We start from the raw sequence: 56041 nt of genomic DNA, 5'->3' as shown, positions 1-56041 counted from the left end.
TTTTTTGCAAAAGTGTGAGCTTGATAGGGATTTTCACTTGCCTCGATAGGATTCTTGGATATAGTCGAGGACTGTTGCATTTCATAATTTGCCTGCCAAAGGCCGTATTTTAACAAGTTTTAACAACTTTGCGGGGATAAAGGATTGCGTTACCTGATGCTACTGCTGGTCTCACTCGGCATGGTGGGTTGTGCCTCGGCACCCCAACCTGATGTCGCTAGTAAGATCGAGGTCTCCATGATGGAGCCCGTGGTTGAACCGGAAGTCAACCAAACACCTGACGTAAACGAAATTCTGACTGTATTCAAAGAGTGGCGTGGTACTCCCTACCGTTTCGGTGGTACCAGTGAACGCGGCATAGATTGTTCCGCCTTCGCCCGTGAAGTGTATCGCAACGCAGTGGGTATTGAGTTGCCACGTGATACCCGCTCTCAGGTGCACGAGGGCACCAGAGTCTCCAAGCAGGAACTGGTTGAAGGGGACCTGGTATTTTTCAAGATCAGCTCCCGACTCAATCATGTGGGCATCTATGTGGGCAATGGCGAGTTCATTCACGCCTCGACCCGAGCCGGTGTAACCCGCTCCCGGTTGGACAATCAGTACTGGCGCAATAAGTTCTGGCAAGCGCGCCGCATCGAGATCTAAGAGCCAGGCTGGACAAACCGTTCGCAGTACGGACAGTTTCTCCAACCTCACTCAAACCGGGCCCTGGCGGCCCGGTTTTTTATGGCCATCATTTAGACTTTTGCGGGCCGACTCTCTATAGTGTGGGCCCGCTTTTCGCCAGGATTGACCAGGCTCCAGATGACTAGGCCCCCAATGACCAGAGAGACAACCACCAAAGCCGGATTGCATCCCCGCAATCGCCATCATGCTCCCTATGATCTGGCGGCTCTCTGCCTGCGCACTCCCGAACTGACCCCCTTCGTGTTTACCAACGACCATGGTACTCGCACCCTGGATTTTGCCGACCCCGCCGCCGTCAAGGCGCTCAACAAGGGGCTGCTGGCGTTGCATTACGGCATACGCCACTGGGATCTGCCCGCGGGTTACCTCTGCCCGCCGATCCCGGGACGGGTCGACTACCTGCACCATGTGGCCGACCTCATCAGCGAGGGGGAAGCGGCGCCGCGGACCGGCAAGGGGGTGAGGGTGCTCGATATCGGTGTTGGCGCCAACTGCATTTATCCACTGCTGGGTTGTCGTGAGTATGGCTGGCGCTTCGTTGGGGCCGACATCGATCCCGTGTCGGTCAAGGCGGCCAACTTGCTGGCGCTCAGCAATGGTCTGGGCAAGCAGATCGAGTGCCGATTGCAGACGGATGCTCGCCGGATGTTTCACGGCATCATAGGGTCCGGGGAGCGCTTCACCCTGACCCTGTGCAACCCGCCGTTTCACGGCTCCCTGGCAGAGGCCAGTGAGGGTACCCGCCGCAAACTGCGTAACCTGGGCAAGGCCGAGGTTGGCAGCGAGGCTCCTGTGCTCAATTTCGGCGGTCAGAAGGCCGAGCTTTGGTGTGATGGGGGCGAAGCGGCCTTCCTCGCGTCCCTGATCCGGGAGAGCCGGGACTTTGCCGGTCAATGTCTCTGGTTCAGCTCGCTGGTCTCGAAAAAAGAGAACCTGGCGGCGGCCAAGCAGGCAATCACCCAGGCAGGCGCCAAGCGGCAGCAAGTGATCGAGATGAGCCTGGGTAACAAACAGAGCCGGATCCTGGCCTGGAGCTTCCAGAGCGACAATCGCTGGTCCGACTGAGCTGAGTGCGCAGGAGAGCCCCTGTGGCGCGTCGTGCTGCATGGCGACGCTGAAGCCGACAACCTCTGGCCGGGAGGCTGATACTCCTCCCTGGCCCGCTCCCAGAGCCTCAGCGCCCCGGCTCTGGGGCAGAGGCGGATTGACCACTTTCCTCCTCGCCCCTTGCCCCCTTGTCGAGTAATGACCTTGACCTCATGCCCAGGGCGTGATCGGGCCGATCCCCGCGCAATGACAAACCCCTGACGCTCCCCGGCAGGGGTGTTGGTCGTCATGTTTTTCGTCAGATGAGGCGAAGCTATTGCCTTGATGAGGCACTTTGGCCATTTCAGGCTGCGCTATCTGGGCAAGGGACCCGAAAGCAGATAATCGTTTTTCCACAGGACTGGCGCGGCCTGGGAAGCTCATGTGAGTGGTCACTCTCGCCGCCGGTACAGTTGTACGCCGAGATTTTTTTGCACTTGCAGCTGAAACTTTCATAAAATAGGACTGGTTAGACCTGTTCGTTGGTTAATTAGAGATAGGGATTGGTTAATGAAAGTGGTCGATTTTCTGAAGCGAAAGCGCGAAATCTTGGCGCAACACCCCTTTGAGCTCAAGGATTGGCTCTCGCCGGCTATCCGTGACTACTGGCGTGAGTTTCAGCAGAAGGCGCACCTTCACCCCTTGCTGGGGCGGGTGCTCGACGCCCATGGCCAACCCGTTGTCGAGGTGGAACAACAGTCCCAGCAACGTCAGGTCGTGAACGGTCAGGGCATGGCACAGCCCGCGCCGGCGATTGCCCTCGAAGGGGAAGCGGCCTTGGTCTTCGACCGCTTGCAGGCCCAGCTCGGCGAGGAGACCCATGTCGGTGACTGGCTCCACATCAGCCAAGATATGGTGAATCAGTTTGCCGCCGTCACTGGCGATCACCAGTGGATACACACGGACCCGGATCGCGCCGCCGCCGAATCGCCATTCAAGAGCACCATAGCCCACGGTTTTCTGACCCTGGCGCTCTTGCCTCGACTGACAGGGTCGGTGGATGAGGAGAACCCCGAGTTCCCCACGGCGCGCATGGTGGTCAACTTTGGTCTGGATCAGGTGCGTTTTCCCTATCCCATCAAGGTGGGCAGCAATGTGCGCGCCCGCACCAAGCTCATTCGAGTGACTCCCATCAAGGGCGGACTGGAACTGCTCAAGGAGATCAAGGTGGAGATAGAGGGCGTGCGTCGCCCCGGCTGCGTCATCGAATCTGTCGCCCGCCTCTATTTCTGACCTCCGCTGTCAGGGCCAAGGATTGATAACGCACTATTAATGCCTGGGTAGCGACAGGCATAATGACAGGGCCGCCCGGCCCTGTTTTGCTATCTGGCCGCCGGGCCTCCCACACTCATTGAGCCTCATGCTCACAAGGAATTCCCCATGGCCTCTCACCTTGGCGCTCTCACCCTGCTGGTCGCTGACTATGATGCCGCCATCGCTTTTTTCACCCAGAGCCTAGGCTTCACCCTGCTCGAAGACACGCTGCTCGACGAGCCTGGCAAACCGGGCAAGCGCTGGGTCATGGTCGCCCCGTCCACCCAGCCTGGCTGCGCCCTGCTGCTGGCACGGGCCGCCAATGCCGAGCAGGCGTCCCATATCGGCAAACAAGGGGGCGGGCGGGTCTTTTTGTTCCTGGAGACCCAGGATTTCTGGGGTGACTATGAGCGGATGCGCGCAGCCGGTGTCCACTTTTGTGAACAGCCGCGGCAGGAGAGTTACGGCACTGTGGTGGTGTTTGAGGATATCAGTGGCAACCGTTGGGACCTGTTGGCGCGCCATGCTGACAGTCGCGACTGAAAACGTTTATTCTCCTCGCTGTCATAAAGTCATAAAAGTGTCATACAAAATTCTAATAATTGGCGCACCAATCTTCATGAGGAGAGAGAAGGGATATGGCAAAGCGAATACTGGTGGTCGAGGATGAGGCACCGATCCGCGAAATGCTCTGTTTTGTACTGGAACAGAAAGGATACGAAGCGATAGAGGCGGCGGACTTCGCCGAGGGGCTGGCCAAGGTGTGCGAACCTTACCCTGAACTGATCCTGCTGGATTGGATGATGCCGGGGGGTAGCGGTATCCAGTTCCTCAAACAACTCAAGCAAGATGAGATGACCCGCCAGATCCCGGTGGTCATGCTCACTGCCCGGGGTGAGGAAGAGGACAAGGTGCGCGGCCTGGAGGCCGGTGCCGATGACTACATCACCAAACCCTTCTCTCCCAAGGAGCTGACCGCTCGCCTCCATGCCGTGATGCGTCGTGTGTCGCCCACCTCGGTGGACGAGGTGATCGAGGTGCAGGGGCTCAAGCTGGATCCCGTCTCCCACCGGGTCAGTGCCGAAGACAGGGCGCTGGACATGGGACCGACCGAATTCAAGCTGCTCCACTTCTTCATGACCCACCCTGAGCGGGTCTACAGCCGCGAGCAACTGCTCAACAACGTCTGGGGCACCAACGTCTATGTGGAAGACAGGACGGTGGATGTGCACATTCGCCGGCTGCGCAAGGCAGTCGAAGGCTCTGGCCACGACAGATTGATCCAGACGGTGCGCGGGGCAGGGTATCGCTTCTCCACCCGTCTCTAGAGGCAGCTATGTTGCAACCCTACGCCTGGCGGCGACAGTTGTGGCGAATGGCATTTTTCTACCTGCCCTTCGCCTTGTTTGGATGGTTGATGGAGTGCCTGGCCCTGAGTCTGCTGGCAGCCACCTGCCTGCATCTGGCGTGGCATTACCGTTTCCAGAAGCGGCTCTCTGACTGGCTGTGGCACGAACGCAGCCTGGTGCCGCCCAGCGGTAGCGGCAGCTGGGAGTACATTTTCAACGGTATCTACAAGCTGCAACAGCGTCATAGAGCACGGCGTCGGGAGCTGGCGGGGCTGATCCGCCGTTTCCGGGAGGGGGCCGAAGCACTGCCCGATGCCGCCGTGGTGTTTCGTACCGATGGCAGCATCCTCTGGTGCAACCGGCTGGCCGAGCAGTTGCTCGGCTTTCGCTGGCCGGAGGATGCGGGCCAGCATATCGGCAACCTCATTCGCCAGCCCAGCTTCGTCAGCTACCTCAACAAGGGTGACTATGATGAGCCCTTCGAGATGCACTCCCCCATCAACGAGGAGAAGTTTCTCGAATTTCGCATCATGCCCTATGCCGAGGATCAGGCCATGTTGGTGGTGCGGGACGTGACCCGACTGCGCAGCCTGGAGAAGACCCGCAAACACTTCGTGGCCAACGTCTCCCATGAGTTGCGCACCCCGCTGACCGTGCTCAAGGGCTATCTGGAGATGACCGAAGAGCCGCCCCCTCCGGCCATGTGGGCCAAGGCGCACAAGGTCATGATGGAGCAGACGGTGCGCATGGATAATCTGGTGAACCAGCTGCTCACCCTGTCGCGCATCGAGGCGGCGCCGGACATCGATCTCTCCCACAGGGTCGACATGCCGGCCATGCTGTTCCTGCTTGAACAAGAGGCGCGGGCGCTCTCCGGCGAGCGATCCCATGTCATCGAGTTTCTGGTTCAGCCGGATCTCTGGCTGCTTGGTGATGAACATCAGTTGCGTAGCGCCGTCTCCAACCTGGTTTACAACGCGATCCACTACACGCCGCCCGGTCGCAAGATAGTGGTGGAGTGGCGCAGGCAGGGCTCCCAGGCACTGTTTGCGGTGAGCGATGAGGGGGAGGGGATCACTCCTGATCATCTGACGCGGTTGACCGAGCGTTTCTATCGGGTCGACAAGGCGCGCTCGCGGCACACCGGCGGTTCCGGGCTTGGCCTTGCCATCGTCAAGCATGCCCTGAGTCATCACGACACTCACCTGGATATCGACAGCCGGGTCGGCATGGGCAGCCGATTCAGTTTCCTGATCCCGGCGCGCCTGGTGGTGGCAAAGCCTGCGATCGCAACGGCAAAATAGAACCCATTGATTGTCTTTCTGAGGTTCATGAAGGGTCGCAGCCGCGGCCCTTCATGTTTTCTGCTTATCTGGTGGTTTGTCATCAAAGCGTCATGAACAAGACATAAATTTGTCACTGCCAGGTCAGATACTGGCGCCGTCTTAAAGAACGGACCTTCTGTAATTTTGGAGAGATTGGATGAAACTCAACAAATTGGCTGCTGTTATCGGTGTGACTGCTGCAGTGGTGTTCTCTGCCAGCACAATGGCTTACGGCGTCGACAAAAATCTGCCTGAATACGCGCCGGTTAGCGGCATCTCCGGCAACTTGTCGTCCGTGGGTTCCGATACCCTGGCCAACATGATGACCCTGTGGGCCGAAGAATTTAAACGCGTCTATCCGAACGTCAACGTTCAGATCCAGGCCGCGGGTTCCTCCACAGCGCCCCCCGCCCTGACCGAAGGCACTTCCCAGTTCGGCCCCATGAGCCGCGCCATGAAGTCGGGTGAAGAGGAAGCATTCGAGAAGCGTTATGGCTACAAGCCGACCGCCATTCGCGTCGCTGTCGATGCCCTGGCCGTGTTCGTCAACAAGGACAACCCCATCAAGGGGCTGACCATGCAGCAGGTCGATGCCGTCTTCTCCAGCACCCTCAAGTGTGGCGAGAGCAAGGCCGCTACCCAATGGGCTGATCTGGGTCTGGATGGCAACTGGTCAGGCAAGGATTTGCAACTGTTCGGTCGCAACTCGGTATCCGGTACCTACGGTTACTTCAAGGAGCACGCCCTCTGTGATGGCGACTTCAAGAGCGGCGTGAACGAGCAGCCCGGTTCTGCCTCTGTGGTGCAGTCTGTGTCAGCGTCCCTCAACGGGATAGGTTATTCCGGTATCGGTTATGTCACCTCTGGTGTGCGTGCCGTGCCGCTGTCCAAGGATGGCAAGACCTTCGTCGAGGCCAGCGCCGACAACGCCATCACCGGCAAGTATCCGCTGTCACGTTTCCTGTATCTGTACGTGAACAAGCACCCGAACAAGCCGTTGGCCCCGATGGAGCAGGAGTTTGTCAAACTCATCCTCTCCAAAGCCGGTCAGACCATCGTCGCCAAAGACGGCTATGTGCCTGTCCCGGCCAAGGTGGTCGAAGCGGACATGAAGAAGCTGGGCCTGATGTAATCCCACTTCCCGATAAAAAATGTCAAAAACGAGCCCAATCGGGCTCGTTTTTTTATGGGGGCAAAACAGGGCGGCCAAGCATAGTCACTTGCGCGCGGCGCCGCCTTTCCCGAAAATAGGACATTCCCAGCCACAAGGATCCTGTTGATGATCTCTGCCCTCTCCAAAGTGACACTGCTGGCCGCCAGCACCCTGCTGCTCGGCGCCTGCGCCCAATCCCCCACAGGCCGCAGCCAGATGTTGCTGTTTTCCCCCCAGCAGATGAACCAACTCGGGGCCGACTCCTTTAACCAGATGAAGCAGCAGGAGAAGGTGAGCAAGGATGCCAAGCTCAATGCCTATGTCTCCTGCGTCGCCAAGGCAGTGACTGCCCAGGTGCCGAGCAGCTATGGCATCACCAGTTGGGAAGTGGTGGTGTTTGACTCCAAGCAGGTCAACGCCTTCGCCCTGCCTGGTGGCAAGATTGGCGTCTATAGCGGCCTGCTCAATGTGGCCAAGAACCAGGATCAGCTCGCCACCGTCATCGGTCACGAGTTGACCCATGTGCTGGCTCAGCACTCCAACGAGCGTCTCTCCCGCGATCAGCTAACGGGTCTTGGCATGGCGGTCGCCGATGCGGCCCTGGGTAGCAGCCAGGGCAGTGGCGCGGCCATGGCGGCGCTCGGGCTGGGCGTTCAGGTCGGCGTGAGCCTGCCTTATGGCCGGGAGCAGGAGAGTGAGGCGGATCGACTGGGGCTGGATCTGATGGCTCGCGCCGGTTTTAACCCGGCCGAGGCTATCCCGCTCTGGCAGAACATGGCGCAGGCCGCCGGGGGCAAGGCGCCTCCCGCGCTGCTCTCTACCCACCCGAGCAATGAGAGCCGCATCAGTGAGCTGAGCGCCGAACTTGCGACGGCAACTCCCCTCTACCAGCAGGCCCGCGCCGCCGGTCTGACTCCCCAGTGCAAGAGGTAATGCCAGAGGTGACCCTGCGCATGGCCCGCCAGCAGGATGCCGCCGCCATGACGGTGTTGCAGCGAGCCAGTTGGCTGGCCGCCTATGGTGAGGTGCTGGGCGCCGACTTGCTCGACAACCTGTCCCCGAGCGTGCATTTGCAGCTGTGGCGCAAGCGGCTCGGGGGTCATGACCCAAGGCCCATGCTGGTCTGTGTCCAGGACGTGGTGGTGGGTCTGCTCTATTGGCAGCATCAGGAGGGCGACATCGGTCCCGAGGCGCATATCCGTGCCCTCTATCTGCATCCGGCTCATTGGCGCCGTGGTCATGGCAAACGGCTCTGGCAGGCGGTCGCCATGCAGATGCGGCGCGCCGGGTATGAGCGGGTCAGCCTCTGGCTGCTGGCGGGCAACCAAGTGGGGCAAGGCTTCTACCTGCGCCGCGGTTTTCGGTTCGATGGCACCGAGCGCACCCTGAGCCAGCAGGGCCGACCCTGCCTGCAGCAAAAAATGTCCCGCGATTTGTGACGAGGCGCCGTTTTTTCGGGGTGGGTCACTTTATTTTTCTTGCGAATTAATACAATGGCGAGCTCAGGAACAGAGTCGTTTTCTCAGCTGCAAGGGAGTGTGGGCATGTATTACGGTTTCGATATAGGTGGTACCAAGGTGGCGTTTGCCGTCTATGACGGTGCCTTGACCCTGTGTCATGAGGAGCGTCTGGCGACCCCGGGAGACGATTACGAGGCGCTGCAGCAGATCATCCTCGATCGGGTGCTGGCGGCGGATACACGTTATGGGGTGCGCGGCACCGTCGGTATCGGCTTTCCTGGCATCCTCAACCGCGCCGACAAGAGCATAGTGGCCGCCAATCTGCCCTGTATCAACGGCCGCCACCTGGGGGCTGACCTGGGGGCCCGGCTCGATCGCGAGGTGCGGGTCGATAACGATGCCAACTGCTTCCTCTGGTCCGAAGTGCATCAAGGGGCAGCCGACGGTGCCGAGGCGGCATTGGCAGTCACGATTGGTACCGGCATCGGCGGCGCCGTCTATGTCAATGGCGGCCTGGTACAGGGCCGCAACTGGCTGGCGGGGGAGATAGGTCACTATCCGCTGCCCGGCACCATCTTGATGAAGTACCCCGACCTGCCTCGTCCACGCTGTGGTTGTGGCCGACTCGCGTGCTTCGAAACCTATGCATCGGGCACGGGGTTGGAGCGTCTCTACCTGCACCTGAGCGGCGAGCGTGCCTCCGGCCAGCAGATCGTATCGCGTTTCGAGGCCAGAGAGCCCCATGCGGTCGCGACCCTGGATTGCTGGCTCGAGATCATGGCTGCGGGGTTGGCCACGGCGCTCTCGGTGCTGGATCCGGACGTGGTGGTACTCGGCGGTGGCCTCTGTGGCCTGCCCGCCCTCTATGAACAATTGCCGCTGCGCCTGCCGGGACATCTGCTGCCCGGTGTGGCTTTGCCCGAGATACGCCAGGCCCGCTTCGGCGGTGCAGGCGGCGTGCGTGGCGCAGCGCTGCTCCATCTGTGAGACCCGATGACGGGTCTCACCTCATCCATCACGAGGAGTCATGATGACCCATCTCGAAGTCTGCATCGATAACCTTGAGTCCCTGTTTACCGCTCAGGATGCGGGGGCCGATCGTATCGAGCTCTGCTCGGCCCTCGGGCTTGGGGGACTTACCCCCTCCTATGGCTTCATGCAGCAGGCGGCGCGCCATGGGCGCATTCCCGTCTACGCCATGATCCGCCCCCGTGCCGGGGATTTCTGTTTTAGCGAACTCGAGTTCGAGTTGATGCTGCAAGACATAGCCGCGGCCCGTGCCGCGGGTCTGCAAGGGGTGGTGGTTGGCCTGCTCGACGAGCAGGGGCGGGTGCCCGCAGCCCAGCTCAAGCAGTTGGTGGCGGCCGCAGGCCCGTTGGGGGTAACCTTCCACCGCGCCATCGATCTCAGCTCCAACTGGCGCGCCGATCTGGAGACCATAGTCGCGGCGGGTTGTGAGCGGATCTTGAGCTCAGGCCATGCAGCGAGCGCCCTGGCGGGTCTGGAAACCCTGCAAGCCATGGCGCAGACCCTGGCGGGACGCGCCAGCTTGATGCCGGGGGCCGGGGTCAATGCCGACAACGTGCGCACCATACTTGAATTTACCGGGGTGACTGAGGTGCATATGTCCGGCATGGGTTGGCGCGGTGGTATGGTGCCCCATGGGGTGAACATGGGTACCGCGGACGACGGCCGGGTCAATATCACCGACGGCGCTAAAGTTGCCGCAGTGCGGGCCCTGCTGGATCTCGCTTGAGGTCATGGCGAGACGGCATGGTGCCTCTCTTTGTCACAGGGCCAACATGGGCAGCTCGGACGACGGCCGGGTCAATATCACCGACGGCGCCAAGGTTGCCGCAGTGCGGGCTCTGCTTGATCAATAAGCCAGTCGCTTTGCCAGAGTAGAACGGTCAGCCTTGCTGGCCGTTTTCGTTGTTGCGGATCCTCTGTGTCATCAGGACCTGTGGCGCCGCACCACATCAAGTCAAGGCTGATGGGGACTGGCCCTGTTTGCCGCCTGATGCCACTCAAGGTCATCAGAGCAGATTGGCACTCTGCCTTGGCGGCAGCATCCGGGTAAAAATTCTGTTATCATTCCCGCTCTTTTGACACATGGACCCGGAGCAGAATCTCAATGTCTCAATACGACTCTATCGAACAGAAAGCCAGCTATGGCATAGGCCGCAATATGGGCGATCAACTGGCTCAGCAATCCTTCGCCGGTCTGGATATTCCTGCCCTGCAGCAGGGTCTGGCAGATGCCCTCAATGGTCTGGAGTTCGCGGTCAGCCGTGATGATATCAATGATGCCTTCCAGGCGATCACCAGCCGCATGCAAGCCGAACAGGAAGTGGCCGCCAAGGCTGCTGCCGCTGACGGTGAACTCTTCCTGGCCGACAACGCCAAGCGTGATGGTGTTCAGGTGACCGATTCCGGTCTGCAGTACGAAGTCATGGTGGAAGGTAATGGTGCTGTGCCAGTTGCCGGTCAGTCCGTGCGCGTGCACTACCACGGTACCTTCACCCATGGTGGCGTGTTTGACAGCTCAGTGGCTCGCGGTGAGCCGGCAGAGTTCCCGGTCACTGGCGTGATCGCCGGTTGGGTTGAAGCCCTGCAGATGATGCCGGTTGGCTCCAAGTGGAAGCTGTTCATCCCCCACGATCTGGCTTACGGCGCCCGTGGTGCCGGTTCCATCGCGCCCTATTCCGCGCTGGTATTCGAAGTGGAGCTGCTGGACATCCTGTGATCCAGTCTGCTCGATGCAAACGGCGGCCCTCGGGCCGCCGTTTGTTTTTGGCCCGATGGCGACGAAGATGGGAGGGATCCACGGATTTCGTTATAGTCGAATGAGTCAAGGGGGAGGGAACCCATGTCGGCCATCATTGAAGTAGTCGATCTCGTCAAACATTTCGCTGGCGTCAAGGCGGTGGATGGGCTGAGCTTTGCCATCCCGAATGGCAGCTGTTTCGGTCTGCTCGGCCCCAATGGGGCGGGCAAGACCACCAGCATAGAGCTGCTTGAGGGCATATTGACCCCCGATAGCGGCCAGATCCTGTTTCATGGCAAACCGCCAGGCCCCGACTATCGTTCGCGCATCGGCATCCAGTTCCAGCACACGGCGCTGCAGGACTTTTTGACGGTGCGCGATACCCTGCGCCTCTTCTCTCGCCTCTATCCCAAGCCTCTGCCTCTGGAACTGTTAATCAACCTCTGTGCCCTGGAAGACTTCGTCGACCGAGACAGCCGCCGTCTCTCCGGGGGGCAACGCCAGCGACTGCTGCTGGCCCTGGCCCTGCTTGGCGACCCGGAACTGCTGTTTCTCGATGAGCCCACGACGGGTCTGGATCCCCAGGCGCGCCACCACTTTTGGGACAGGGTCAAGGCCATCAAGGCCCAGGGCAAGAGCATAGTGCTGACCACCCACTACATGGATGAGGCGCAGCAACTGTGCAGTCACATCGCCATCGTCGACAGGGGCCACTTATTGAGTCTGGATACGCCACAAGCGCTGCTCGCTCAGCATTTCGACGGGGTGCTGGTGCGCCTGTCGGCTCACCCGGCCCTGATGCAGCTGGCGCTGCCGCTCACTCAACAGGGAGAGTTGATGGAGCTGACTTGTCCCGATGTCGCGACCCTGATGCCGCGCCTGCTCGAGCTGCAGATCCCCCTGACCGGCATGCAGATCCGCTCCCCCAATCTGGAGGATCTCTTTCTCAAGTTGACCGGCCATAGCCTGAGGAGCGGGGCATGAGCCGCAGCAACGTGGCCCTGGTAAGGGAAATGACAAGGAGTCCGCGATGAGAGACAGCCTGAGGCGCATCGCCGCCCTCTTCTATGCCCGCAACCTGGAGTTTGTCCGCGATCGCGCCGCCCTGGTCTGGAACATGGCAGTGCCCCTGTTGCTGGTGCTGGGTTTCTCAATCATCTTCTCCGGCAATCAGAAGCCCCTGCTCCAGCTCGGTGTCGTGGGGACGCTGCCTCCTGCCTACCAGACCCTCGACACCATCCCCCAGCTCAAGGTGATCGAATATGGTGACCTGGCCTCCGCCCAGCTCAAGGTGCGTCACCACCAACTGGATTTGCTGCTCAATCCGGCAGGGGGTAATTACTGGGTCAATCCGGATTCGCAGAGTGGGGGCCTGGCGGAATACCTGCTCAAGCAGGCCAGCCTGACCCCTTTGGTACGAGATACTCTGCCGGGCAAGGCCATTCGCTATGGCGACTGGTTGCTGCCGGGGGTGATCGGCATGAATCTGATGTTCTCCGGTCTGTTCGGGGTTGGCTATGTCATTGTGCGGTATCGCAAAAATGGCGTGCTCAAGCGGCTGAGGGCGACCCCGCTCACCGCGACCGAGTTTCTCTGTGCCCAGCTACTGTCGCGGGTAGCCATCACGCTAGTGGTGAGCCTGTTGGTATTCCTGGTCGCCCACTGGCTGCTCGGCACTCCTCTGCTCGGCTCCGGCTGGTTGTTGCTGCTCATCACGCTGCTGGGCGGGGCTGCCATGGCCTCCCTTGGTCTTCTGGTGGCGGCCCGCATCCAGAATGAAGAGTTGGCCAGTGGTTTGCTCAATCTCATCAGCCTGCCCATGATGTTCTTATCCGGTGTCTGGTTTTCGCTGGAAGGTTCACCCGCCTGGCTGCAAGAGGTCGCGGCACTGTTGCCACTGACCCAGATAGTGACGGCGGCGCGGGCCGTGATGCTGGAGGGCGCTGGCTGGCAAGAGGTGGCGGGCCCACTGTCCCAGATCAGCCTGTTTACCCTGTGTTGCGTCGCCCTGGGGGCCGCTCTGTTCAGATGGAACGCCAAATGAGATATCCGCTTTCGCTGCTCTTGCTCTGTGTCCTGGCGCTTCCCGTGACGGCCGGGACCTTACGCTGCAAACGTGACCTGCTGACCGAGGGGGACAGTACGGCCATTCTGCTGGTGCGTTGTGGCCAACCCATGCTCAGGGAGGATTTGACCCGCTATGAGGAGAATGGCTTCGGTGCTCGCATGACGGTCAAGTACGCAGAGCGTTGGACTTATAACTTCGGCAGCAATCAGTTCATGCAGTTTGTCACCGTCGAGAACGGTGTCATCACGGAAATAGAAGACGGCCCGCGCGGTCAATGACCGGCGGGCCGAAAAAAGAATATGGAAGCAAAGGACCAATAAGACTCGCGGAAGTTATCCCAACAGCGGGTTGCCCTGACGCAGACCACGAAGCACACGGTTAACCCGGGTTGCCAGACCCAGGGTCTTGTTGCAATTCAGGTTCTCCAGAATGATCTCGCCCCGAGTAAATTCAAATTTCCCCATCTCCTCGACCATGAAACTGCCACGGTGAAAACTCTTCACGTAACGCGCCATCTGGCGGGGAGACAAGCCTTTGAACACCTTCATCAGAGCATACCTTCTTGTTTGGACAGGGCTCACTATGAGGGGGCGTCATGACAGAAATATGAACCATATGAGTCAGTTGTAATATGAAAGGCTGCCCTCTTCTGGGGCATGACAAAATAGCTGCAAAAAAGATCTGCACGGTCGGCGCTGGCATTGTCAGTATGCTATTTGGTCGATATGGGTCTATTTTTTATTCATAAGGTGTATATCGGGACATATAGGTGCTTTGTGCTGCTGCACCAATTTCGCGCCGGTTTGCACCGATTGACAGGCTTTTTTGGCGCTGGATAAGCTGCAAAAAAAGTGAAGGCAGGGAGATCGTCATCGGCAGGCTGCGGTGATGTACATTCGAGTTGAACCACAGGGAAGAGTGATATGAAACAGCTACATAAGATGGGTGTGCTGGTTGTGTTGTCGTTGACAGCCGCCAATGTCTGGGCCGAAGGCACCCTGGATGCCGTCAAGAAGAAGGGTTTTGTGCAATGTGGGGTTGGCGATGGCCTGCCCGGTTTCTCCAACCCGGATGCCAAGGGCACCTGGACCGGATTGGATGTCGATGTCTGCCGCGCCGTCGCCGCTGCCGTGCTGGGGGATGCAACCAAGGTCAAATATGTCTCCCTGACCGCCAAGGAGCGCTTCACCGCACTGCAATCGGGGGAGGTTGATATCTTGTCGCGCAATACCACCTGGACCATGACGCGGGATGCCTCCCTTGGTCTCACCTTCGCCGGGGTCAACTATTACGATGGCCAGGGCTTCATGGTCTCCAAAGCCCTGGGGGTAAAAAGTGCCAAGGAGCTTGATGGCGCCGCCGTCTGTATCCAGTCCGGTACGACCACGGAACTCAACCTGGCCGATTACTTCCGTGCCAACGGCGGCATGAAATATACCCCTGTGGTGTTTGACACCTCGGATCAGACCGTGAAGGGCTTCGAGGCCGGTCGCTGCGATGTGTTGACCTCGGATCAATCTCAGCTCTACTCCCTCAAGATCAAACTCTCTAAGCCGGAAAACGCCATAGTGTTGCCGGAGGTTATCTCCAAGGAGCCGCTGGGGCCAGTGGTGCGTCAGGGTGATGAACCCTGGTTCAAGGTGGTGCGCTGGAGCATGTTTGCCCTGCTCAATGCCGAAGAGGCCGGGGTCACCAGTAGCAACGTGGACGAGATGCTCAAGTCGACCAACCCGGATGTGCGTCGCCTGCTTGGCCTCGAAGATCCCAAGGGTGGCATTCTTGGCCTCGATGACAAGTGGGCCTACAACATCATCAAGCAGGTCGGCAACTACGGCGAGATGTTCGATCGCAACGTCGGCGCCGGTTCTCCCCTCAAGATCGATCGCGGCATCAATGCCTTGTGGAACCAGGGTGGCCTGATGTACGCCCCCCCCATTCGCTAGATATGTTGGTTAGGGGGGCGCAAGCCCCCCGCTTTCCCTCTTGCTTTGGCTTTGTCGGAGTAAATCCCTATGGCGTCACAACCGCACGACCAGAGGAAAGAACAGGGCCGCTGGTGGTATGACGCGAAGGTGAGGGCGCTGATCTTCCAGTGCCTAGCCATCGCGGCAGTCCTCGGTTTTCTGTTCTACATCATCAACAATGCCCTGACCAACCTGGAGGCTCGTGGCATTACCACCGGCTTCGGGTTTCTCGGCAATACCGCCGGCTTTGGCATATTGCAGAGCCTGATCCCCTACGATGAGACCTATAGTTTCGGCCGAACCTTCGTGGTGGGTCTGCTCAATACCTTGCTGGTCTCTGTACTGGGTATCATCTTGGCGACCCTGCTCGGCTTTGTGATCGGCGTGGCGCGGCTGTCAAAGAACTGGCTGGTATCGCGCATTGCCACCGTCTATATCGAGACCTTTCGCAACATCCCCCTGCTGCTGCAGATTTTCTTCTGGTATTTCTCGGTGCTGCGCACCCTGCCATCACCCCGCGAGAGTGTGAATCTGGGGGAGCTGGCCTTTTTGAATGTGCGGGGCTTCTATCTGCCCAAGCCTCTGTTTGAGGAGGGGTTCGGCTATGTGATCGGTGCCCTGCTGCTGGCCCTTGTCCTGAGCTGGGGAGTGCGGCGCTGGGCCAAGCGCCGCCAGGAGTTGACCGGCAAGATATTCCCGGTGTGGCTCAGCACCCTTGGCCTCATCATCTTGCTGCCACTGGCGACCTTCTGGCTGGTGGGCAGTCCGCTTGCCTGGAGCCTGCCGACGTTGCAAGGCTTCAATTTCCGCGGTGGCCTGACCGTCTTGCCCGAGCTGGTGGCCCTGCTGCTGGCGCTGACCATCTATACGGCGGCCTTCATCGCCGAGATAGTGCGCTCCGGCATACTGGCGGTCAGCCATGGTCAGACGGAAGCCGCCTCTGCCCTGGGGCTCTCCACGCCCCGCACCCTGCAACTGGTCATCGTTCCCCAGGCGATGCGGGTCATCATACCGCCGCTGACCAGCCAGTATCTCAACTTGACCAAGAACTCCTCCCTGGCGACGGCCATCGGTTATCCGGATCTGGTCTCCGTGTTCATGGGGACCACCCTCAATCAGACGGGCCAGGCCATCGAGGTGATTGCCATGACCATGGGGGTCTATCTCGTCATCAGTATCAGTACCTCTGTCCTGATGAATATTTATAACCGCAAGATGGCGCTGGTGGAGCGATGAGGAGATCAGATGGCAGTCAATGCCCAGCGGGTCTTCGGTGCCGCCTCTGCGGTGAAAGCATCATGATAAGGGGGAGCTATGTTCGTCACTGACATGCAAGAGGCGCAGCCTGCGCCTGACAACAGGCGTGGCGTACCCGCCTGGCTCAGGGCCAATCTGTTTCCCAATTGGTGGAACAGCCTGGTGACCCTGGCGCTGGCCTATTTTCTGCTGCCGGCGCTCTGGCACCTGATTGACTGGGCTTTTATCTCCGCGACCTGGACGGGCAGTAGCCGAGCGGATTGTAGTCAGGAAGGGGCCTGCTGGTTGTTTATCGAGAGCCGTTTTGGTCAATACATCTATGGCTTTTACCCAGGGGATCAGCGCTGGCGGGTCAATATCGTCTTCGCCGGGCTGGCGGCGTTGCTGGCGCTGCTGATCTGGCCCAAGACGCCCTATAAGGGGTGGCTGGCACTCTTCACCCTGCTGGTGTTTCCCTGTATCGCCTATGGGTTGCTGCACGGCGGCTTTGGGCTGAGGACTGTGGATACCAATCTCTGGGGCGGCCTGATGTTGACCCTGGTACTGGCGGTGGTGGGCATCGCAGTGGCCCTGCCGTTTGGCATCTTGCTGGCCCTCGGGCGTCGCTCCCACATGCCGATCATCAGCAGCCTTTCCACCGTCTATATCGAGTTCTGGCGCGCTGTTCCGCTTATCACAGTGCTGTTCATGGCCTCGGTCATGCTGCCCCTGTTCGTGGCGGGGGAGGTGGAGTTCGACAAGCTGCTGCGGGCGCTCATCGGCATCATCATGTTCCAGTCGGCCTATGTGGCCGAAGTGGTGCGCGGTGGTTTGCAGGCGATCCCCAAGGGGCAGTATGAGGCGGGGGATGCGCTGGGGCTCTCCTACTGGAAGGTGATGGGGCTCATCATCATGCCCCAGGCGCTCAAGATAACCATCCCCTCACTGGTGAACACCTTTATCTCCCTGTTCAAGGACACCAGTCTGGTGTTGATCATCGGGCTGTTCGATCTGCTGGCCATCTCCAAGGTGGCCTTGGCGGATCCCGACTGGCTCGGGTATTCCACCGAAGCCTATGTGTTTATCGCACTGATCTTCTGGATGTTCTGTTTTGGCATGTCCCGTTATTCCATCTATCTGGAGCGCAAGCTGCACACGGGCCACAAGCGTTAGGAGCTGTTGATTATGGAAAGTAACTATGTGGTCGAACTCAAGGACGTCAACAAGTGGTATGGCGACTTTCATGTGCTGCGCAACATCAATCTGAGTGTCGGCAAGGGGGAGAAGATCGTCATCTGCGGGCCATCGGGCTCCGGCAAGTCCACCATGATCCGCTGCATCAATCGGCTGGAGGAGCATCAACGCGGCGACATCCTGGTCAAGGGGATGGCGCTCACCTCGGATCTCAAGAACATAGAGACGGTGCGCCGTGAAGTGGGCATGGTATTCCAGCACTTCAACCTGTTCCCGCATTTGACGGTGCTGGAAAATTGCAGCCTGGCACCCATCTGGGTCAAGCAGTTGCCGAGGCGGGAGGCGGAGCAGATCGCCATGGGCTTTCTCGAACGGGTGCGGATCCCCGAGCAGGCGCTCAAGTATCCGGGTCAGCTCTCCGGTGGTCAGCAGCAGCGTGTCGCCATCGCCAGAAGTCTTTGCATGAATCCTCAGGTGATGCTGTTCGATGAACCGACCTCGGCACTGGACCCCGAGATGGTACGGGAGGTGCTCGATGTCATGGTGGAGTTGGCGAATGAAGGCATGACCATGCTCTGCGTCACCCACGAGATGGGCTTTGCCAAGCAGGTGGCGGACAGGGTCATCTTCATGGACAGAGGCCAGATCATCGAGGAGAACGAGCCTGGGCAGTTCTTCGACAACCCCCAGTCCGAACGCACCAAGTTGTTTCTCTCCCAGATCCTGCATAACTGAGCGAGCGCGGACCGCTCATCGAGAGGGCACCTGTGGGTGCCCTCTCTTTTACCCGACAAACGACGGGGAAGGCTGGCCGAGAAAATCCCCTAGTGGCTGATCCGGCAAGGTTTTTCTCCATGTATACTGCGGCGTCAGCAACAGAACGGCTCAGGAGAGCAGCATGGAATGGGTCGAGGTGGTCGATGACCAGGATAATGTCATTGAGGTGGCCGATCGGGCACGGGTGCGCCGTGAAAACCTCCGTCATCGCGCCAGCTACATACTGGTGCTGGGGGAGGAGGGTCAGGTGCTGGTGCAGCGTCGAACCCTCGGCAAGGATTTTTGCCCCGGCATGCTGGACGCCTGCGCCGGTGGCGTGATGACGGTGGGCGAGGTGCCCCTTGCCAGCGCCCTGCGCGAGCTGGGAGAAGAGCTTGGCATCATGGATATACCGCTGAGTGAACATGGCAGCTTCCTGGCCGAGGGCAGCAACTACAAGGTGTGGGGTTATCTCTACAGTTGCCGCTATCAGGGGCCATTGCAGTTGCAGGCCGAGGAGGTGAGCGCCGTCCACTGGATGAGTCTGGCGGAGATCGCCAACCGGGCCGCCGAGTTTACCCCGGATTCCCTGATAGCCCTCGCCCATTGGCAGGCCAGAGGCGGCGCATAACGGACCCCTGCACGGGGCCTTCATCTGGGGTAAACTGCTCCTCATCATTTACCGTCAGGAAGACTCTTCATGATCTCAGTTGGCCAATCCCTGCCCGCGGGTGAGTTCACCCTCCTTACCACCGAAGGCAAACAGACGCTGAATACCCAGGCGCTGTTCGCCGGCAAGAAGGTGGTGCTGTTCGCCGTGCCCGGCGCCTTCACACCGACCTGTTCCAATGCGCATCTGCCCGGTTATGTGGTCAAGGCGGATGAGTTCAGCGCCAAGGGGGTCGATGCCATCTATTGCCTCTCGGTCAACGATGCCTTCGTGATGAAGGCCTGGGGCGAGGCACAGAACGCGCAGGCCATCACCATGTTGGCCGATGGCGATGCCAGTTGGACCCGGGCCCTGGGGCTGGAGAAAGAGACGGGAGCCTTCGGTGGTGTGCGTGCTCAGCGTTTTGCCCTGATAGCCGAAGATGGCCTGGTCACTGCGCTGAACATAGAGGCACCCGGCAAGTTCGAAGTCTCCGATGCCGACTCCTTGCTCGCACTGCTGGGATAGTTAATCAGGGCTGAGTTAGCCCTTGAAAAGCGATATCCCTCGGTTACACTGGCGCCGACGGGCCTCTTGGGCCCGTGTCCCTGTTTATGCCGTGACCGTCATGGCGCCCTGAAGCTCAACTTCGATTGGAAAGAATACGTATGACCCTGGCTTTTGTTGCCCTGATTGCCGGACTGGCCCTGCTGGTCTGGAGTGCGGATAAATTTGTCGATGGTGCCGCCGCCACCGCCCGTTATGCGGGCATGCCACCCCTGCTCATCGGTATGGTTATCATCGGTTTTGGTACCTCGGCTCCCGAGATGGTGGTCTCGGCCCTGGCATCCATGCAGGGCAACCCGGCGCTGGCGCTGGGTAATGCCTATGGCTCCAACATTACCAACATCGCTTTGATCCTGGGTCTGACCGCGCTTATCAGCCCCATCGCCGTCTCCTCCCAGGTGGTGCGCAAGGAGATACCCATCCTGCTTGGCATCACCCTGCTGACTGGCGCCCTGCTGTTTGACGGCCATCTCGGCCGTGGCGATGCGCTCATTCTTGGCGTGGTCTTTGTCGTGTTGCTGGGCTGGTCCATCTGGACCGGGATCAAGAGCAAGGGCGATGCCCTGGACGCCGATGTCAATGTGGAGATAGACAGCGAGGCCATGCCCCTCAAGAAAGCCATCTTCTGGCTGATCGTGGGTCTGGTTCTGCTGGTCGGCGCTTCCCGCCTGCTGGTGTGGGGCGCCGTCACCATCGCCCAGGCCTTTGGCATCAGCGATCTCGTCATCGGCCTGACCATAGTGGCCATCGGCACCTCCCTGCCCGAGCTGGCTTCCTCCTTGATGGCCATCAAGAAGAAGGAGCATGACTTGGCCCTCGGCAACGTGCTGGGTTCCAACCTGTTCAACACCTTGGCCGTGGTGGGGATCGCCGCTGGCATAGCGCCCCTGGACGTGGATCCGGCCGTGTTGACCCGTGACTGGAGCCTGATGATGGGGCTGACCCTGCTGCTGCTGGTGATGTGTCTGGGCCGCAAGGGCCAGGGCCGCATCAACCGGGTGGAAGGGGGGATCTTGCTCTGCATCTTCTTCGGTTATACCGGTTGGCTGCTGACCAGCCAGTTCTGATGACGCTGGCGTGACAATGCAAACAAGAGGGGGAGCCAATGGCTCCCCCTCTCTATGTCGGCGTCATGGTCATGCCCTTCAGGCGACGGCGACCAGCTTCTGGCTCTGCTGGCTGCTATCGAGGATCAGGATATTGGCCTTGGGGAAGAAGTTGAAGGTCGAGGCCGAGGCCCAGGTATAGGCCCCCATCACTTTCCCTATCACCAGCTCACCAATCTCCAGATCCGGCAGCATGATGCCGTCACGGATCACATCCACGCTGTCGCAGGTCGGGCCGGAGAGTACGGCATTGTGCAACTCGCCACCGGCATAGGGGGTACTGACCGGGTAGGTGACGTGGTCATAGAGCTGACCGTTGTAGCTGCCATAGAGGCCGTCATCCAGGTAGTACCAGATCTTGTCGCCACGGTGGGCCTTGCCCATCACGCTGGATACCGAGGTCATGGCAGGGGCGCTGATGAAACGGCCCGGTTCGGCAATTTTCTGCACCGTGGCGGGCAGCTTGGCGAGCGCGGCGCGGATCGGGGCACAGAAGCCATCGATATCGAACTCGCCCCCTTCATAGTCGACCGGGAAGCCGCCACCGATGTCGAGTACCCAGGGCTTGAGCCCCAGATCCCAGGCCTGTTCCATGATCTCGCGGCAGGCGTCGATAGCCTGGACATGGCGCTCGCTGTTGGGCACCTGGGAGCCGACATGGAAGGAGAGCCCCCTCACCTTGAGCCCTTTGGCCTGGGCCAGTTGCAGCAGGGGCAGCGCCTGCTCCGGGGTACAGCCAAATTTCTTGGAGAGATCGACCTTGGTGTTGGGATTGGGGAAGCTGACGCGCAGCAGCAGTGTCACTTCATCCTTGTAGGGCAGGAACTTGTCCAGCTCCAGGGGGTTGTCATAGACAAAGACGGTGCAGCCATATTCCAGCGCATAGCGAATGTCACTGTCGCGCTTGATGGGATGGGTATGGATGCAGCGACCCGGCCGCACCCCTTGCGAGCGCACCAGATCCACTTCGCCATTGGTGGCCAGATCGAAGCAGGCTCCCTCTTCCTTGAGCACAGCGACCACCGCCTCATGGGGCAGGGGCTTGAGCGCATAGTGCAGGCGCACCTCGGGCAGGGCGGCAGACAGAGCCCGATATTGGCGGCGCACGGCAGCCTTGTCGAGCAGCAACAGGGGAGAGCCAAAATGTTCAACCAGCTGACGGTAATCTTGTGCCACAAGGGTCTCTTTCATTGTCTTTTGATCATCCTTAGGGGGCGGAGTTGCCCTAGCCTTGGTTTGTTGAGACGGCAACGGCCGGCTCAGGCGAGCGGTCCGGAAGGGACCTATCCAGCAAGCTGCATAACTTTCATGGTTACTGCTTGGATATGCGCGCAATTATCGGTTTATTGATTTGTCATGCAAGCTTTTTGATTGACTATGTTGGCAAGATTTTCTGGTCGAGACGAAAGGGGAAATTGATATCCAGTGCAAAAAGGCGTATCCGGATGCAAGAAGAGCCTCCTGGCCAGTGGCGGGCTAACCAATTGATAGTTAACAATCTATTTACTTTCAGGTGGCGCCGGGGACTCAGGAAGAAAAACGGGGATTGTTGGGAGACAGATCACATTATTTTGGACTAATATGCCCGTCCTAATCCAAAACTAGTTCGGATGAAGGTAGCAGGAGAGCGATGGGGGACCATCCACCGAAGAAGTAAATCTTTCAGGTACCGGGCAACCGGTGTGGACTGCTACTGGACGATACTCTGGAGAGACCCGTTTAATCGGGCGCCGAAGGAGCAAGGTACCATGACGACCCGCAAGGGCTGGCTGGCGCCGGAAACTCTCAGGCAAAAGGACAGAGGGGATGGGATGGTTGTACCTGAGCTTGGAACTGTTCACGATCTGTAACGAGAGGTCGTCAGCAAGGTAAAGAGCAGCGCAGGAACCGGAGCGTATAGACATACGTGAGGATTCCGAGCAGCGCATGAGCCTTGATCACGGCCTCGCAGTAAGAGTGTGAACTCGTTCTTGGCCCGCATCCGATCACCTCTGGCGATCGCGACACCTATGGGAAGATCATCCTTCTCCTCCTTAATTGTTGTTTTTTAAGGAGGATGCATGTCATCAATTCAATCGGCCCTGACGGCCATCGATAATCTTGTCTGGGGACCTCCCCTGCTGATCCTGCTGGTCGGGACCGGTGTTTACCTCACTCTTCGCCTGGGTCTGCTGCAGCTGGTGCGGTTGCCCTTCGCCCTCAAATTGGTGTTTGGTCGCGATCAGGGCCAAGGCAAGCAGGGGGATGTCTCCAGTTTCGGGGCGCTGTGCACCGCGCTCTCGGCCACCATAGGCACGGGCAACATCGTCGGCGTCGCGACCGCCATCAAGCTAGGGGGCCCAGGCGCCCTGTTCTGGATGTGGATGGCGGCCCTGTTTGGCATGGCGACCAAGTACGCCGAGTGTCTGCTGGCGGTCAAATATCGACAGCTGGACAGTAACGGCCAGATGGCGGGCGGCCCCATGTACTATCTGGAGAAGGGGCTCGGCAGTCGCTGGCTGGCCAAACTGTTCGCCCTGTTTGGCATAGGCGTCGCCTTCTTTGGCATCGGTACCTTCCCGCAGGTCAATGCCATCTCCGACGCCATGAGCCTCTCCTTCTCGGTGCCCCGCGAAGCGACCGCCGTGGTGCTGACGCTGCTGGTCGCCCTGGTGACCCTGGGGGGGATCAAGTCCATCTCCAGCGTGGCCAGCAAGGTGGTGCCCTTCATGGCGCTCTTCTATATTGCCGCCTGTCTCGGGGTGCTGGTGAACAGTGCTGGCGCCTTGCCCGATGCGATCGCGCTGGTGGTCGGGAGCGCCTTCAGCGGCCATGCCGCGACCGGTGGCTTCGTCGGTGCCAGCATCATGCTGGCGATCCAGTCCGGGGTGGCGCGGGGGGTCTTCTCCAACGAATCGGGTTTAGGCTCAGCCCCCATCGCGGCGGCGGCGGCCAAGACGGATTCATGCGTGGAGCAGGGACTGGTCTCCATGACCGGCACCTTCATCGACACCCTCATCATCTGCACCATGACGGGCCTGACGTTGGTGGTCACCGGGGTCTGGAGCGGCGATCTCAGCGGCGCAGCCATGACCAGCGCCGCCTTTGCCCAGGGGCTGGATGCGCACCTGGGCCAATATCTGGTGAGCATAGGCCTGCTCTTCTTCGCCTTCACCACCATCCTCGGCTGGAACTACTACGGTGAGCGCTGCACTCACTACCTGTTCGGGACTCGGGCTATCAAGCCCTACCGCTTCATCTATCTGGGGCTGGTGGCGGGCGGTGCCTTCCTCCATCTCGACATGATTTGGCTGTTGGCCGACATCGTCAATGGCCTGATGGCGGTACCCAACCTCATCGGTCTCATCGGCCTGCGCCATGTGGTGATCGCCGAGACCCGCGCTTATTTCAAGCGGGGCAGCGATAGCGAAGCCGAGCCAGAGCCGCAGACCGCCTGATACCCGCGGCGCTGAAAACAGAAAAGCCACGACCCGGGTCGTGGCTTTTTCGTATCAGGCAGGCTTTGGGCGCCGGCACGTCAGTTACCGGTCAGCCGCGCCTGCAAACGCCGTCGCACCTGCGCCACCAGTTGCTCCTCGCTACCTCGCCAACCGATGCAGTGCGCCAGGGTGGTGGAGGTATCGGGCAGAAAACGCAGCTCCCCGCCTGCCAGTTCATAGAAGCGGCTCGCCATCCGGGTGCCCTCATTCACATCCCCCGCCACCAATAGCATGGCCTGAGCCAGCACGGCGCCGCCGTGATCCTGACCCGGTGCCAGCCAGCGCTGGGCAGTGCCTGTTACCTTGCGGCCCTCGATCACCAGATTGTACTGGCCGTCGCAAAACGAACCGGGCACGAAGTCGTAGCTCCCCTCCAGGCCATGCTCCCCCAGCAGGGCCAGCAGCGGTGCCCCCAGCAGCCGGTAGTAGTGGGCCAGATCCGCAGCGGTGCGGGGCAGCAGCAAGGAGAGGTTGAGGATGCCGGGACCGTGGGGCACGGCGGTGCCGCCGCTGTCGCGCACATGGACGGGCCAGCCTTCCCTCGCAAGTTGCTCGCAGGCGGCTTGATAGCGGGGCAGACGGGTATCTTTGCGGGTGACGATGAGGCACTGGGGGGCCTGCCATAAATGGGCACGGGGTTGGCCGTCACGGGCACAGTCCCGCAGCCAACGCTGCTCCTCGGCCAAGATCTGATCCGGGGTGTGGCTGGTGGGCAGAGGGGGAAGCAGGGTATAGGGCATCAAGGGCATCCTGAGCAGAGGCTGCCCAGCACAGTACCCGCGACGGGGGAGGAGGTAAAGCCCCGAACGCGGGGCTTTACCTGTTTGTTGACGAGAGAGTCAGGCCTGCGCGGCGGCGCGCTTGGGCAGCAGCAGATTCAGCATGATGGCGGTCAGGCCGCCGGTGGCGACGCCGTAGGAGAGCACGCTCTTGGCCAGCTCGGGCAGGTGTTGCAGCACCTCGGGCACCTGGGCGACCCCCAAGCCCATGGCCAGGGAGACAGCCAGTATCATCAGGGCGCGTCTGTCCAGCTCCTCGCGGGAGATGATGCGTACCCCGGCCGCGGCTATGGTGCCGAACATGACGATGGTGGCGCCGCCAAGCACGGGTTCGGGGATCTGCTGTACCAGGCTGGCCACCGCCGGGAACAGCCCGAGCAGGGCCAGCATGGCGGCGATGAAGAGACCCACATGACGGCTGGCCACCCCGGTCAACTGGATGACGCCATTGTTCTGGCTGAAGGTGGACATGGGGAAGGTGGAGAAGAGCGCCGCCAGCATGGAGTTGAAACCATCGGCCAGCACACCGCCCTTGATGCGGCTCATGTAGAGCGGGCCGCTGACCGGTTCGCCCGAGACATCCGAGGTGGCCGTCATGTCACCGATGGCTTCGAGCGCCGTCACCACGAAGATGATGGCGAGCGGCACGAACAGTTGCCAGTCAAAGCCGAGCCCATAACGCAGTGGCGCCGGGATCATCAGCAGTGGTCCCTCGAAGACGGGGGGCTGCACCTTGTCCATCAGCAGGGCGACCCCATAGCCGACCAGCATGGCAATCATGATGGCGGAGAGGCGCAGCCAGGGATTGTGGCTGCGTTGCAGCAGCACAATCAATCCCAGCACCAGCAGGGAGAGGAAGAGGTTGCCGTGGCTGGCAAAACTGCCATCAGCCAGGGCGCCATAGCCACCGCCCATGCTGATGAGGCCGACCTTGATCAGGGTCAGACCGATGAGCAGCACCACTATGCCGGTCACCAGCGGGGTGATGACCCGGCTCACCAGATGCAGGCAGCGGCTGAGCACCACCATGGTCAACGCGGCGACCAGCATGGTGCCAAACAGGGTGCCGAGCAGGTCGTCCGTGGGCATGGCGGCCTGCTTGAGGGCCAGCCCGGAGGCGATGATGGGGCCGAGGAAGTTGAAGCTGGTGCCCTGCACCGACAGAAGACCAGAGCCGATGGGGCCAAAGCGGCGAGTCTGGATGAAGGAGGCGATGCCGGACATGACCAGGGACATCGACACTATGTAGCGGGTCTCATCGGCGGGCAGGCCAAGGGCGTTGGCGATGATGAGGGGCGGGGTAATGATGGCGACAAACATGGCGAGCATATGCTGCAGGGCGGCGAACAGGGTCTGGGGCAGGGGAGGAACCTCGTTGATGCCGTAGACCAGATCCGGGTGGGGGCGCCGCTGTGGCTGGTCGGGAGCGCTCTTGAGAGCAGCCTGTTCCATAGATACCTCGAAATTTGATGGGAGAAGGGGGAGGAAATTTGGCGGCTATTGTAGTGATTGAAAAAGCGAGATCCAGCGGCAATTGGTCATAAACGGGTTTATTTGTCGCGAGGTTGAAACGTTTGCGTGTGACCATTATGATCCGCCGGTTTGCATCTGGGGTGTGAGCGGTAAAACCCGTCGATGTCATGGGTTTTTGCCATATGTAGGCGTAGAATGAGCCCTCTTTCACGACCTGGAGACGCTGGATGTTGAAGCTGTCGGAGTTCTGGAGTGCTCGCGCGCATTCGGAAGATTTCACCCTGACCCGCATGGGATTTATGACGGTCAGGCTGCGACTGCTTACCTGTCTGTTGATGATCGGCATTCCCGCCTGGGGGCTGGTCGACTGGTTGACCCTGAGTCAGGAGCAGTTCAGCCAGCTGCTCAAGGCGCGTGCTTTCTGCCTGTTGGCACTCTCGCCCCTGATCCCGCTCTCCTATCTCATTCACTTTCGCCGAGAGCGCATGAAGCTGGCGCTCGGCTATCTGATGACGGTGATGATGATCTTCTCGCTGTTCTGTCTGGCCAGCTTCGACGCCGGGCAAGAGCTGCAGGCGGGCTACTGGGCCTTCCCCTATCTGTTGATCAGCCTGTTCGCCATCTTTCCGGTCCCTCTCTCGCTCAGTCTGCAGCTGGCGGCCTGCATCATGGTCGCCATGCTGGGGGGCAACTGGTTGCTGCTTGGCCAACCCCTGTGGAGCGCCGCCACCCTGGATCAGCTCTGGCTGCTTACCCTGTTCGCCCTGGCGAGTGCCTGGGTGCAGTGCGGCCAGCTCAACATGCTGCTGCAGCTCTATCGCGAATCCACCAGGGATGAGCTGACCGGCATGATGAATCGGCGGCTGTTGATGAAGCACCTGGCGCAATCCCGAGCCCGCTTCCTTTACCAGCAAAACCCCTTCGCCCTGCTGCTGCTCGATCTCGATCGCTTCAAGCGCATCAATGACCACTACGGCCATCTGGCGGGGGATGCCGTGCTCAAGGAGGTGGCGGCCTGCCTGGCCGAGCAGCTCGAGACGGGCATGGTGCTGGGGCGTTATGGAGGGGAAGAGTTTGCCGTCCTGCTGCCCGATTGCGGCAGTGGGGAGCAGGCATCGGGGGTTGCCGAGCGGCTGCGCCTGGCGGTCGAGGCGCGCCTCATCAAGAGCCCGACCAGCGATGAGCTGCTCGAGGTGACCGTCAGCATCGGAGTGGCCCTGATGCAGTCCGCCGAATCGGCAGAGAGTCTGCTCAATCGGGCCGACGAGCGGCTCTATCAGGCCAAGGTGGCGGGTCGCAACTGTGTGGTGGGGGAGCGGGGCTCGCAAGATCGCTGCGTCGCTTGAGCGCGGCTGGCTGCCTCTTTGCCATCAGCAAAACGGGATGCCCCTGGCATCCCGTTGTTCGTCTCAACCCAGCTGGTATTTGCCCGATAGCTGGTGGGCCAGGTATTTGAACATGTTGAACACCGCCATCGTCTTGGGGGTCGGGGTGCCGTCGTCGCTCAGGAAATACTCCCCCTTGAACACCAGCACATCCCCTCGCTGCGTCACGGCGTCGGCGTGCATGCCGTGGATAAACTCGTCATGGTTGCGGATAAGCTCGTTGGCCAGGGTGAGCAGGGCCTCCTGACTCAGGGTCTCTTTTTGTGTGTGCATCGTTTCTCTCCTAACCCGGGGGTGGCATCAAGGCCCCCCACAAACAAGATGAGCACAGCATACACCCCGGGCCTTGGTCGAACTTTGATTTGCTGCAAACAGAGGTGCACTCACCGGCGCTGATTCAAGCCGCCACCAGGTTGCGCAGCCAGCGGCGGCGCTGTACCCGGCGATGGACCATCAGCACCTTGCTCAACTCCTCGAGCAGCACCACGGCCACCACCCAGGAGAGAGGCCAGCCGAGCCAGCTGACCGCCAGCCAGGCCAGTGGCAGCCCGATGCACCACATGCCGACGATGTCGATGACGATGCTGTACTTCACGTCGCCCCCGGATCGCAGCACCCCGACAATGCCCACCATGTTGAACACCTTGAGCAGCATGCCGAGGCAGAGAATGCCCAGCACCTGACCGGCCTGGGGCAGCAGCTCGGCGGGCAGATTGCCAATCCAGAGCAGCAGGGGGGCTTGCATGAACCAGACGAAGAGACCGACCAGCAAGGCCCCCAATGGCGCCAATACCAGCAGCAGCTGGGATTGCTGCCAGGCGGCCTCATACTCCTCGGCACCGAGCCGGTGGCCGAGCAGGGTGGCACAGGCCACCGCCAGTCCGAAGAAGAGGGAGATGAGGATCCCCTCCAGCGCACCCAGGGTGGTCATGATGGCCAGGGAATCGACACCGAGGTGGGCATAGAGGAAGCCATAGAGCAGCATGCCGAAGGCCCAGAGGCCATCGTGCAGCAGCAGTGGCAGGGCGATCAGCACGAAGCGGCGCACCTCTTTGCCCGAGAGGGCCAGCAACCAGTCGGGGCGGCGTGGCAGCAGGCGAGCCTCCTTGTGCATCACATAGCCGATGAGCAGGGCCGTTTGCAGCAGGCGCGACAGCGTGGTTCCCCAGGCCGAGCCTTCGACTCCCATGGCGTCGAAGCCGAGGTGGCCGAAGATGAGGGCGTAGTTGAGCAGCACGTTGGCAAGGATGGCGATGATGCCGATATGGGTGGCGGCAGCGGCATTGCCCACCGAGCGCAGCGCCGCCTCCAGCGGCACCACCAGTGCGGTGCAGAGAATGGTGGCGCCGGTGATCATCAGGTATTGATCCGCCAGGGGGCGCAGCACGGGATCCTGACTGGCAAAGCCAAGCACGCTGCCCGGGGCAAAGGTATAGAGCAGGGCGAAGGGCAGGCTCACCAGCAGGGCGCTGAGCAGAGCCAGGGCCAAGGCACGGCGCACTCCGCTCAGGTCGTTGCGGCCATAGTATTGCGCCGCCAGCACAGAGACGCCGCCAGAAAGACCGGCGACCACCAGCAGATTGAAGAAGAAGACCCGGTTTCCCAAGCCGACGGCGGCAACCTCAGTCGCCCCCAGCTGGCTCACCATCATGATGTCGATGAGACCCAGCAGGGAGAACATCATGGATTGCAGGGAGACTGGCAGGGCCAGTCGCCACAGTTTACCCATGAACTCCTTGTCGGTGGTTTGTTTGAAAATCGCTTGCCAATAGTTCATTGCTGTTAACCGGGTCATGGAAACTTGAGGTTGATAGCCGATATCATAAGCGCGGGGCCAGATGTACCCGCTGTGAATGGCTATCGTCTTTCTTGTTCAAAACTATCTATTACCGATTAACAGGAGGCCGGGTGTTCGAGAGGGAGTGTCTGGAGATAGCGCAGAGTTGCGAGGAGCGGATGCTGGGGCGGGAGGGACTGCCCTTGCTCGGCGAGGCGGGGGTCTTTCTGACCGGTCTGTCGGTGCTGCGCGACCATTACCTTATCCAGCGCAACAGGCCCGCTTTTCATATCTTGCTGCTCAGCCACAGCGAGGGTGGCATGTTGCTGACCGGGCAGGGGGAGACGCCCATCCCGGCCGGGGCCTTGGTCTTTCTACCGGCCGCCCTGCCAGGTGGTCTGCGGCTGGCGGGGGAAAACTGGCACACCAGCTGGATCCTGCTCGATGACGTGCCGCGCTGGCAGCATCTGCACCGGCTTGGCCATCGTTGCTGGGTCAGTCGCGAGGAGGAGTCGCTGCATCATCTATTGCAGCTGATGCACACAGAGGGCAGCCGTTCTGCCTTGCAGCCCCAACTGCTCTCTTTGCTGCTGACGCTGCTGGCCCGGGTGTTGCGCGGCGAGGCGAGGGGCACGCCCCTTGACCGGTTGCAAGGTTTGCAGCGTCTGGTGGAGGGGCGGCTCGATGAGCCCTGGACAGTCCCCCGACTGGCCAGTCTGATGGCCTGCTCGGCGCCGCACTTGCATCGGCTCTGCCAGCAGGCGTTTGGTATGGGCCCCATGACCTGGCTGACGGGGCTGCGCATGGAGAAAGCGCGCCAGTTGCTGCTCTATACCGATTGGCCGCTCGGCGAGCTGGCCGGTCGGGTCGGTTACAGCGATGGCGCCAACTTTGCGAACCGTTTTCGCCGTGCGACTGGTCAGACCCCCGGTGAGTTTCGCCGGCTCGGTCGCAGACCCGTGGCGACCGGGGTTGCCCAGACGCACACCGATGGCTAAATCCTTTGAAATTGTTGGCCTAAGCCCATAGGATCCAGAGGCCACATCGTCAAGGTACCCAACCATGTTTGAAGATAATAATCAGAAACGTCCTCTCTACATTCCCTACGCCGGCCCCGCTCTATTAGAGACGCCACTGCTTAACAAGGGCAGCGCCTTCACCAGTGAAGAGCGCAGCAACTTCAACCTGGAAGGTCTGCTGCCCCAGAACATCGAAACCATCGAGGAGCAGGTGGAACGTGCCTATCGCCAGTTCATGGCCTTTGGCAACGACATGGACAAGCATATCTACCTGCGCAATATCCAGGATACCAACGAGACCTTGTTCTACCGTCTCATTCGGGATCACCTGACCGAGATCATGCCGATCATTTATACCCCGACCGTGGGCAAGGCATGTGAAGAGTTCTCCAACATTTATCGCCGCGCCCGTGGCCTCTTCATCTCCTACTCCGACAAGGACAGGATCGATGACATGCTGCAAAACGCCACCAAGCAGAACGTCAAGGTCATCGTCGTGACCGATGGCGAGCGCATCCTGGGTCTGGGGGATCAGGGCATAGGCGGTATGGGGATCCCCATCGGCAAGCTCTCTCTCTATACCGCCTGTGGCGGCATCTCCCCGGCCTATACCCTGCCGGTGGTGCTGGATGTGGGTACCAACAACCAGCAACTGCTCAACGATCCCTTCTACATGGGCTGGCGTCATCCGCGCATCTCGGGGGAGGAGTATTACGACTTCGTCGACGCCTTCATTCAGGCGGTCAAACGCCGCTGGCCCGACATCCTGCTCCAGTTCGAAGACTTTGCCCAGAGCAATGCCATGCCGCTGCTCAACCGTTACAAGGATGAGCTGTGCTGCTTCAACGATGATATCCAAGGCACGGCTGCCGTGACCCTGGGCAGCCTGATCGCCGCCTGCAAGGCCTCGGGGGCCAAGCTCTCCGAGAAGCGGGTCGCCTTCCTCGGTGCCGGCAGTGCCGGGTGCGGCATCGCCGAGCAGATAGTGGCGCAGATGAAGGCCGAAGGCCTGAGCGATGCGCAGGCCCGTGGCCGGGTATTCATGGTGGACAGATTCGGCCTCATCACCGACAAGATCCCCAACCAGCTCGACTTCCAGCGTCGCCTCTCCCAGCCGGTAGAGCAGATCAAAGAGTGGCCGGTGGGAGACAACATCTCCTTGCTGGAGGTGATGGAGCACGGTCGCCCGGATATCCTGATCGGGGTCTCTGGCCAGCCCGGCCTCTTCACCGAAGAGGTGGTCAAGACCATGCACAAACATTGTGCTCGCCCCATCATCTTCCCGCTCTCCAACCCCACCTCCCGGGTGGAAGCGACTCCGGCGGATCTCATTCGCTGGACCGACGGCCAGGCGCTGGTGGCCACCGGCAGCCCCTTTGCTCCGGTCGAGTACAAGGGCAAGCGTTATGTCATCGCCCAGTGCAACAACTCCTTCATCTTCCCGGGGATAGGCCTTGGGGTGATTGCGTCGGGAGCCAAGCGGGTGACGGATGCCATGCTGATGTCGGCCAGCCGTGCCCTGGCGGAGTGCTCTCCCATGGTAAAAGGCGAGGATGGCTCACTGTTGCCGGATCTGGCAGATATCCACGAGGTGTCCCGTTACATCGCCAAGATGGTCGCCAAGACCGCCATGCTGCAAGGCAAGGCGGTGCAGACCCCGGACGAGGTGATCGACAAGGCCATCGAGGCTAACTTCTGGCGCCCTCTTTATCGACGTTATCGCCGGACCTCCTTCTAACGAAAGAGGCTGAAATAAAGAAGGGATGCCGCGGCATCCCTTCTTTATTTGCACAACGGAGGTGGGGGTTGTCAGGCCTTGGCGGGCTCGCTATCCATGGGCTCAGTGGCGGGCTGAGCGTCCACGGGCTGGGGCGTTTGCTCGGTCTGAGTGCCAGTGACCTTGACCTCTACCCGGCGATCCGGTGCCAGGCAGTTGATCAGTTCAGACTTGGGACTGATGCCATCACACTGGCTGCCGGTCACCGGATTGCTCTCACCCAGACCCTGAATGGAGACCTTGTCCGCGGGTAGACCCAGCCCTATCAGGGTATCGGCCACCGTCTGGGCACGGGCTTCGGACAGGGACTGGTTGTAGCCATCGGAACCGAGCCTATCCGTGTAGCCCATGACGGTTACCTGACCATCCTTGGGATTGACCGCCACTATCTGCTGGTAAAGATCTTCCAGTGCACTGCTGCCTTCGGCCCTGAGGGCTGACTTGTTGAACTCGAACAAGACATCGGAGCTCAGGGAGAAGCTCTTGTCGACCATGACGGGGGCGACGGCGGCGACCATGGGGGCGGCTACCGGCGCCACATAGGTATGGCGATTCGGATGAAATACCAGCTCCAGAGTCGCGACGCTCACGTCGGTGACCCAGCGATCCGTGCCGCTGCCCAGCTTGCCATTGTCGGGGTCATCGCCGATCCGGAACATATAGCGGTAGCGGGCCTGAAGGTCGAGCCAGTCGGTCAACTGAGCCCCCATGCCCAGTCCCAGCAGAGGGGCATAGTCATTGTCCGAGCCATTGATGGTATCAACCTGATAGATATAGGCCCCCCCCTCGGCAAAGAGAGAGAAGATATCCCCAAGGGGCAGGCGACCTATGGCTGACAGGGTCGCGCCCTGGCTGCTGAACTGTTCATCATCGACGCTCCAGTCACCCGTGTTGAGGTAACCCAGCTCGGCGCCAAAGTTTTCGGTAAAGTTGTAGCCGGCGAACAGGCTCCAGGCGGTGTCATTTTTGTCGACGTCATCGCCAAGATCGTCCAGATCATGACCAATGGCGACACCGCCACCGCCACCGAGATACCAGTCATTGGCCTGAGCTGGAAGGCTTGCAGCTGATGCGAATGCCACGGCAATCAGTGCAGATAACAGGCTTGGTTTCATCGCTTATCCTCTTTTTTGTTGTGCAAGAGTTGTTACGCACCATCTAGTTATAGCCATCGTCCATGATTTTGCTTGGCTGAACACAGACTTAGAGTGTCTGGGCTGTGAGCGGGATCCCAAGAAAGCGGCGGCGGCAAACCCTAAAGTGCGGTTGGGTCATATACGGCATGAATGGTTTCAATTGAATGCTAAATATAAACGAAAAGAGGAGGCCATGGCCTCCTCTTTTTATCAACGGTATTTAGCCTGCTAGAAAGGCTTCACACTGTCATCATTATCATCATCATTACTGCTGCTGCACTTCCTGTACGCCGGTCACACGCACTTCGACGCGGCGATCCGGTGCCAGGCAGGCGATCAGCTGAGCCTTGGCGTGGATGCCGTCGCACTGATTGCCAGTCACTGGGTTGGCTTCGCCTTGCCCTTCGATGGCAACCTTGCCAGCGGGGAGACCCTTGCCAACCAGGAAGTCGGCCACGGTGCGGGCACGGGCTTCTGACAGCTTCTGGTTATAGGCGTCGGAACCGATACGGTCGGTGTAACCGACGACCACGGCGCTGCCATCTTTCGGCTGAACGTCGACGATCTGCTGATACAGACCGTTCAGGGCATCAACCCCTTCCGGCTTGAGGCTGGATTTGCCGAAGGCAAACAGCACGTCAGAGCTCATGGCGAAGTTCTTCTCGACGATGACCGGCTCGGGCTCAGCCACCACTGGCGCGGCGACCGGGGCCACATAGGAGGTGCGATTCGGGTGCAGAACCAGTTCCAGCGTGGCCACACTCATGTCGGTCTCCCAGATCATGTTGTTGCCAGTCTTGTTCTCGTCACCCACGTCCCACATGTAGCGGTAGCGAGCTTGCACGTCGATCAGATCAGACAGCTTGGCCGTCAGGCCAACACCCGCCAGCGGGGCTATGCCGTTGTCGCCGTCGTTGTTGCCTTTGGCGTGGAACACGTAGGCACCACCTTCAGCGAATACGGAGAAGATGTCGCCCAAAGGCAGGCGGCCGATCCCGGACAGGGTTGCGCCCTGAGTGGAGAAATCCACGCCATTGATGCCCGCTTTACCGGCATAGAGGTAGCCAGCTTCGGCACCGAAGTTTTCGGTGAAGTTATAACCACCAAACAGACTCAGTGCGGTGGCGTCCTTGTCCACATCGGCATTCTTGCCAAAATCTTCCAGGTCGTGGGTGTAGGCCCAGCCGGCGGCGATACCGGTGTACCAGTCGTTATCAGCAGCCTGGGCTGCGGTGCTGCCTGCGGCCGCAAGGGCCAGGGCAATCAGGGTCGGTGCCACTTTCATTTTCATCGTTATATCCTCGTTGAGTTTGCCGCGTCATGGGCGAGCACTCTTAGTCATATGCAACGCATCCGGGAACCCGGATGGCATATCTCCGTGCTGTAGCACGGGCAGTATGAATGAATATGAAGGACTCTTGGCTACTCACGGCCGTAACGGCTTCCGTGGACAACTAACCGGTAGAGGCGCTTTTAATAATTCATCCAATACCTTACAAGCGTGATAACTGTATTCTTTTGGCTCACGTTGATCAAGTTACTGAACGAATATGCAGCATTTTGAGAGGGCCAGGCTGGCTGAGGAGATAAATGCGGGGGAGGGGCCGGACAGGGGTTGTCGTCAGGGTGCCAGATAAACGAAAGGGGATGCGATGCATCCCCTTCTTGCAGTCAGAATCTCGGAGAGATTACTGCTGAACTTCTTGCACGCCAGCAACGCGGACTTCAACACGACGGTCCGGGGCCAGGCAAGTGATCAGGTCAGCTTTAGCTTTGATACCGTCACACTGGTTGCCAGTGACCGGGTTGGCTTCGCCTTGACCTTCGATGGACACTTTACCAGCGGCCATGCCTTTACCGACCAGGAAGTCAGCTACGGTACGGGCACGAGCTTCGGACAGCTTCTGGTTGAAAGCGTCGGAACCGATGCGGTCGGAGTAACCAACAACTACGGCGCTACCGTCTTTCGGCTGAGCGTCGATGATTTGCTGGTACAGACCGTTCAGTGCATCAACACCTTCAGGCTTCAGAGTGGATTTGCCGAAGGCAAACAGCACGTCGGAGCTCATGGTGAAGTTCTTCTCAACGACGACCGGAGCAGGCGCTTCTTCAACAACAGGAGCGGCAACCGGCTCAACGTAGGAAGTACGGAACGGGTGGTAAACCACTTCCATAGTCGCAACGCTCTGGTTGGACTTGTAGTTGTCATCAGAGGTGTTGTAGGCAGCAGTGGACAGGTCAGAGACATTCCACATGTAGCGATAACGAGCCTGCAGATCCAGAGCGTCGTTCAGCTTGTAGGTCAGACCCAGGCCAGCCAGCGGGGAAACGCGAGTATCGCCAGTTTCCAGACCGTCGGTGTGAGCCCAGTAGGCGCCGCCTTCAGCGAAGATGGACAGGTCCTTGGCAACCGGCAGACGAGCGATACCAGACAGGGTGGCACCCTGGTTCTCGTAACGGGAGCCTTCGGTGTTACCACGGCCAGCGTACTGGTAGCCCAGTTCGGTACCGAAGTTCTCGGTGAAGTTGTAACCAACGAAAGCGTTAGCAGCGGCTGCATCTTCGGTGCCATCGTCAACACCGTTGACGTTGTTCAGACCGTTGAAGTGAGCAGCACCAACACCGGCACCGAAGTAGATATCGTCGGCGGCGTTAGCAGCAGTAGCACCCAGAGTAGCCATGGCGATGGCAATCAGGGAAGGGGCCATTTTCATCATAAATATATCCTCGTTGAGATGGCACGTTGATCACGTGCTTCGCACTTTTTGATTTATGTAAGCTGCAGGCTCTGCCAACGATGGCAAGGAGTCTGACAGGGATCCCGTGTTAAGCGGGATCTCTCTCATCCATGAAGAGGGGGTCTGTGTTTGCACACTTTTCACCCACCAAAAAAGGGTGTCAATCCGATGACGATGCGCACTGTATTCCCATTTCAAACCATGATCAAGTTCACAAAAGAGACCTGAGCCAATTTGTGTCGCTGCCGCAAGCTGGGGTTCAGCATTGTTGTTCAGTGGTCTAAGTAGGTCCTATGCAACCGCTTTTCAAGCTTCATATAGACCTCAACCCAGTCTGGTTGCGGGGTGGCGATGTCCTGGCGTGCCGCCAGCACGGCGAGCAAATCTTGTTCGGTAGCCGAATCGAGCAGGGGAGTGAAACTGAGTAAAAAATGTTTGGCCAGATAGGGATCGAGAGGCCAGATATTGAGGATGGCGCGCGCGACAGGTTGCACGGCGGCGGGGCAGATGAAGTGGCGATGACCGGCTTCGAGCCAGAGGCCCATCTCCCGCAGACCCGATTCGGGGACCAGCTGGCCTTGCCCGGGCTCCTGAGCCAGTTGAATATGCTGTCCATTATGGAGGGTGAGAGTGCCATCATCTTGCAAGGCGCCGTCATGGCCACGCAGTGCCAACCCGGCTTGCTCCTGGGCCAGATAGAGGCTGATGCGCTCAGGCAGGGCCGGGAGTATCTCGGTGGCCAGCGCCATCATGGCTTCAGGTAACAAGAAGGCTTCCGCTCGATAATGCTGGCCTTGTTGCAGTTGCAGGGCGAGATCCTGCGGGACGGGGCTCGGATGCAGACGGGATATTATTCCAGGAAACGCCATTTTTGTTACTCGTTATAGATGGTCAATCGATTATACGGAGGATTCAACGGGCCTCCATAAAGGTTTCTCTTCGAGACTGTTTACCTTGAGCGATTGAGCGATTACCATCCCCGAGGTTTTTAAGGGTTGTCGCCAAAAGGCGTTTACAAGATAGAGGCTCGACCATAACGAGTCCGTTCAAAACTGATACACTTGACTACGAGTCGTCGCGAAAAATAAGGCGGAGTCAATCCGCCATACGGAGTATGGAACCATTATGAATTCAAACATTGACACTGTTGGCAAGAAGATCCGCCAGATCCGCGAAGCCGTCGGCCTGAGCCGTCCCAAGTTTGCCGATCTGCTGGGTGTTCCCCCCACCACCCTGAAAAACTACGAACTCGGCTACCGTGAAGTCGGTGGCGCCTTCCTGGTTGCCCTGGCCCATCACCCGGAACTGCACAAGTTCACTCTCTGGCTGCTCGCCGACAAGAAAGTCGCCGAGATTGGTCAGATAGGTCCGGACGATCTCGCCAAAGGCTGAGCCTGAGATTGCGCCCATGAAAGTGCCGCCCAAGGGCGGCATTTTTTTATCTTTTTTCCCCGCCAGCACGCTGCAACTTCTCACTCCTTGTCGCCCCATTCGCGCAGTTTGTCGCAGGATCGCCATCCCCTGATTTCCCCCTAGAATTCCAGTAACGCAACATCAGGGTGAGAGATGAGCATGACAAGCACTCAGGTTCGAGATGGCTTTACCAGCAAGTTTGGCGTGCTGGCCGCGACGCTGGGTTCGGCGGTCGGCCTTGGCAATATCTGGAAATTTCCCTACCTAACGGGGGAAAATGGTGGGGCCAGTTTCCTGCTGGTCTACCTGATTGCCACCTTGCTGGTCGGTTTGCCGGTGATGATCACCGAGATGATGCTGGGTCGCAGGGGAAAAGCCGATGCGGTCAGCACCCTGATCAAGCTGGCACCCAAGGGACAGGCCTGGTGGCTGGTTGCCCTGATGGGGGTGGGGGCCGCCTTCCTTATCATGTCTTTTTACTCCGAGGTCGCGGCCTGGGTGTTTGCCTATATCTTCAAGGGGATTGGCGGCACCATCCTCTCTACGGATCCTGCCGTGACGGGGGCCGCCTTCAATGCACTCATCAGGGATCCGTTGCAGAGCCTGCTCTGGCAGTGGCTGGTATTGGCGCTGATGGGGGGCATATTGCTGATGGGGGTCTCAAGGGGCATAGAGGCGGTGACCAAGAAGTTGATGCCGCTGTTATTCATCCTGTTGCTGGTGATAGGGGCTCGCAGCCTGACGCTGCCCGGGGCGAGGGAGGGATTGATTTTCTTGTTTTCACCGGATTTTTCCAAATTAAGTGCCGGGGTGGTGCTCACCGCCATGGGCTTGGCGTTTTTCAAGCTATCCATTGGCATGGGCTGCATGATGACTTACGGCAGCTATTTTCGGGACGATCAGCACATACCTGCGACGGCATGTCGAGTGATGTGCGCCGATCTCTTCGTCTCCATGCTGGCGGGGATAGCCATCTTCCCGGCGGTATTTGCCTTTGGATTTGAGCCAAGTGCAGGTCCCGCTCTGCTGTTCATTACCATCCCTGCGGTGTTTGCCAGCATCCCCTTTGGTCAGGTATTCATGGTGCTCTTCTTCGTACTCAGTGCCATCGCGGCCACCGGGGCCATGCTCTCCATCCTGGAGGTGCCGGTCTCCGTGTTGTCGGAGCGATTTGGCCTGAGCCGCCCCAGAGCCACCCTCATCAATCTGCTGCTCCTGGCCTTGATTGGGTCGAGCTGTGCGCTCTCCAACAGCACCCTGGCCGGGGTGACTGTGGCGGGCAAGAACTTCTTCGATCTGTTCGACTTTATCTCCTCCAATGTGTTGATGCCGCTCGGTGGCATTCTGCTCTGCCTGTTCGTGGGCTGGGTATGGGGATTCGAGCGGATGAAGGAGGCGTTGACCAATGGCGGGACCCTGCACTTAAGGATCCTCAAACCCCTGTTTTTCGTGGTGCGTTATGTGTCGCCCCTCTTGATCCTGATCGTCATGCTCAAAGGATTGGGGCTCTTCTAGGCCGGGAGGCCGCCGTGAAAAGAGCGCCTCGGGGCGCTCTTTCTATTTAGCGGGGATGCGGGCTTAGAGCGAGGGCTCGGGGGCGGTAGCGAGCAGGCCGAGCCGGGTCAGCTCCTCTTTGAGCTGATGGGCGTTACGCTCGACGCAGGCCTCGCCTTCCTCAATGGCTTCTCCTGCCCGGTGAAAATCCATGATGGAGAGATTGCCAAGGCGGGGGCAGAGCTGGATCTCCGGCGGATCCCCCGCCATGCGCGCCCGGGTGATCCGCTCCTGCATGATATTGAGGGTGCTGCTCATCACATTCCACATACCGGGCGGCGTCGGGTTGCCGTTGCCACCCCGGTTGAACCACTGACCGAACAGTCCGCTCTGGGGCTCGACCACCTCATCCGGCTCATGACTCCAGGGCTGGTGCAGATCGGTGTTGAGGTTGACGGCGATCACCACCTCGGCCCCCATGGCGCGGGCCAGCGAGATGGGCACGGGATTGACCACGGCGCCATCGACCAGCCACTGCTCATTGAGCAAGGTTGGCGTCAGCAGGCCTGGCATGCCACAGGAGGCGCGTACACACTGGCGCAAGGGCCCCTCTTTGAGCCAGATCTCGCGGCCGGTATCGAGTTCGGTGGCGATGCAGGAAAATGGCATGGGCAGGTCTTCTATGTTGGGCTCCCCCAGGTGGCCACCGGCGATGCCAAACACCTTCTCGCCGCGAAACAGGCCGCCAGAGAGGGCGGGATCCAGCATGCTGACCACCTGCAACCGGGTAAAGCCACGCACCCACTCCTCCAGGTTGTCGAGGGCACCTGCCGCGTAGGCGGCACCGACGAAGCTGCCAATGGAACAACCGGCCACCAGATCGGGTTTGACCCCAAGCCGCTCCAGGCCCCGTATTATACCTATGTGCGACCAGCCTTTGGCGGCGCCGCTGCCAAGGGCGAGTCCCAGTCTGGGTCTTCGTGCCACTGTGTTACTCCTTGATGATGGTGAATTGCCGCATGAGGGACCGGGCAAGAGGTGCATTCGGGAGGCGGGGCGGTTAATGCTTGTGCTGCGCCTGTTACCTTTTGTCACACTTATACATAGTCACGGCAAGAACTGGGGCTAGAATGGCCCTCTATTGTGAAATTCATACCCTTGTTTGCTGGATCCATCAATGAAAATGCGTAGCTGGCTGTTTCTCACGGTGCTCACCCTGCTGGTTATCGGGGCCTGGTATTACCGCTCTGGCGCGCCTGTTGCCAAGGGCGCGCCTCACCCTGTCAATATTCGAACCCAGACCGTCAGTCAGACCCTGACCGAACCCATGCTCAAGCTGGTCGGCAAGCTGGTCGCCAACCGCGCCGTGGTGGTGAGCCCGGAAGTGACGGGGCGCATCGTCCGCATCGCGGTCCATTCTGGTCAGCAGGTGAAGGCCGGGGATCTGCTGATCCAGCTCGATATCGGCAAACAGCAGGCCGAACTGGCCGAGCAGGGGGCGAGTGTTCGCGACGAGGAGCGCAAGCTGCGCGACATGAAGCGTCTGGTGGCCCGTGGCGCCGTGACCAGCTCCGAACTCGAGGGCCAGGAGGCCACCGTCGCCATGGCCCAGGCCAGGTTGGCGGCGGCTCGCTATGAGCTGAGCCTGCGTGAGCTGCGCGCGCCCTTCAATGGCACCGTCAGCCTGATCGATCTCAGCGAAGGGGCCCTGGTCAGCAATGGCGACAGCCTGCTGCATCTGGACGAGCTTGCCAAGCTGCGTCTGGATTTGGCCGTGCCCGAGCGTTATCTCTCCTTGCTGCGCCCCGGCATGACGGTCACCGCGACCAGCTCCGCCTGGCCGGATCAAGGGTTCCGCGGCACCCTGGAGACGGTCGATAGCCGGGTTTCCGACAGTAGCCAGAACATCAAGGCCAGGGTCATTTTCCCCAACGACACCGGTCAGCTGCGCCCCGGCATGCTGCTCAGCGTCTCCCTGGCGTTGCCCGCCCAGCAGATGACGCTGATCCCGGCCCAGTCGGTGGAGTATCTCGGTGAGCAGCGCTTCGTCTATCGCCTCGAGGCCGATGGCCGGGTCAAGCGCCTGCCGGTGATCCTGGGTGAAACCCAAGGGGAGCAAGTCTGGGTGACTGAGGGGCTCAAGGCGGGGGACCGCATCGTGGTGGAGGGGCTGGTCAACCTGCGGGATGGCTTGCTGGTCAAGGACTTGGCGAAGGTGAACGGCTGATGTGGCTCTCCGATATATCAGTACGCCGCCCCTTGGTGGCGGTGGTGATCAGTGCCCTGCTCACGGTATTTGGCCTGGTCGCGTTCAGTAAATTGACGGTGCGCGAGATGCCCGATGTGCAGACGCCGTCGGTCTCCATCACCACGACCTATGAGGGGGCGGCCCCCGAGGTGATGGAGACTCAGGTCACCAAGCCCATCGAGGACCAGCTCTCGGGGATCAGCGGCATAGAGAACATCAACTCCTCGACCCGCAAGGGGCGCTCCAGCATCACGGTGGAGTTCAAGCTCGGCTGGAACATGGTCGAGGGGGTATCGGATGTGCGCGATGCCATCTCCCGCGCGCGCACCAAGCTGCCCGATGATGTGGATGAACCCCTGATCACCAAGGACAGCGGCAATGGCGATGTCGCCATCTGGCTCAACTTCAGCAGCAGCCAGATGGACAGAACCGCCATGACGGATTATGCCAACCGGGTGTTGGTGGATCCCCTGAGCCTGGTGGACGGGGTGAGCGAGGTGATGCTGTCGGGAGATCTGGAGCGGGTCATGTATGTGCGACTGCGCCCGGTGGACATGGCCGCGCGCGGTATCAGCGTCACTGACGTTGAGGACGCCCTGACCCGGGAGAACATAGAGCTGCCCGGCGGCGAGATCCGCAACAACAGCATGACGGTGGCGGTGCAGATAGAGCGGCTCTACAACACGGCCGCCGATTTTCGTCGTTTGCAGATCACCACGGCCGCCAATGGTCAGCCGGTCTATCTTGCCGATATTGCCGACGTGGACGTGGGGGCCAAGAACGAAGACAGCGCCTACCAGCGCAATGGCAAGGAGAGCCTGGGGATAGGCATCATCCCCCAGTCCACGGCCAATCCGCTGGCGGTGGCCGAGGGTATCTCCCAGAAGATGACCCAGATGCAGCGCTTCTTGCCGGAAGGGGCCAGCCTGGAGGTCGATTATGACTCCACCATCTTCATCAAGCAGTCCATCGACGAGGTCTACCACACCCTCGCCATCAGCGCCGTGCTGGTGGTGGCCGTGCTCTATCTCTTCCTGGGGCAGGGGCGCACGACGCTGATCCCGGCCATCACTGTGCCCGTGTCGCTCGTCTCCGCCTTTATCGGCGCCTGGTATCTCGGTTTCTCCATCAATCTCATCACGTTGTTGGCGCTCATCCTCGCCATCGGCCTGGTGGTGGATGACGCCATCGTGGTGGTGGAGAACATTCACCACCATCTGCAACGGGGCGAGCCGCCGTTATTGGCGGCCTGGCACGGTACCCGCGAGGTGGGCTTTGCCGTGGTAGCCACCACCGCCGTGCTGGTGATGGTGTTTGTGCCCATCGCCTTCATGGATGGCATGGTGGGCAGACTCTTTACCGAGTTTGCCATCTTGCTCTCCCTGGCGGTGATCTGCTCCTCCCTGGTCGCCCTGACCCTGACCCCCGCCATGGGCTCCTGGCTGATGCGGGCCAAGGAGACCTCCAACCCGCTGACCGCGGCCCTGGATCGCGGTTTGGGCAAGGTTGAAGAGCACTATCGCCGCCTGCTCGGCTGGCTGTTGCCCCGCTCCGGCTGGGCCCTGCTGATGTTGCTGCTCTGTCTGGTCGGCAGTGTCGGTCTCATCAAGCTGCTGCCCGCCAACCTGACCCCGACCGAAGACAGAGGGGTGGTCTATGTGTTCGTCAAGGGGGCAGAGGGCACCAGCATCGAGCGGATGAAACGCAATATGCAACAGGTCGAAGCCGCCATCATGCCCCTGCTCGGCCAGGGGGTGGTGCAGGCCATGAGTTTCAGCACCCCGGCCTTCGGGCGGGGAGGCGATCAGACCGGCATGACCATCATTCAGCTCACCGATTGGGCCAAGCGGGACCAGAATGCCACCGCCTTCACCAAGGAGCTGGCGACCCTGCTCTCCGATATCCCGGATGTGACCATCAGACCCTTCCAGCCCGGTTTCAGGCGCGGCTCGACCGCCCCGGTGCAGTTCGTGTTGCAGGGGGGGGATTTTGGCGAGCTCAACCAGGTGGGTAATCAGCTCAAGGCGCTGGCTCAGCAGAGCGGCCTGATGACCAACCCGGATCTCGATTACGCCGAGAAGACCCCCGAGCTGCGGGTGACCATAGACCGCGACAGGGCCAGCGAACTGGGGATCCCGGTGTCGACGGTGGCCAACAGCCTGCAGACCCTGCTCGGCGGCAGTACCAAGACCACCTATGTGGACAGGGGCGAGGAGTATGACGTCTATCTGCGCGCCGATCAGACCAAGCTCAATGGCGCCTCGGATCTCAGCCGCATCTATCTCAAGGCCGCCACCGGCGAGATGGTGAGCCTCTCGACCCTGGCCAGTTTCAAGCAGGTGGCCAGTCCAAACCGGCTCAACCACTATCAGCGCCAGAAGGCGGTGACCCTGACTGCTGACCTGGCGCCGGGCCACACCCTGGGCGAGGCCCTGGATATGCTCGATGGCTGGGCCAACGACAATCTGCCAGCGGGCATGACGGTAGATTACGCCGGAGACTCGAAAGATTATCGCGATAACCAGGGAGAGATGGCGTTGGTGTTCGGTCTGGCGCTGCTGGTGGTCTATCTGGTGCTGGTGGCCCAGTTCGAGAGCCTGATCACCCCGGCCGTGGTGATGATGACGGTGCCGCTTGGCATCTTCGGCGGCCTGCTCGGCCTCTGGCTGACGGGGCAGGAGATGAACATCTACAGCCAGATTGGCCTGATCATGCTGATCGGCATGGTGACCAAGAACGGCATCCTGATCGTGGAGTTCATCAACCAGCTGCGCCAGCGTGGTGAAGCCTTCGAGGCGGCCATCATTGCCGGGGCCGTGCGCCGGTTGCGGCCTATTCTGATGACCTCGCTCACCGCCGTGATGGGGGCCGTGCCGCTGATGCTCTCCATGGGGGCGGGCTATGAGAGCCGGATGACGGTGGGGACTGTGGTCTTCTTCGGACTCTCCTTGGCGACCCTGGTGACCCTGCTGCTGATCCCCGCCTGTTATCACCTGCTCGCCAAGCGGGCCGGCATGACCGGTCAGCGCAGTTTGCAAGTGGATGAGGCCATCGGCACCGCGCCCCGAGTATGACGAGGCCCACCATATGGTGCGAGCCGGGAACCCGATGACGCAACACCGCTAGCCGTTGACTATATTGAGTTCATGGTCTACCGGAGATGCCCATCTTGATCTTGTCACGTCGTGAAGCAGCGCCTCTGCTCTGCCTGTGTTGCGGACTCCTGCTAGTGGGGGTGAGCGAACCGGGGAGGCTGCTGCTTGCCGGCCTGTCCGTCTATCTCATTGGCGGTCTGGTCTGGTATCAACTCAGCCAGCCACGCAGCCATGGCAGGCGCAAGCAAGCGTGGCCGCTCTGGCTCTACGAGAGCCGCCCCTTCGTCATGATCCTGCTGGGGTTGCTGATGCTGCGCGAGGCGACCCACCCCCTGTTCCTGCTGCCTGCGCTGTTCTGGTTGTTGCTCGGCGGTTATCAGCTCTGGCTGCGCCATCAGCACAGATTCTGGCGCCGCCGCGCCCCAGCCTTGCGTCCCCTCTAAGGCCATCCTCCGTGATGGCCTTATCCCTTGCCTTAACAGGGATAAAAAGCCATCGCCCCCGCTGGGCTCTGCCGGTATAATGCGCGACCCGAATTGTTCCAGGTGTTCAAAATGCAGCCGGTTACCAACTTGTTTTCCTATCCCCGTTACTGGGCAGAGTGCTACGGCACCGCCCCCTTCCTGCCCATGTCCCGGGCGGAGATGGATAAACTCGGCTGGGACAGTTGCGACATCATCCTGGTCACGGGGGATGCCTATGTGGATCACCCCAGCTTCGGCATGGCAGTCATCGGCCGCATGCTCGAATCCCAGGGTTTTCGGGTTGGCATCATCGCCCAGCCGGACTGGTCATCGAAGGAAGACTTCATGCGCCTGGGCAAGCCGAACATCTTCTTCGGGGTGACGGCGGGCAACATGGACTCGATGATCAACCGCTACACCTCCGACAAGAAGCTGCGTCACGATGATGCCTACACCCCGGGGGATGTGGGTGGCAAGCGGCCGGATCGGGCAACTCTGGTCTATACCCAGCGCTGCAAGGAGGCCTTCAAGGAGGTCCCCGTGGTCATCGGCGGCATCGAGGCGTCCTTACGCCGTATAGCCCACTACGACTACTGGTCCGAGACCATACGTCGCTCCATTTTGCTCGATGCCAAGGCCGACATCCTCATCTACGGCAACGCCGAGCGACCGCTTATCGAAGTGGCCCACCGTCTGGCGGCGGGAGAGACCATCGCCACCATGCAGGACATTCGCGGCACCGCCGTGATCCGCAAGGAGCCGCTGCCCGAGTGGCGCGGGGTGGATTCCAGCAAGCTGGACCGTATCGGCCGCATCGATCCCATCATGAACCCCTATATGGAAGGGGCGCCCTGCAGCGATGACGAGGGCACGGCTCCTATGGAGCAGGAGGCCAAGCCCGTGCTGGTGCAGCCGCCGAAGCAGAAGCCCTGGGAGAAGACCTACGTCAAGCTGCCGGCCTTCGAGCGAGTGAAGGAAGACAAGGTGCTCTACGCCCATGCGTCGCGCATCCTGCACCACGAGACCAACCCCGGCTGCGCCCGGGCGCTCGCCCAATCCCACGGCGATCGCATCATCTGGGTCAACCCGCCCGCCTTCCCGCTGGAAACCGACGAGATGGATGGGGTGTTCGGCCTGCCTTATCAGCGGGTGCCGCACCCGGCCTATGGCAAAGAGAAGATCCCGGCCTACGAGATGATCAAGACCTCGGTCAACATCATGCGCGGCTGCTTCGGTGGTTGCTCCTTCTGCTCGATCACCGAGCACGAGGGGCGCATCATTCAGAGCCGCTCGGAAGAGTCGATCTTGAAAGAAATTGAAGAGATCCGCGACAAGGTGCCGGGCTTCACCGGCGTCATCTCGGATCTTGGCGGCCCCACCGCCAACATGTACAAGTTGCGTTGCAAGAGTCCCAAGGCCGAGCAGACCTGCCGCCGCGCCTCCTGCGTCTGGCCGACCATCTGCCCGCACATGGATACCGACCACACCCCGACCATCGATCTCTACCGCAAGGCGCGTGACATCAAGGGGATCAAGAAAATCCTGATCGCCTCCGGGGTGCGTTACGACATCGCCGTGGAAGATCCGCGCTACATCCGCGAGCTGGCCAAACACCACGTCGGTGGCTACCTGAAGATTGCCCCCGAGCACACCGAGGAGGGGCCGCTCTCCAAGATGATGAAGCCGGGCATGGGCAGCTACTACCAGTTCAAGGAGCTGTTCGACAAGTACTCCAAAGAGGCGGGCAAGGAGCAGTACCTGATCCCCTACTTCATCTCGGCCCACCCGGGCACCACGGATGAAGACATGGTGAACATGGCGCTCTGGATCAAGGAGAACCGCTTCAAGCTCGATCAGGTGCAGAACTTCTACCCGTCGCCCCTCGCCAACGCCACCACCATGTATTACACCGAGAAAAACCCCCTCGGCAAGATCAGCCGCCAGAGTGAGGACGTGTTCGTGGTCAAGGGCGAGCGTCGTCGTCGCCTGCACAAGGCGCTGCTGCGCTATCACGATCCGGCCGGCTGGCCCATGATCCGCGAAGCCCTGCTGGAGATGGGCAAGGGCCACCTGATAGGCAACGGCCCTAGCTGCCTGGTGCCGCCGGAAGGACGCGGCGAGGTCAAAGCCGAGCGCAGTCTCAACAAGGGGCTGAAACCGGCCCTGACCCGCCACAGCGCCATCACCCATCAGCGGGGCAATGGGGCGGGTAACAAGGCCGCCCGCAGCGAGGCTGGTGCAGGTAATGCCCCGGCGGCCAGCAGAAATGGCGGCAAGGCGGGCAATGGCAAGCCTGTAGGCTCCCAGCTCAGCAAAGGGGCTGGCAACGGCAAGCCCGCGGCGCAAGGTACAGGTCAGGGCAAACCAGCCGGGCAGGGTAAACCTGCTCATAATGGCAAGGCACCGAGCCGCGCGGGCTCTGCCAAACCCGCCGCTCAGGGCGGCAAGCCTGCTGCAAAAGGCAACGGCACCAAGCGACCGGCTCGCTGATATTTCCTGATTTGGAAAGCGATAGAAAACAGAAAGGCGACCAGATGGTCGCCTTTTTTCATTGGCTTGTCGGCGCCAACAAGCTGTGGAAGGGTGAAGTGGGAGGAGAGGGGCGCTTGCAGGGCCACCTAATTGGACTGGCTTGCCAAAGCAAAAGCGCTTGGTAAAGCCATCGCCTAATGAAGCGGCGAAGAGTGCTCAGTGATAACAGAAGTAACTTGCATAATAAAAGTAGGTGCCATAAGGTTACTTTTATATTGAAAGTAACCAGGTGGTCTTGGATGCGTAGAAAGAGTTTGAGTGAACAACAGTGTCCCATAGCTCGCAGCTTGGAACATGTCGGGGAGTGGTGGAGTCTGTTGATTATCCGTGATGCCATGCATGGTCTCTCTCGCTTCGATGAGTTTCAGAAAAGTCTTGGCGTCGCCCCCAACATACTTACTCGTCGCCTGACCGCCCTGGTTGAGGGGGGCCTGATGGAGAAGCGGTGTTACTCAGAGCGTCCCCCTCGCTATCAATATCTGCTCACCCCTCGCGGTCAGGATCTCAGATCGGTACTGATGGCACTACTTGCTTGGGGTAATACCCATTTCGCGCCAGAGGGGGCGAGTATCCAGCTGAAGGATGTTCTGACGGGCGAGCTGGCCGAGCCCATGCTGGTGGACAGGCGCACGGGTCAGGCCATTTCACCCTCACGCCACACCCTGGTGCCGGGACCGGCCGCCAGTGATGGCATGAAGCAGCGTCTGCGCCATGCCAATGGCGTGATGAGTGGCGATAACCCTTCAAAACAGGAATCAGAATCATGAGCTCAACTCGTATCGTGGTGACAGGAATGGGAGCGGTGACCCCGCTTGGATATGGGGTGGAAACCGTGTGGCAGCGGCTGCTGGCGGGCCAGTCCGGCTTGCGCCGCCTGCCGGAGGCCTTCACCGAGGGGCTGGCCGCCAAGGTGGGCGCCATGGTGCCCTCCTTGGCCGAAGATCCCCTGGCAGGATTTGACCCCGATGCCGTGGTATCGACCAAGGAGCAGAAGAAGATGGATCGCTTCATCCTGTTTGCCATTGCCGCGGCCAAGGAGGCCCTGTTGCAAGCCAACTGGGCCCCCAAGACGGCGGCGGAGCAGGAGCGCACCGCCACCATCATCGCCTCGGGCATCGGCGGCTTCCCCGCCATCGTCGAGGCCGTGCGTACCACGGATGAACGGGGACCGCGCCGCCTATCCCCCTTCACCATCCCCTCCTTCCTGGTCAACATGGCGGCGGGCCATGTCTCCATCAACTTCGGCTTCAAAGGGCCGCTCGGGGCGCCGGTCACGGCCTGCGCCGCAGGGGTGCAGGCCATTGGCGACGCCGCCCGGCTCATTCGCTGCGGTGAGGCTGATATCGCCATCTGTGGCGGGGCCGAGGCCACCATAGACCGCGTCAGTCTGGGCGGGTTTGCCGCGGCTCGCGCGCTGTCGTCCGCCTATGCCGATGATCCCGAAGCGGCCTCCCGTCCGTTCGATGTCGACCGCGATGGGTTTGTCATGGGCGAAGGGGCCGGGATCCTGGTGATTGAATCCCTGGAACACGCCCTGGCCCGGGGCGCCACCCCCATAGTGGAGCTGGTGGGCTATGGCACCAGTGCCGACGCCTATCACCTCACCGCAGGTCCCGAAGATGGCGACGGCGCACGCCGCGCCATGATGGCGGCCCTGGCTCAGGCCGGTATTCAGGCGGCGGATGTCCAGCACCTCAATGCCCATGCCACCTCGACTCCGGTGGGTGACAGGGGGGAGTTGGCCGCCATCAAACGCGTATTTGGCGATGACAACCAGATTGCGGTGACCTCCACCAAGTCAGCCACCGGCCATCTGCTGGGGGCCGCCGGGGGCATAGAGGCCATCTTCACCGCCTTGGCCATTCGCGACCAGAGAGTGCCTGCCACCCGCAACCTGCAGCAACCCGACCCGCTCGCCGACGGCGTGGACATAGTGCGGGGCACGGCCCGTGACATGGGGATCGAGCACGCCATCTCCAATGGGTTTGGCTTTGGTGGGGTAAATGCCAGCGTGCTGTTCAAGCGCTGGCAGGGGATCTGCCCCCCTGGTGAATGATTCTTCTCCTGAAATCTGGGAAATCCATCTTTTTACTGTCATTAAAGCGTGGCGGCAGAGGCGATAAAAGCAGTCAGGCGGGGGCGGCTTTGCTATCTTGTGCGGCCAGGTTCCATGGATAAGGGGGAGGCATGATGGCCACCCCCGATAAAGCATCAGGGCGGGCGCTTGCCCCCTGCACAGGAGTAGTCAGATGACGGTCAGAGTCAAATCCAAGCTTGAGAAGATAGGCAGTGGTACCGGGCTGCTGTTGGGGATCATCGCCTTCAATCTGCTGGCCCCGCTGCTGTTTGAGAAGAGGGAGGGGTTTGATCCTGTCCAGATGGTGTTTGCCATCGCCAGCGCCGTGATCTGTTCCGAATTGGGTGCCCGTCTGGGCAGACTGGTCGATGAGCGGGGCAAGTCCAAAAACTGACATACTGACAGCGGGCCTCTTGGCCCGCTGTTACGTTGACGCTTGCGCGGTTTGTTTCGTTAAAGCAGCGCCGCTTGTTTCGGTAAAGCAGCACCGCTTAGTTTCGTTAAAGTCGTGCCGCTTTGTGTCGTTAAATCTGGGGCAGTAGCGCCGCCTGGCAGGGGATGCGGGTGATCTCTCCCCCTTGCAGGCGGAACAAGGCATCCTGGGGCAGCGCCTGCTGCCAGAGCGCCTCGTGGCTCAATCCCGCATAGAGGCCACGCAGCATGATGCCCGACAGCCCATGGGCGACGGCGATGCGCCGGGAACCCAGACTCTGGTCATGGAGCCAGTCGTGGCAGCGCCCCTGCAGGCTGGCCAACCCCTCGCCCTTTGGCGCTTGCAGGTACCAGTCCGGCTCGCCGCTTTCCAGGGCAAAACAGAGGGGGCGTATCTCGTCCAGGCGACGCTCCTCCCACTCCCCGAGGCCCAGCTCCTTGAGCCGCTCATCGACCCGGATCCTGTCATGGCTCATGCCAAGTTCGTCGCAGATGAGGCGGGCGGTCTGCATGGCCCGTCCCAGCGGGCTGGCATAGAGGGTCCAGGATGCGGGGTCGTCCAGCTGCTGGCGAAGGGTGGCCCCCATGGCGCGGGCTTGTTGTTCACCCAAGGGGGTGAGGGGGGAGTTGCAGTGGCCCTGCAGTCGTTGCTGGGCATTGAAGCGGGTCTGGCCGTGGCGCAGCAGATAGAGAGTCGGTGTCATCTTGGTCGGAGCTTGGAAAAAGGGAGTCCACGCTAGCCCATCCCTTCATAACTCACAAGGGGATGGGGTAAGCTGGGCGCAGTCTTGAGGGAGAGAGAACACCATGCGTATTGCCATGATTGGGTTGGGTGATATCGCCCAGAAGGCCTATTTGCCGCTGCTGGCCAGCGATGAGCGGGTGACGCCTGTGCTCTGCACCCGCAATCCATCTGTGCTCGACAAGCTGGCCCGCCAGTATCGGGTGGCCGAGTGTTTCACCGACGTGGATGCGCTGCTGGGGAGCCGCCCCGATGGGGTAATGATCCATGCCGCCACGGCGGTGCATCAGGAGCTGGCCCGCAAGAGTCTGCTGGCGGGCATTCCCACCTTCGTCGACAAGCCGCTGTGCGACAGTGCCGTTGCGGTAGAGGCCTTGTGCCAGCTTGCGTTGCAGCAAGATTGCCCGCTGTTTGTGGGTTTCAATCGCCGCTACCTGCCCGCGCTGTCGGCTGGGCGGGCGCAGCCGGTGACCGAGCTGCATTGGCAAAAGCACCGCCATGGCTTGCCCGGACTGCCCCGCCAGTTCCTGTTCGATGATTTCATCCATGTGCTCGACAGCCTCTGCCACTATGGCGGCCTGCCGGATGGCGCCCTGCACCGGGTATTTAGAGCCAGCGCGCAGGACCCGGCCATGCTGGCCGGGGTGAGCGTCGCCTGGCAAAGCGGGCAGGTGGCGGTCAGTGGCAGCATGAATCGCAGCGCCGGGGTCGCGGAGGAGCGCATCAGCCTCTATGGCGACAATCTGTCGCTCCAGGTCGAGAACTGCACCCAGGGCACGCTGGCGCGAGACAAGGTGGTGCAGACCCTGGCCATCGATGACTGGCGACCGGTGCTGGTGCGCCGTGGCTTTGCCGCCATGCTGGATCACTGGTATGAACAAATAGCAGGGGGCAGGGCCGACCAATCCCTGATCGACAGCTATCTGCGCAGTCATCAGTTGACCGAGCAGCTGGTAACCGAGGCGGAGCAACTGCTGGCGGGCGAGCCGTCTCGCTAACGGGATCCCCGCCTGCCGGTCAATATCAGGCGCTTATGGGCACAACCAGCGCAAAAAAGCAGAGGAGCCATGGCTCCTCTGCTTTTTTATGGGGGATTTTATCGTGGGATGAGGTGGGCTTAACCGAAGCGGTAGCTGCCCATATAGAGGCTGCTATAGTCCCAGCTATCATGCAGCCGGGCCGGTTTGTCTGCCCCTGCCGCGCCGAGGGCCACGAACAGCGGCCTCAGGTGATCGTCATGGGGGTGGGATTGCACCGCCCCCGGAGCCTGGTCACGATAATCGAGCAGGGCCGCCTTGTCCTGATTGCCCATCTTCTCCTCCAGCCAGTGGGCGAACGCCTGGGCCCAGGCGGGGGGCGGGGAGCCATCGGGGCCGAGCGCCCTCAGATTGTGGGTGATGGCGCCGGAGGCCAGAATGCCAATGCCCTGTTGGCGCAACGGGGCCAGGGCTTCGCCCAGCCGCCATAACTCGGCCGGGCTCATGCCCGCCGGGATGGAGATCTGCACCAGGGGGATCTCGCTGCTGGCATCGAGCAGGGAGAGCGGTGACCAGACCCCGTGATCCAGTTCGCGCTGGGTTGGTTTGGCGGTGAGTCCTCCTTGCAGCAAGGTCTCCTGCACGGCCTGTTGCAACCACGCCGGGCTGCTGGCGGGCCAGCGCACGCGGTAGAGGGCATCGGGGAAGCCATGGAAGTCATACATGAGCGCCGGGTTGTGCGCCGAGTTGATCTCCAGCTCGCGGCTGAACCAGTGGGCCGAGATGACGACCAGCCCCTTGAGCGGCCCCAGGCTGAGGTCCTTCATGAAACGGGTGGCGGGCTCGTCGCGCAGCACCAGATCCGGTGCGCCGTGGGAGATAAACCAGACAGGGGACATCTTAGTGCTCCATCAGAGGGGGCCTTGGCAGGCGATGAGGTCATTATCCGCCCCCTTTTTATGGTGAACAATTAGGCTATATGTGTAATCACTCTTCACTCAGGGTTGATAATTGTTTGGGCAGGCAGGCAGGCGGGCAGGCAGGCAGGTTGACTGGTGGTGGGGGGAGATCAAACAAAGAGGGAGGCAATGCCTCCCTCTTTGACAGTGCGCTCATGACGGCGCTCATCATGGGCTGACCGAATTGCGTCAGTCGATGGCGAGCAGCTCCACTTCGAAGATAAGCAGGGAGCCGGGCAGGATCTTGCCGGTGGCGCGGTTGCCGTAGCCCAACCTGGACGGGATGAAGAAGCGGGCCTTCTCGCCGACCGTCATCAGCTGTACCCCTTCGGTCCAGCCCGGTATCACCTGATTGAGACCAAATTCGATGGGCTCGCCACGGGCGATGGAGCTGTCGAAGACGGTGCCATCGAGCAACTTGCCCTCGTAGTGCACCTTGACCTTGCTGCTGGCGCTGGGGTGCATGCCGCCTTCGCCTTCGGCCAGTACTTGATATTGCAGGCCGGACTCGGTGGTCACTATGCCCGGCTTGGCCTTGTTCTCGGCGAGGAAGAGATCGCCGGCGCGGATATTCTCCTCGGCCAGCTTCTTGTTGTTATTGCTTGAGTAGAAATAGAAGACCGCCAGAGCGATCAGGATGGCGATCAGCACAAATTTCATCACTAAATCCTTGTAAGACAATGAGATGAATATCTTATCCCAGTGGGTCGAACTGGGGTAGCAAAAGGGCGCTAATCGCGCCCTTCCTTGCCGAGTGAATCGACTCAGTTAAGCCCGGGGGCCGGTTATTTTGCCAGGGCCATCATCAGCGCAGGCAGGGCGAAGAAGAGGCCGCCCACATAACCCAGTGCCAGCAACTTGTTCTCGCTGCCGACCCTTGCCAGCCACTCGGCGGCCAGGATGGGCAGTTCGCGCAGGAAGGGCAGCCCATAGATGAGCACCACGGCGAAGACGTTGAACAGCACATGCACCAGGGCGATGGTCAGCGCCAGTTCGGCACCGCTGCCGCCGATGGCGGTGGCCGCCAGCAGGGCCGTGATGGTGGTGCCTATGTTGGCGCCCAGGGTGAAGGGGTAGAGCTGGCGAGTGGTGAACACGCCGCCGCCGGCCAGAGGGATCATCAGGCTGGTGGTGGTGGAAGAGGATTGCACCATGATGGTCACCAGGGTGCCCGAGGCGATACCGGTGAGGGGGCCACGGCCCAGGGCCTTGTGCAGCAGCCCCTTGGCGCGACCGACCAGCACCTTTTGCAACACCTTGCCCAGATAGGTGACCGAGCCCAGGATCAGCAGGATACCGATGGCGATGGTGGCCAGGGCGGGGCCTTTACCGGGCAAGAAGGCGACGGCGGCATCGATGAGCTGCATGGCGGGGGCGGTGAGCGGCTTCATGAAGTCCATGCCCTTCATCGACATGTCGCTCGATCCGACCAGCAGATGGGCCAGGAACTCGGCACTGTGCTGCAAGACACCGAAGGCGAGCTCCAGGGGCAGGAAGATGAACACGGCCATCAGGTTGAAGAAGTCATGGACAGTGGCGGCGGCAAAGGCACGGCGAAACTCGGTTCTGTCGCGGATATGACCCATGGAGACGATGGTGTTGGTGATGGTGGTGCCGAGGTTGGCACCCATCACCATGGGAATGGCCATGGCCAGCGGCAGGCCACCGGCGACCAGACCGACGATGACCGAGGTCACGGTGCTGGATGATTGCACCAGGGCCGTGGCCAGGATGCCGAGCAGCAGGGCGACGAAGGGGTTGTTGGCGAAGGCAAAGATTTCGGCCGCACCCTCGGCGCCGCCGGAGAACAATTTGAAGCCGTGGGAGACGGCTCCCACCGCTACCAGTATCAGGTAGACCAGCGCTATGACAGTTATCCAGTGGAACAGCGCACGATGGGAGGAGACGTGCTGCTGTGGCAAGGAGTCAGGGTTGTGCATAAAGCCTCTTGGGACGGCGCTGGCCGTCTGCTGATGAATTTGACCGGCGCATTACAGCAAGGCTTGATGACACTTTTATGACAAAGTGACGTTTTGATGATGATTTGATGACAGCGTGCGCACCGTGGCGCTGTCACCTTCAGAGGGAGGAAAAACGGTCTGCCTATCCTCTTGCCGACACCTCGGCCAACGGGTGCGTTTGGCCGCAGCCTGGCGTTAGACGTTGACCGACACAAGTGATTGATGTGTCATTAATACTTGTCCTCCCTGCTCAGGCCGTTAGACTAGGCGGTCGTTTTTCAGCTATCGCGAGTCTGTCATGAAGCATTGGTCTCTCTCTCTATTTCCCCTGATCCTGGTATCCCTCTCTGCTCAGGCTGACGTTCTTCCCTCTGGTTGCAGTGCCGGACAGGTGGCGGTGGGGTCGGCCGTCAATGGCACCACGGGTATCAATAGCCGATGTTCTGCGGCCAGCGCCAAGCAGCGGGTCGACAAAGTCGTGGACAATCCTGCTGACTACGCCAAGCGCAAGGCGGCTCAGGCGACCGGGGTGGATGATGCCTATTACAAGGCGCGCAATACCAAGCAGCGAGTCGAGAATGCGGTGGACGACCCGGCTGACTACGCCAAGCGCAAGGCGGCTCAGGCGACCGGGGTGGATGATGCCTATTACAAGGCGCGCAATACCAAGCAGCGAGTCGAGAATGCGGTGGATGACCCGGCTGACTATGCCAAGCGCAAGGCGGCCCAGGCGACCGGGGTGGATGATGCCTATTACAAGGCGCGCAACACCAAGCAGCGAGTCGAGAATGCCGTGGATAATCCTGGCCGGGCGGCAGCCAGAAGATTGATACGCTAAGCACCGCGCGCTGGGGCAAGCACTCTGCGCCAGGTTGCGACAACCCAAGACGTCTCGATGAGAGTGGGACTGGCTCCCTGATAGGGGGCGTGGTGGCCATTGAACCGGGTCTGCTCGGGCCACAGGCTCTCTTGGCCAGGCCTGTCTCACCCTATGGCGCCAGTTACCCGCTCAAGGGGGCTGAATGGATGTGTCTTGCTCCTTGCACACATCTCCCTACACTGGGAGATATTCATTCGCCATCAAAAGTGAGTCTGTCATGAAAAAACTGCTGCTCTGTCTCTCCCTCTGCCTGATCACCCTGGGTGCCCAGGCGGGTGTCATCAACCCGGATTGTACCCCTGAGAAAGCGGTCAAGGGCGCGGCCATGAAGGCCACCGTCGGGGTGGGCGGGCGTTGCTCCGCCGCCGAAACGGCCAAAGACTCGGTCGGCCTGGATGATAAGAAGGGCGCATTGAACGACGCCAAGGGTTCGGTGGGCGATGCTAAGGGCAAGGTCGAAAATGCCGTCGATGATCCTGCAAAAGCGGCCACCAAGGCATTGATCAAATAAGGCTCGACGCGCCCAGGGGATCACAGCCAGAGCGGCTAACAAAGGGGAGTCCATGACTCTCCTTTTGCTTAT

At 60.5% G+C, this 56041-nt stretch carries 52 protein-coding genes, 1 pseudogene and 2 riboswitches; of the genes and pseudogenes, 38 read left to right on the top strand and 15 right to left on the bottom strand.

What is annotated here, in order from left to right:
• Positions 1–156 precede the first annotated feature (156 nt).
• The 15 genes from BN1130_RS05025 (at position 157) to BN1130_RS04955 (ending at position 13427) form a co-directional block, all read left to right on the top strand.
• Positions 157–645, top strand: a complete 489-nt coding sequence (locus BN1130_RS05025) for a C40 family peptidase (protein ID WP_005897199.1) — start codon at positions 157–159, stop codon at positions 643–645.
• Between the two features lie 174 nt (positions 646–819).
• Positions 820–1752 carry a 23S rRNA (adenine(1618)-N(6))-methyltransferase RlmF gene (gene rlmF / locus BN1130_RS05020; protein WP_042040698.1) on the top strand — a complete coding sequence of 311 codons (933 nt, stop codon included), beginning with the start codon at positions 820–822 and terminating at the stop codon, positions 1750–1752.
• 531 nt (positions 1753–2283) lie between these two features.
• Positions 2284–3006, top strand: coding sequence for a MaoC family dehydratase (locus BN1130_RS05015; protein ID WP_042040697.1), 723 nt, complete (start codon positions 2284–2286; stop codon positions 3004–3006).
• 147 nt (positions 3007–3153) lie between these two features.
• Entirely contained in the window at positions 3154–3570 is a 417-nt protein-coding gene (locus BN1130_RS05010; protein ID WP_042040696.1) for a VOC family protein, read from the top strand.
• 95 nt (positions 3571–3665) lie between these two features.
• A complete protein-coding gene (gene phoB / locus BN1130_RS05005; protein WP_042040695.1) occupies positions 3666–4355 on the top strand; it encodes a phosphate regulon transcriptional regulator PhoB in 690 nt (229 codons plus the stop codon).
• Between the two features lie 8 nt (positions 4356–4363).
• On the top strand, positions 4364–5680 hold the full coding sequence (gene phoR, locus BN1130_RS05000; RefSeq protein WP_042040694.1) for a phosphate regulon sensor histidine kinase PhoR: 1317 nt from the start codon (positions 4364–4366) through the stop codon (positions 5678–5680).
• Positions 5681–5858: 178 nt separating this feature from the next.
• The gene (locus tag BN1130_RS04995; protein WP_042040693.1) at positions 5859–6833 is read left to right on the top strand and encodes a PstS family phosphate ABC transporter substrate-binding protein; all 975 of its coding nucleotides are present in this window, start codon (positions 5859–5861) and stop codon (positions 6831–6833) included.
• A 147-nt stretch (positions 6834–6980) separates the two neighbouring features.
• The gene (locus BN1130_RS04990; protein ID WP_042040692.1) at positions 6981–7787 is read left to right on the top strand and encodes a M48 family metallopeptidase; all 807 of its coding nucleotides are present in this window, start codon (positions 6981–6983) and stop codon (positions 7785–7787) included.
• On the top strand, positions 7787–8293 hold the full coding sequence (locus tag BN1130_RS04985; RefSeq protein WP_042040691.1) for a GNAT family N-acetyltransferase: 507 nt from the start codon (positions 7787–7789) through the stop codon (positions 8291–8293). The genes BN1130_RS04990 and BN1130_RS04985 overlap by 1 nt, the downstream gene beginning before the upstream one ends.
• A 105-nt stretch (positions 8294–8398) precedes the next feature.
• Positions 8399–9301, top strand: coding sequence for an ROK family protein (locus BN1130_RS04980; protein ID WP_042040690.1), 903 nt, complete (start codon positions 8399–8401; stop codon positions 9299–9301).
• Between the two features lie 43 nt (positions 9302–9344).
• On the top strand, positions 9345–10070 hold the full coding sequence (locus tag BN1130_RS04975; protein WP_042040689.1) for a copper homeostasis protein CutC: 726 nt from the start codon (positions 9345–9347) through the stop codon (positions 10068–10070).
• 378 nt (positions 10071–10448) lie between these two features.
• Positions 10449–11060, top strand: a complete 612-nt coding sequence (gene bamJ / locus BN1130_RS04970; RefSeq protein ID WP_042040688.1) for a BamJ family beta-barrel-assembly machinery protein — start codon at positions 10449–10451, stop codon at positions 11058–11060.
• 123 nt (positions 11061–11183) lie between these two features.
• Positions 11184–12065, top strand: a complete 882-nt coding sequence (locus BN1130_RS04965) for an ABC transporter ATP-binding protein (protein WP_042040687.1) — start codon at positions 11184–11186, stop codon at positions 12063–12065.
• Positions 12066–12111: 46 nt separating this feature from the next.
• Positions 12112–13125 (top strand): ABC transporter permease, encoded by a 1014-nt coding sequence (locus BN1130_RS04960; RefSeq protein ID WP_042040686.1) that lies wholly within the window; start codon positions 12112–12114, stop codon positions 13123–13125.
• Positions 13122–13427, top strand: coding sequence for a DUF2845 domain-containing protein (locus BN1130_RS04955; RefSeq protein WP_157013906.1), 306 nt, complete (start codon positions 13122–13124; stop codon positions 13425–13427). Before BN1130_RS04960 ends, BN1130_RS04955 begins: the two co-directional genes overlap by 4 nt.
• Before the next feature lie 54 nt (positions 13428–13481).
• Here the strand turns inward: BN1130_RS04955 and BN1130_RS04950 are convergent, their stop codons facing one another.
• Positions 13482–13697: a DUF1107 family protein gene (locus BN1130_RS04950; protein WP_042040684.1), complete on the bottom strand. Its 216-nt coding sequence runs from the start codon at positions 13695–13697 to the stop codon at positions 13482–13484.
• A gap of 375 nt (positions 13698–14072) precedes the next feature.
• Between BN1130_RS04950 and BN1130_RS04945 the strand changes: the two genes are divergently transcribed.
• From BN1130_RS04945 to BN1130_RS04915, 7 genes and pseudogenes are all read left to right on the top strand, one after another.
• Positions 14073–15092: an amino acid ABC transporter substrate-binding protein gene (locus BN1130_RS04945; protein WP_042040683.1), complete on the top strand. Its 1020-nt coding sequence runs from the start codon at positions 14073–14075 to the stop codon at positions 15090–15092.
• Between the two features lie 69 nt (positions 15093–15161).
• Complete coding sequence (locus BN1130_RS04940) at positions 15162–16349, top strand: amino acid ABC transporter permease (protein WP_042040681.1); 1188 nt, start codon at positions 15162–15164, stop codon at positions 16347–16349.
• Between the two features lie 78 nt (positions 16350–16427).
• A complete protein-coding gene (locus BN1130_RS04935) occupies positions 16428–17522 on the top strand; it encodes an amino acid ABC transporter permease (protein WP_042040680.1) in 1095 nt (364 codons plus the stop codon).
• 12 nt (positions 17523–17534) lie between these two features.
• The gene (locus BN1130_RS04930; RefSeq protein ID WP_042040678.1) at positions 17535–18278 is read left to right on the top strand and encodes an amino acid ABC transporter ATP-binding protein; all 744 of its coding nucleotides are present in this window, start codon (positions 17535–17537) and stop codon (positions 18276–18278) included.
• Positions 18279–18438: 160 nt separating this feature from the next.
• Positions 18439–18930 (top strand): annotated as a pseudogene (yfcD, locus tag BN1130_RS04925) (NUDIX hydrolase YfcD); the annotation flags it as partial.
• 69 nt (positions 18931–18999) lie between these two features.
• Positions 19000–19476, top strand: a complete 477-nt coding sequence (locus BN1130_RS04920) for a peroxiredoxin (protein WP_042040674.1) — start codon at positions 19000–19002, stop codon at positions 19474–19476.
• 140 nt (positions 19477–19616) lie between these two features.
• Entirely contained in the window at positions 19617–20582 is a 966-nt protein-coding gene (locus tag BN1130_RS04915; RefSeq protein ID WP_042040673.1) for a calcium/sodium antiporter, read from the top strand.
• A 78-nt stretch (positions 20583–20660) separates the two neighbouring features.
• Here the strand turns inward: BN1130_RS04915 and BN1130_RS04910 are convergent, their stop codons facing one another.
• Positions 20661–21812 carry a type III PLP-dependent enzyme gene (locus tag BN1130_RS04910; protein ID WP_042040672.1) on the bottom strand — a complete coding sequence of 384 codons (1152 nt, stop codon included), beginning with the start codon at positions 21810–21812 and terminating at the stop codon, positions 20661–20663.
• A gap of 419 nt (positions 21813–22231) precedes the next feature.
• A riboswitch (glycine riboswitch) is annotated at positions 22232–22311 on the top strand.
• Between the two features lie 5 nt (positions 22312–22316).
• Positions 22317–22432, top strand: a riboswitch (glycine riboswitch).
• A gap of 249 nt (positions 22433–22681) precedes the next feature.
• On the opposite strand from BN1130_RS04910, the gene BN1130_RS04905 reads away from it, so the two are divergent.
• On the top strand, positions 22682–24058 hold the full coding sequence (locus BN1130_RS04905; protein ID WP_042040671.1) for an alanine/glycine:cation symporter family protein: 1377 nt from the start codon (positions 22682–22684) through the stop codon (positions 24056–24058).
• A gap of 80 nt (positions 24059–24138) precedes the next feature.
• Here BN1130_RS04905 and BN1130_RS04900 read toward each other — a convergent pair whose 3' ends face one another.
• Together BN1130_RS04900 and BN1130_RS04895 are read right to left on the bottom strand one after the other, a co-directional pair.
• Positions 24139–24840: a lipoyl protein ligase domain-containing protein gene (locus BN1130_RS04900; protein WP_042040670.1), complete on the bottom strand. Its 702-nt coding sequence runs from the start codon at positions 24838–24840 to the stop codon at positions 24139–24141.
• Positions 24841–24939: 99 nt separating this feature from the next.
• Entirely contained in the window at positions 24940–26331 is a 1392-nt protein-coding gene (locus BN1130_RS04895; protein ID WP_042040669.1) for a nucleobase:cation symporter-2 family protein, read from the bottom strand.
• Between the two features lie 248 nt (positions 26332–26579).
• Between BN1130_RS04895 and BN1130_RS04890 the strand changes: the two genes are divergently transcribed.
• Positions 26580–27698, top strand: a complete 1119-nt coding sequence (locus BN1130_RS04890) for a GGDEF domain-containing protein (protein WP_042040668.1) — start codon at positions 26580–26582, stop codon at positions 27696–27698.
• Positions 27699–27761: 63 nt separating this feature from the next.
• Here the strand turns inward: BN1130_RS04890 and BN1130_RS04885 are convergent, their stop codons facing one another.
• Both BN1130_RS04885 and BN1130_RS04880 read right to left on the bottom strand, forming a co-directional pair.
• Positions 27762–28010, bottom strand: a complete 249-nt coding sequence (locus BN1130_RS04885; protein WP_042040666.1) for a DUF2498 family protein — start codon at positions 28008–28010, stop codon at positions 27762–27764.
• Between the two features lie 124 nt (positions 28011–28134).
• Positions 28135–29514 (bottom strand): MATE family efflux transporter, encoded by a 1380-nt coding sequence (locus BN1130_RS04880; RefSeq protein WP_042040665.1) that lies wholly within the window; start codon positions 29512–29514, stop codon positions 28135–28137.
• A gap of 179 nt (positions 29515–29693) precedes the next feature.
• Here BN1130_RS04880 and BN1130_RS04875 point away from each other — a divergent pair, with 179 nt between their 5' ends.
• Positions 29694–30512 carry an AraC family transcriptional regulator gene (locus BN1130_RS04875; RefSeq protein WP_042040993.1) on the top strand — a complete coding sequence of 273 codons (819 nt, stop codon included), beginning with the start codon at positions 29694–29696 and terminating at the stop codon, positions 30510–30512.
• Positions 30513–30576: 64 nt separating this feature from the next.
• Positions 30577–32271, top strand: coding sequence for an NAD-dependent malic enzyme (locus BN1130_RS04870; protein ID WP_042040664.1), 1695 nt, complete (start codon positions 30577–30579; stop codon positions 32269–32271).
• 71 nt (positions 32272–32342) lie between these two features.
• On the opposite strand, the gene BN1130_RS04865 is transcribed toward BN1130_RS04870, so the two are convergent.
• The 4 genes from BN1130_RS04865 to BN1130_RS04850 form a co-directional block, all read right to left on the bottom strand.
• Positions 32343–33425, bottom strand: coding sequence for an OmpA family protein (locus BN1130_RS04865; protein WP_042040662.1), 1083 nt, complete (start codon positions 33423–33425; stop codon positions 32343–32345).
• Between the two features lie 286 nt (positions 33426–33711).
• Positions 33712–34737 carry a porin OmpA gene (gene ompA, locus BN1130_RS04860; protein WP_042040660.1) on the bottom strand — a complete coding sequence of 342 codons (1026 nt, stop codon included), beginning with the start codon at positions 34735–34737 and terminating at the stop codon, positions 33712–33714.
• A gap of 397 nt (positions 34738–35134) precedes the next feature.
• Positions 35135–36163 carry a porin OmpA gene (ompA, locus tag BN1130_RS04855; RefSeq protein WP_042040659.1) on the bottom strand — a complete coding sequence of 343 codons (1029 nt, stop codon included), beginning with the start codon at positions 36161–36163 and terminating at the stop codon, positions 35135–35137.
• Between the two features lie 293 nt (positions 36164–36456).
• A complete protein-coding gene (locus BN1130_RS04850; RefSeq protein WP_042040658.1) occupies positions 36457–37053 on the bottom strand; it encodes a hypothetical protein in 597 nt (198 codons plus the stop codon).
• A 256-nt stretch (positions 37054–37309) separates the two neighbouring features.
• Between BN1130_RS04850 and BN1130_RS04845 the strand changes: the two genes are divergently transcribed.
• Together BN1130_RS04845 and BN1130_RS04840 are read left to right on the top strand one after the other, a co-directional pair.
• On the top strand, positions 37310–37576 hold the full coding sequence (locus BN1130_RS04845; RefSeq protein WP_042040657.1) for a helix-turn-helix domain-containing protein: 267 nt from the start codon (positions 37310–37312) through the stop codon (positions 37574–37576).
• A 180-nt stretch (positions 37577–37756) separates the two neighbouring features.
• Positions 37757–39112, top strand: coding sequence for a sodium-dependent transporter (locus BN1130_RS04840; RefSeq protein ID WP_370736600.1), 1356 nt, complete (start codon positions 37757–37759; stop codon positions 39110–39112).
• A 63-nt stretch (positions 39113–39175) separates the two neighbouring features.
• Here the strand turns inward: BN1130_RS04840 and rssA are convergent, their stop codons facing one another.
• Positions 39176–40078, bottom strand: a complete 903-nt coding sequence (rssA, locus tag BN1130_RS04835; protein ID WP_042040655.1) for a patatin-like phospholipase RssA — start codon at positions 40076–40078, stop codon at positions 39176–39178.
• A 190-nt stretch (positions 40079–40268) separates the two neighbouring features.
• Here rssA and BN1130_RS04830 point away from each other — a divergent pair, with 190 nt between their 5' ends.
• The 7 genes from BN1130_RS04830 (at position 40269) to BN1130_RS04800 (ending at position 49901) form a co-directional block, all read left to right on the top strand.
• Positions 40269–41318, top strand: a complete 1050-nt coding sequence (locus BN1130_RS04830; protein WP_042040654.1) for an efflux RND transporter periplasmic adaptor subunit — start codon at positions 40269–40271, stop codon at positions 41316–41318.
• Positions 41318–44413, top strand: a complete 3096-nt coding sequence (locus tag BN1130_RS04825) for an efflux RND transporter permease subunit (protein WP_042040653.1) — start codon at positions 41318–41320, stop codon at positions 44411–44413. Before BN1130_RS04830 ends, BN1130_RS04825 begins: the two co-directional genes overlap by 1 nt.
• Before the next feature lie 86 nt (positions 44414–44499).
• A complete protein-coding gene (locus BN1130_RS04820; RefSeq protein WP_042040651.1) occupies positions 44500–44877 on the top strand; it encodes a hypothetical protein in 378 nt (125 codons plus the stop codon).
• Between the two features lie 111 nt (positions 44878–44988).
• The gene (locus BN1130_RS04815) at positions 44989–47388 is read left to right on the top strand and encodes a YgiQ family radical SAM protein (protein WP_042040649.1); all 2400 of its coding nucleotides are present in this window, start codon (positions 44989–44991) and stop codon (positions 47386–47388) included.
• Positions 47389–47669: 281 nt separating this feature from the next.
• Positions 47670–48197: a winged helix-turn-helix transcriptional regulator gene (locus tag BN1130_RS04810; RefSeq protein ID WP_042040648.1), complete on the top strand. Its 528-nt coding sequence runs from the start codon at positions 47670–47672 to the stop codon at positions 48195–48197.
• Entirely contained in the window at positions 48194–49486 is a 1293-nt protein-coding gene (gene fabF, locus BN1130_RS04805) for a beta-ketoacyl-ACP synthase II (RefSeq protein ID WP_042040647.1), read from the top strand. Before BN1130_RS04810 ends, fabF begins: the two co-directional genes overlap by 4 nt.
• A 193-nt stretch (positions 49487–49679) precedes the next feature.
• On the top strand, positions 49680–49901 hold the full coding sequence (locus BN1130_RS04800; RefSeq protein WP_042040646.1) for a hypothetical protein: 222 nt from the start codon (positions 49680–49682) through the stop codon (positions 49899–49901).
• Between the two features lie 130 nt (positions 49902–50031).
• Here BN1130_RS04800 and BN1130_RS04795 read toward each other — a convergent pair whose 3' ends face one another.
• Positions 50032–50643: a histidine phosphatase family protein gene (locus BN1130_RS04795; protein WP_042040644.1), complete on the bottom strand. Its 612-nt coding sequence runs from the start codon at positions 50641–50643 to the stop codon at positions 50032–50034.
• A 103-nt stretch (positions 50644–50746) separates the two neighbouring features.
• On the opposite strand from BN1130_RS04795, the gene BN1130_RS04790 reads away from it, so the two are divergent.
• The gene (locus BN1130_RS04790) at positions 50747–51679 is read left to right on the top strand and encodes a Gfo/Idh/MocA family protein (protein ID WP_042040642.1); all 933 of its coding nucleotides are present in this window, start codon (positions 50747–50749) and stop codon (positions 51677–51679) included.
• Between the two features lie 119 nt (positions 51680–51798).
• On the opposite strand, the gene BN1130_RS04785 is transcribed toward BN1130_RS04790, so the two are convergent.
• The 3 genes from BN1130_RS04785 to BN1130_RS04775 all read right to left on the bottom strand — a co-directional run bounded on the left by BN1130_RS04785 (position 51799) and on the right by BN1130_RS04775 (position 54557).
• Positions 51799–52557 (bottom strand): DODA-type extradiol aromatic ring-opening family dioxygenase, encoded by a 759-nt coding sequence (locus tag BN1130_RS04785; RefSeq protein WP_042040640.1) that lies wholly within the window; start codon positions 52555–52557, stop codon positions 51799–51801.
• A 249-nt stretch (positions 52558–52806) separates the two neighbouring features.
• Entirely contained in the window at positions 52807–53277 is a 471-nt protein-coding gene (locus BN1130_RS04780) for an FKBP-type peptidyl-prolyl cis-trans isomerase (protein ID WP_042040639.1), read from the bottom strand.
• A 125-nt stretch (positions 53278–53402) separates the two neighbouring features.
• Positions 53403–54557, bottom strand: a complete 1155-nt coding sequence (locus tag BN1130_RS04775; RefSeq protein ID WP_042040636.1) for a Na/Pi symporter — start codon at positions 54555–54557, stop codon at positions 53403–53405.
• 319 nt (positions 54558–54876) lie between these two features.
• Here BN1130_RS04775 and BN1130_RS04770 point away from each other — a divergent pair, with 319 nt between their 5' ends.
• A complete protein-coding gene (locus tag BN1130_RS04770) occupies positions 54877–55416 on the top strand; it encodes a hypothetical protein (protein ID WP_157013904.1) in 540 nt (179 codons plus the stop codon).
• 259 nt (positions 55417–55675) lie between these two features.
• Positions 55676–55969: a hypothetical protein gene (locus BN1130_RS04765; RefSeq protein ID WP_042040634.1), complete on the top strand. Its 294-nt coding sequence runs from the start codon at positions 55676–55678 to the stop codon at positions 55967–55969.
• Positions 55970–56041: the final 72 nt, after the last annotated feature.

Source organism: Aeromonas rivuli, assembly GCF_000820045.1.
GTDB classification, from domain to species: domain Bacteria; phylum Pseudomonadota; class Gammaproteobacteria; order Enterobacterales; family Aeromonadaceae; genus Aeromonas; species Aeromonas rivuli.
This window is presented reverse-complemented; position numbering and strand designations above follow the sequence as displayed.

Excerpts from the sequence above, each read along its gene's own strand:
- BN1130_RS05025 (WP_005897199.1), top strand. The coding sequence starts at position 157 with ATGCTACTGCTGGTCTCACTCGGCATGGTGGGTTGTGCCTCGGCACCC.
- rlmF (WP_042040698.1), top strand. The coding sequence starts at position 820 with ATGACCAGAGAGACAACCACCAAAGCCGGATTGCATCCCCGCAATCGC.
- BN1130_RS05015 (WP_042040697.1), top strand. The coding sequence starts at position 2,284 with ATGAAAGTGGTCGATTTTCTGAAGCGAAAGCGCGAAATCTTGGCGCAA.
- BN1130_RS05010 (WP_042040696.1), top strand. The coding sequence starts at position 3,154 with ATGGCCTCTCACCTTGGCGCTCTCACCCTGCTGGTCGCTGACTATGAT.
- phoB (WP_042040695.1), top strand. The coding sequence starts at position 3,666 with ATGGCAAAGCGAATACTGGTGGTCGAGGATGAGGCACCGATCCGCGAA.
- phoR (WP_042040694.1), top strand. The coding sequence starts at position 4,364 with ATGTTGCAACCCTACGCCTGGCGGCGACAGTTGTGGCGAATGGCATTT.
- BN1130_RS04995 (WP_042040693.1), top strand. The coding sequence starts at position 5,859 with ATGAAACTCAACAAATTGGCTGCTGTTATCGGTGTGACTGCTGCAGTG.
- BN1130_RS04990 (WP_042040692.1), top strand. The coding sequence starts at position 6,981 with ATGATCTCTGCCCTCTCCAAAGTGACACTGCTGGCCGCCAGCACCCTG.
- BN1130_RS04985 (WP_042040691.1), top strand. The coding sequence starts at position 7,787 with ATGCCAGAGGTGACCCTGCGCATGGCCCGCCAGCAGGATGCCGCCGCC.
- BN1130_RS04980 (WP_042040690.1), top strand. The coding sequence starts at position 8,399 with ATGTATTACGGTTTCGATATAGGTGGTACCAAGGTGGCGTTTGCCGTC.
- BN1130_RS04975 (WP_042040689.1), top strand. The coding sequence starts at position 9,345 with ATGACCCATCTCGAAGTCTGCATCGATAACCTTGAGTCCCTGTTTACC.
- bamJ (WP_042040688.1), top strand. The coding sequence starts at position 10,449 with ATGTCTCAATACGACTCTATCGAACAGAAAGCCAGCTATGGCATAGGC.
- BN1130_RS04965 (WP_042040687.1), top strand. The coding sequence starts at position 11,184 with ATGTCGGCCATCATTGAAGTAGTCGATCTCGTCAAACATTTCGCTGGC.
- BN1130_RS04960 (WP_042040686.1), top strand. The coding sequence starts at position 12,112 with ATGAGAGACAGCCTGAGGCGCATCGCCGCCCTCTTCTATGCCCGCAAC.
- BN1130_RS04955 (WP_157013906.1), top strand. The coding sequence starts at position 13,122 with ATGAGATATCCGCTTTCGCTGCTCTTGCTCTGTGTCCTGGCGCTTCCC.
- BN1130_RS04950 (WP_042040684.1), bottom strand. The coding sequence starts at position 13,697 with ATGAAGGTGTTCAAAGGCTTGTCTCCCCGCCAGATGGCGCGTTACGTG.
- BN1130_RS04945 (WP_042040683.1), top strand. The coding sequence starts at position 14,073 with ATGAAACAGCTACATAAGATGGGTGTGCTGGTTGTGTTGTCGTTGACA.
- BN1130_RS04940 (WP_042040681.1), top strand. The coding sequence starts at position 15,162 with ATGGCGTCACAACCGCACGACCAGAGGAAAGAACAGGGCCGCTGGTGG.
- BN1130_RS04935 (WP_042040680.1), top strand. The coding sequence starts at position 16,428 with ATGTTCGTCACTGACATGCAAGAGGCGCAGCCTGCGCCTGACAACAGG.
- BN1130_RS04930 (WP_042040678.1), top strand. The coding sequence starts at position 17,535 with ATGGAAAGTAACTATGTGGTCGAACTCAAGGACGTCAACAAGTGGTAT.
- BN1130_RS04920 (WP_042040674.1), top strand. The coding sequence starts at position 19,000 with ATGATCTCAGTTGGCCAATCCCTGCCCGCGGGTGAGTTCACCCTCCTT.
- BN1130_RS04915 (WP_042040673.1), top strand. The coding sequence starts at position 19,617 with ATGACCCTGGCTTTTGTTGCCCTGATTGCCGGACTGGCCCTGCTGGTC.
- BN1130_RS04910 (WP_042040672.1), bottom strand. The coding sequence starts at position 21,812 with ATGAAAGAGACCCTTGTGGCACAAGATTACCGTCAGCTGGTTGAACAT.
- BN1130_RS04905 (WP_042040671.1), top strand. The coding sequence starts at position 22,682 with ATGTCATCAATTCAATCGGCCCTGACGGCCATCGATAATCTTGTCTGG.
- BN1130_RS04900 (WP_042040670.1), bottom strand. The coding sequence starts at position 24,840 with ATGCCCTATACCCTGCTTCCCCCTCTGCCCACCAGCCACACCCCGGAT.
- BN1130_RS04895 (WP_042040669.1), bottom strand. The coding sequence starts at position 26,331 with ATGGAACAGGCTGCTCTCAAGAGCGCTCCCGACCAGCCACAGCGGCGC.
- BN1130_RS04890 (WP_042040668.1), top strand. The coding sequence starts at position 26,580 with ATGTTGAAGCTGTCGGAGTTCTGGAGTGCTCGCGCGCATTCGGAAGAT.
- BN1130_RS04885 (WP_042040666.1), bottom strand. The coding sequence starts at position 28,010 with ATGCACACACAAAAAGAGACCCTGAGTCAGGAGGCCCTGCTCACCCTG.
- BN1130_RS04880 (WP_042040665.1), bottom strand. The coding sequence starts at position 29,514 with ATGAACTATTGGCAAGCGATTTTCAAACAAACCACCGACAAGGAGTTC.
- BN1130_RS04875 (WP_042040993.1), top strand. The coding sequence starts at position 29,694 with ATGCTGGGGCGGGAGGGACTGCCCTTGCTCGGCGAGGCGGGGGTCTTT.
- BN1130_RS04870 (WP_042040664.1), top strand. The coding sequence starts at position 30,577 with ATGTTTGAAGATAATAATCAGAAACGTCCTCTCTACATTCCCTACGCC.
- BN1130_RS04865 (WP_042040662.1), bottom strand. The coding sequence starts at position 33,425 with ATGAAACCAAGCCTGTTATCTGCACTGATTGCCGTGGCATTCGCATCA.
- ompA (WP_042040660.1), bottom strand. The coding sequence starts at position 34,737 with ATGAAAATGAAAGTGGCACCGACCCTGATTGCCCTGGCCCTTGCGGCC.
- ompA (WP_042040659.1), bottom strand. The coding sequence starts at position 36,163 with ATGATGAAAATGGCCCCTTCCCTGATTGCCATCGCCATGGCTACTCTG.
- BN1130_RS04850 (WP_042040658.1), bottom strand. The coding sequence starts at position 37,053 with ATGGCGTTTCCTGGAATAATATCCCGTCTGCATCCGAGCCCCGTCCCG.
- BN1130_RS04845 (WP_042040657.1), top strand. The coding sequence starts at position 37,310 with ATGAATTCAAACATTGACACTGTTGGCAAGAAGATCCGCCAGATCCGC.
- BN1130_RS04840 (WP_370736600.1), top strand. The coding sequence starts at position 37,757 with ATGACAAGCACTCAGGTTCGAGATGGCTTTACCAGCAAGTTTGGCGTG.
- BN1130_RS04830 (WP_042040654.1), top strand. The coding sequence starts at position 40,269 with ATGAAAATGCGTAGCTGGCTGTTTCTCACGGTGCTCACCCTGCTGGTT.
- BN1130_RS04825 (WP_042040653.1), top strand. The coding sequence starts at position 41,318 with ATGTGGCTCTCCGATATATCAGTACGCCGCCCCTTGGTGGCGGTGGTG.
- BN1130_RS04820 (WP_042040651.1), top strand. The coding sequence starts at position 44,500 with ATGCCCATCTTGATCTTGTCACGTCGTGAAGCAGCGCCTCTGCTCTGC.
- BN1130_RS04815 (WP_042040649.1), top strand. The coding sequence starts at position 44,989 with ATGCAGCCGGTTACCAACTTGTTTTCCTATCCCCGTTACTGGGCAGAG.
- BN1130_RS04810 (WP_042040648.1), top strand. The coding sequence starts at position 47,670 with ATGCGTAGAAAGAGTTTGAGTGAACAACAGTGTCCCATAGCTCGCAGC.
- fabF (WP_042040647.1), top strand. The coding sequence starts at position 48,194 with ATGAGCTCAACTCGTATCGTGGTGACAGGAATGGGAGCGGTGACCCCG.
- BN1130_RS04800 (WP_042040646.1), top strand. The coding sequence starts at position 49,680 with ATGACGGTCAGAGTCAAATCCAAGCTTGAGAAGATAGGCAGTGGTACC.
- BN1130_RS04795 (WP_042040644.1), bottom strand. The coding sequence starts at position 50,643 with ATGACACCGACTCTCTATCTGCTGCGCCACGGCCAGACCCGCTTCAAT.
- BN1130_RS04790 (WP_042040642.1), top strand. The coding sequence starts at position 50,747 with ATGCGTATTGCCATGATTGGGTTGGGTGATATCGCCCAGAAGGCCTAT.
- BN1130_RS04785 (WP_042040640.1), bottom strand. The coding sequence starts at position 52,557 with ATGTCCCCTGTCTGGTTTATCTCCCACGGCGCACCGGATCTGGTGCTG.
- BN1130_RS04780 (WP_042040639.1), bottom strand. The coding sequence starts at position 53,277 with ATGAAATTTGTGCTGATCGCCATCCTGATCGCTCTGGCGGTCTTCTAT.
- BN1130_RS04775 (WP_042040636.1), bottom strand. The coding sequence starts at position 54,557 with ATGCACAACCCTGACTCCTTGCCACAGCAGCACGTCTCCTCCCATCGT.
- BN1130_RS04770 (WP_157013904.1), top strand. The coding sequence starts at position 54,877 with ATGAAGCATTGGTCTCTCTCTCTATTTCCCCTGATCCTGGTATCCCTC.
- BN1130_RS04765 (WP_042040634.1), top strand. The coding sequence starts at position 55,676 with ATGAAAAAACTGCTGCTCTGTCTCTCCCTCTGCCTGATCACCCTGGGT.